Source organism: Haladaptatus halobius (assembly GCF_020618475.1).
Lineage (GTDB): Archaea > Halobacteriota > Halobacteria > Halobacteriales > Haladaptataceae > Haladaptatus > Haladaptatus halobius.
The window spans coordinates 57,672-115,342 of record NZ_CP085337.1; the positions used below are offsets into that span (position 1 = coordinate 57,672).

The following is a 57,671-nucleotide window of genomic DNA, read 5'->3' on the forward strand; positions in this document are numbered from 1 at the left end:
TCTCGAAGTGGTCGTTCGTTTGACATCAACCTCACAAACGCGCCGTGACAAGTAAAAACTAGGGTCACAGGAGCAGAAAGTCAGAAATCCAAGCGGGCGATCGAGCGCATCGAGGCATTCGTCGACACCAACGTCAACAACCCAATCCTCACCCTGATTGGCGACTTCACGGAAGGGATGACCTACGAGAAAGTGATCGTGCCCTCCATTGAGGAGAGACGAATTCGAACGGTCGAAGTCCGGCACCCGTTGGTCGAACGAGTTGCCCGCCGGCCGAGATCGGACGGTTACTGATTGAAGCCGACAACAATCTCCCCGTCCTCAGTTCGCCCGCGGAGCATCGCTGTGCCGTCGAGGGCACTCTCATCGGCGTCGAAGTGCAGGATGCGCGTTTCGTTTCTGCGTGCCTCCTGATCGCCGCTTCCGCGTTCTCGGACGGTGCTCCCCTCACCGCCGTTGACGGCTTCCGGCGCGCTGAACCGGACGGTGTCAAGGTCGAGGTTTTCAAGTAAGAACTCATCGCCTCCAGACACCGCCACCGGAACAGTACTGCTCGCGCGGTCGCTAATCGATTCACGGACATCAATGTCGACGATGAGTATGCTGATCACGTGTTCGGTCGGGTCGTCCACCGACACACTCATCTGGAAGTCGCCCCCATCGATCAATAACCTCACCTCATGTTTGCCGAGGAACGCGCGGGCTCCGTAGATCCCACTGTCGGTCGTGCCAGACTCGTCCGTCCACCATCCGTCGAATACCAAGCCGGTGTAGACTTCGTAGGTCGGCGTCTCCGATCAGTCTTCGTCGAACAGCGGTGCCTGTCCCTGCCAGTGGCGGCCGTCCCAGAAGCCCCACATCAGAAAATCCGTTGTCGTCGGGCGGCTGTAGACCATCTTCAGGAACTGATAGAGGAAGTCAGCCTTGTCCTTGTCGGTCCAGTTCTCGTTACTCATGTCGAACTCGGTAATCCGGAGGTCAGCGCTGTGACCAGCGTACAGGTTGAGCCCTTCGAGGATCTCGGTCGACGTGAGCGTCTCCTCTCGCTAAAGTGACATTGCATCCCAATCCCGCCGAGATCGATTCCCTCACCTCGCAGAAACTCGATCTGATCCTGATACAGATCGCGAGCGTACTCGTAGGCGCCGGCGAGGACGTTGAAGTCATCGCCGGACTTGGCGCGGAGCACTGTGACGCTATCCGCAGTCTCCGTCTCGGTCGTGCCGTCATCACTTTAGTCGGTTGTCGCATGTGCGTTGGTTTCACCAGTTCCCCAAATCGATCGTCCGGGCCACCGTCCGACAGTGAGACAATCGGCGCATCCGGCCCGCCCAGGGCGCTGAATGCTGCAGGTACTGCCAACTGCTTGATGGCTCCTACAGGCTGGTTCGTCAGCCTGGATCAACGTCTGAAAGTCCGAAATGGCGACCTTCCGACACAACGCTACGAACGATAGTCTACGAGACAGTATACTTAAGCCTCCACCACGATATCTCACGGTGAGTATCACACAGTCATGACCTTGACAAGCGACCAACGCGAGCGACTGAAGCGGTTACACAGCGCGCTAATCAACGATATCACCGACGAAATGGGAATCGACGACAACATTATCCCGTGTAGGCGGATTAGATCTCTCTGGAGTCGTGAACCGGCCGTAGGGATGGCACATACCTCCCAGCGCGTGGAGATCGGATACGAGGAGGAGAGCGACTCGGACGATCCTCGCGATTCCGATTTCTTCCAGTACCTTGAAGCCACCGACGAGGGTGACTTCGTCGTGATGGCGGCTCCGAGGGACACGACGGCTGGGCTCTGGGGCGAGTTGCTCAGCACCATCGTCCAGGAGAATGGGGCGACGGGCGCGCTGATCGACGGTTCGACCCGTGACGCCCGCCTAATTGAGGAACATGCCTTTCCCGTCTGGTCGGCGGGGTTCAGTTCGATCGAATCGTTCGGTCGCGTGAGCTTCCGTGAGTGGGACGTCCCTGTCAAAGTTCGCGGCGTTACAATTAATCCGGGTGACGTAGTCTTCGCCGACTATGAGTCGATCAGCATTATCGATCCTGATGACGTGGATGAAGTGATCGAACGTGGTGAGGAGGAACTCGAGGTCGAGAACAACGTCCGCGCAGATATCCGCAACGGAGACAGCGTCTTTGAGGTCTGGGATCGCTACAAGACTCTCTGAACAAATCGCATGCGGTTCGAATCTCCTGATCTGTCAGCGAATGAGTGCTAATGCCGGATGTTACGAGAACTAACGCCTCACCTTAGGGGTGGAGAGAATGTCACACCGACTCGTTATCACTATCGACGGACTTGGCGTGCCGTGCCCTAATCCGCGGATTGCTGACTTGGTCGAGCGACTGCGCGAGCAGTATCAGTCCGGTCGAGAAGAGGACAATAAAGAGAATCGGACCGAGGATAAAGTGGAATCCATCGATCGTGTACAGCGACCCGGCGTCCTCCGCGTTGTTGAGTACGACGCCCCAATTCTGTGAACTGTACGGGAGGAATCCGAGGAAGTACAGGCCGACAGACGCGAAGATCACACCACGGGCGCGGTTTGCGAGGTTGATCAAGATGTATGGCCAGATGTTCGGCAGGATATCTTTTATGATAATGGGAACGGATCCAACGCCCATCGCGCGCGACGCCTCGACGTACTCCTGACTTCGTACCTTGAGCACCTCTGAACGAACCGAGCGACCGAGGCCACCCCATGCGGCAACCGAGAGGACAAGGCCGACGAGCGCCGGATTACGAGGTTCGATGATGGCCGCGATAACTACGATGAGTGGGAGGCCTGGTAGTGAGAGGACGATATCGCAGAGAGTCATCAGAACCCGATCAGTAGCGCCGCCTCGAAACCCTGCAATCGTCCCGATACCAACGCCGACGAATACCGTCGCGAACGCACCGGTCGTGATCATAATCAACACCGGCGTAGTCCCATGAACCATCACCGAGAGGATGTCTGCCCCGGTGTTCGTCGTCCCGATTGGATGTGCGAGGTTTCCGTCGAGCGGCGAGATCCAGAAGTCGAACGTTTTGGTCGGACTGTAAACGTATGCGGGACCGAAGATACCAACCACGAAGAACGCGAGCGTTATCGTGAGACCCACGAGACCGCGCCAGTCACTCAGTACGATCTTCAAAGGGGCATACAGCGACCGGTCGACCTTCCGGTAGATGACGTCTTTCCGATTAACTTCGATCGATTGCTCCTTTCCTAGAAATCTCTGTTGGGCTTTAGCCCCTCCGTCAGTTCGCCTATACTGGCCTGCAGTGCTATTTCCTAGCAGACGCTGGACATACCGCTTGAGCTGTGTTCGAAGCGGAACCCCAGTCGAGCTCCCGTATACCTCCTGGTTGCTCCCTTCGGCTTTTGCACGCGGATCAATACGGCTGTAGGTGATGTCCGCTACTAGCATCGACACGACTACTGTCACAGTGATCACCAAAAACCCACCAACCATCAGCGGATAATCGCGGTTGTTGACTCCTTCGAGCATATAGTAGCCCATTCCTCGGTATTTGAATATCTCCTCGAGGATGAGTGATCCACCAATCATGAATCCTATTGTTAAGAGAAGGCCAGTGTAAAGTGGTAACAGGGCGTTGCGCATCACATACCGGAGCGCAATCCTAGTCGGTGGGAGACCACGTAATTGTGCAACTCGAATGAAGTCGGCACCGAGAGTACTTATGGAATTTCCGCGCATACTCAGTGAGGCAGCAGCTCCTGTTACAATCAACGAGAGTATAGGCAATGCCGCATGATAGAGCGCGCCAATAATGAAATCGGCATTAAGACCGATTTCCGCCCCACCGGGATACCGTGCACCTGTTGGGAAGATTTTCAGTTGGTAGGCGAGCACGAAGGATAATAGGAGCGCAGCGACATAATAAGGAGTGGAGCTCTCAATGACAGCCACCAGCGTCATTGCCGTATCGAACCGCGACCCTTCATAGTAAGCCATGACGGCTCCGAGACAAATGCTGAGAGTGAAGGTGATCACCATGGCGATGGACATGTAAAAGATGGTCCATGGCACTGCTTCCGCGAGGATTTGATTCACCGGTTCTGACTGTGAAATTGAGTATCCAAGATCCCCCTGCAGGAGTTCTCCCATGTAGTTGAAATATTGAACGTACAGGGGATCATTCGGAGCGATATTCATACGTAACTCCGCGATTTGTCTCGCTGTTTCGGTCTGCCCGGGATACTGCGACATCAATTGGGCTACCATCGCCTGATACGGGTTCCCTGGCATGAACCGAACCAAGAAGAACGTGAGATGGAAAACAGCGACAATCGTCAGTACTGCTTGTCCCAGCCGCTTGATGAGCCAATTTACCATTGTTTAGCTACTTATGGGATAGTTCCATCCAACATAATAAAAGCTTGTGTTGTATGGCTGATGTAGTGATCATGACGAATTCACGTCTTATATTTGACGCTCACTTTTGCTGCAGGCCATGCTGGAGGAAGTAGTGGGCGATCCGATTTGAGGTCAGCCATGCATTGCTGTCAAGATCGAAGTTCCAGTCTCCAGCGTTCACCCAGTAGAACTCACTCCACGGGAAAATCTGTGCTCCAGGAAGGAGCTGGTTGTGCGCCCACGCGAGTTGCGTCGAGAGTTTCTTGGCCTCTTTACTCGACCCTGCCACCGAGAGTTCGTCCAGCGTCTTACGGAGATTAATCGTTATCGTGCTTCCCTCAGGATTCCCTACTTCAGGAACCTCCACTTCCTTCGAGAGGCTTCCCACTTTGTTCACGGCACCACGGATTGAACCGAAGTACGCTGCTTCCAAGTCAGGATAGGAATGGTACTTGCGCGCCTCCCCGTAGTTGAGATGCAGACTGATGTCGTATTTGAGAGGTTGTTCAACCTCTGCGTTCCATGTAGCCATCTCGTCGACGTAGTGGTCAACGGAGATGCCGAACTGAGAGAGGTTGTCCGAAACGATTTGGCTTGGAGTTGCAAACCAATCTCCGACCGGGAAATTCAACTTCCACTGTTTCCCGTTCGGATTGTGCCACTTACCGCCTTTCTTGGAAAAGCCAGCTTCCTTGAGGAGGCTCGTCGCCCGGCCGGTATCCCTCGGTACGTAGTTCGTCATCGAGGAGAGAACGTCTTTCTTGACGAAGTGTTTGATATAGCCAGCATCTATTCCGCCGGAGTACTTGTCAACAGGTGTCCCTGGCTTCGTCACTTGGACGACAGAGTTGAAATCGATGGCATGTGCCAGCGCCTGCCGGACACGGGGATCGGACTTGATAAACTCGTCTGTGGGTCCGAAGAGAAGGGCGAACGATTGGCCCGAGAAAGCTACGGGTGGAGAATCGTACTTCTTGGGCAGGTCTTTGAGCGTGGATGACTGGTGGTGATACGTAACCTCTCCCGCTCGTAACCCCGCCTCTTCCTCGTAGACGCCATGCCGTTGATAGAACCCGAAGTCTTTGGCGATAGGGTGCTCTTGGTTCGGGATTTGGTCGGCGTACTGCTCGTTCGCTTCGACGTAAACAAACGGCCCGGAGAAGGCGATCTCGTTCCAATGGGGATCGAACTGAACAAGTTCTTTCTGTACCGCCTTGACCTCATCTTTACTCGAGGCCTTATCGAATTTCTTGACGTATTTTCTGAAATGGGAGGCGGGGGTATTTATCAGCGTTTCCAGCCACTGGTTGTACCACAAATCCTTCTCGATATTCTTGTATTCAGACCGCGGCTTGAGTTCGAACTCGTACTTGCTGACTTCTTTGACGCCGTCTGGATTGAGGAATTGGGAAATCCCTTGATCCATGTATATTGCTAGCTTGATCGTGGTCACAATATCCTTTGCGGTGATGGGATTGCCGTTCGACCATGCGTAGTTTTTCTTCAGCACACCACGTGATACCCCATCCTTGTGTGACCACTCTTTGCCGACCCGAGGGATGAACTCTCCCTTTTTCGTGTTGTACACGGCGAAGTACTCGTAGCTCATCTCCTGCGCGTCACCAGGATTCCAACTCGTGTGATATGGATTGTATATCCACTCCCCTTGATAGGGATTGACTGCCCCCGACGGAACAACTTGACTGAGTTGCTCTTCGTAATTCTTTGCTAGATTTTTGTTCGCATCGCTACCGCCCCCATTATTCTGGGAGCCATTCCCTTTGACTTCTCCCGGATTGTCAGGGCTATCACCGGAACAGCCGGCGAGCGTTCCGAGGCCCGCAACGCAAGTCATTTCGAGCATCGATCGGCGTGATATACAGTCTCGCCAGCTTCTATCTGTCGACATCGCTTAGGATTGTATAACTAAACATTATAAAACTTCCGGTAAATGTACAAAAATAATAGACGTTATGACAATTCACCAAAATTTTGACTACAATAGCGAGATGCTATCCACATTGATATCGGCCTTGAAGGAGAATTTGACTGCTAAATCACCAAATAATGTGATGACGGAATAGATTCGCCCCACCGGAACGAATGTTAGACGAGTAATTCTACCACCGAATTCTAGGATCACAACGAGATCGATGGCTTATGGGAAATAGAGACTCACTTACTATATGTTAATACTTCCTAAGATTTGTTTTGAGACGTAGATCACTGTAGAGGCAATTTCGAAAGTGCTCGCCGACGGTTGACAGGGAACTATTCACGCCGAGAAGTTCTTACTTGCGCGAACAACCGAGGCTGAAGTACTTACCGAGCAAGTGAATTACAGAGTGTCTTTTGGTCGATTGCTTTTTGAGAGAAGAGCGTCGAGGTGTGGGCGGGAGTTCATTTGTTGATCTGTTCGACCCTGAGGCACTATCCGAATGGGACAGACGGTATGAACCCTTAAGCTTATTCCGTGTCGATTTCAATGTGAATCATGGCACGTCGACCGCGAAGTCACAGCGAGCAACTCTGGCTGGTCATCCTCGCCGTCAACAGTGGATTGCTACTGTTGCTCGGGTGGGCGTTCCTCTACCTCGAACCAAACACTCCTTCCTACGTTATTGGCCAAGTCAGCGCCGTCGTCCTCGGTGTGACGATCGTGGGCGTCGCCGTAGCACTCTACTCTGAGTGGACTCCGTTTTAGCTTGAGAGACGCGTTATCTGTTCGTACGCTATCGAACACCAAGCTGCTCGCTCTCCGTGTCAGCTATTATATGTAGAGCTACGTACTAATTCACGTCTCGGTGACTGAGTCCTCAGTCGGAGGCCCGTCTTCGTAATTGGCTTTGTCTTTTAGCTGTTCGCTCTCCCAATACTCGTGATCCTGAACCTGGCGGAAGCACGCTGACTGGTGGAACCCACCCTTCCCGCTGTCGTACATATGTGGATGTTCACGGCGACAGACTTCTCTAGCCTCTGAACAGCGCGTATGGAATCGGCAGCCCGACGGTGGTTTCGTCGCGTCCGGAATGTCAATGTTCCTCACTGGCGGATCCTCGCGCATCGCCTCCTCAGCCTGGTCGGGATTGAGTACTGGCGTCGCCCACTGTAGTACTTGGGTATAGGGGTGTTGAGGGTTATTGATGATCTCGTCCGCCGTCCCAATCTCGACAATCTCCCCGAGGTACATGACTGCGATCTTCCCCCCGGACTTTCCAGCAAGGTAGCGCGCATTGGCTAGATCATGGCTGATGAACACGAACGAGGTATTGAAGATGTCCTGCATCTCGAGGAACAAATCCATCACTCCGATTCGAAGTGAGACGTCAAGGGCACTAACTGCTTCGTCGGCAAGAATCACGTCGGGCTCTACGAGTAGTGCCCTGATGAGCGCTACGCGTTGTTTCTCACCGCCTGAGAGCTGGTGAACATATCGTTCCGCATAGTCCTCGGGCGGACTGATCCCTGTCCGCTGGAGCATATCTAGAATGCGCGCTCGGCGCTCCTCGTAGTTGAGTTCAGGATGCCACCGTTTAAGCGGGACTGCGAGGTTGTCGAGGACGGGCCTATATGGGTTCAAGGCTGCCCCAGGATCTTGATGGATAATCTGGAGCGCACGACGAACCTCCTCGAAAGTCATATCCGTGTCCGCGTTTCCGTCTCGAACCTCCCAAATATCGTGGCCGTGGTACTTGATCGATCCGTCTGTTGGACGCTGGAGACCGACAGCTGCTTTCCCGAGTGTCGTTTTTCCGCACCCAGACTCGCCAACAAGTGCGATGACGTCATTCTCACCGATGTCGATGTTAACTCCGTCAACGGCTCTAACCGTCGGATCCCCCTCAATACCGAGCCGGCTTTTGACCCACTCAGGCACCATCGTGTCAAGCATTGAGGTGTTATCGAAGTGAATCTCGAGGTCACTAATCTCAATCAGTGATTTGTCATTGAAGCTCATCGCTGCTCCTCCTCCGCGAACGAGAGCGGAATCTCCTCCGCGGCGTCCTCCCAGTAGTGGCACGTCACCGTGTGGTCGGTGTTCACGTCATAGAAGGCGGGATCCTCCTCGATACAGAGATCGTCCGAAAGCGGACATCGCGGGTGATACGAACAGCCTGTAGGATGGTTCGTAGGGTTAGGGCTCTCGCCCTCGATCTGCTTCATCTCGCCGAGCGGTGTCGCGAGATTCGGGACGGATTTCAATAGTGCCCGCGTGTATGGGTGAGCGGCGTTGCCGAGTATCTCGTTCGCCTCCCCGACCTCGACGAACTCGAAGGCGTACATCACGCCTAACCGGTCTGCGAACCCAGAGACGATAGGGAGATCGTGGCTGATAAACACCAGTGTGAGGTCGTACTTGTCCTTCACGTCGTACAGCAAGTTAAGGATCGACCGCTGCATAAGGAGGTCAAGAGCCGCCGTCGGCTCATCCATTATCAGAACTTCTGGTTCGAGGATGAGCGAGAGCGCGATGAGCGCGCGTTGTTTCTGTCCACCGCTGACCTCGTGGGGGAACGACCCGAGCATTCGCTCTGGTTCGAGATGGAGGTCGGTGAGCAGTTGATGGGCGCGTTCGATCCCTTCCGTCTTGTCCCGTCCGTGTGCCTCTAACGTCTCCTCGAAGTGTTCCCCGATGGTCATGGTCGGGTTGAACGCGCTCATGGCGCCCTGGAACACCATTGAGATCTCCTCCCACCGGAGTTCGCGCAGTTCCCACGGCTTCAAACCGAGAACGTCGATCGGTTCGCCTTCCGGCGGGTAATAGACAATCTCGCCGCTTAGAATCCCGGGTTCAACGACTGCGTCAAGCAGTGAGTCCACAAACATGGACTTACCGCTGCCACTCTCCCCGACGACTCCCAGCGTTTCGCCGCGCTGGATGTCGATGTTGATATCCTTAAGAACATGTGAAACGCCCGATCCCATCTTAAATTGAACGTTCACGTTACGGACCGTGATGATTGGATCGTCTACGCCTCTTTCAACGGTGGTTGGTGCGCCCATCACTTCATTTGACATCGTATAGCCTCCGTAGTGGGTTGGCCGGTATCGTGATCGAATGGACTACCGTATACATGGAATGGCAAACCGCTGATGAGCCTCATTCGTACTACAATTTGAACTATCCGTAATAAACGTTTTTGTTTCTGTGATCTGCGAATGCCGCCTAAATCACTTAAATTCATCATATTTAGATCGAATGTAACAGAATAACCGTATGATTAATATCCCTGCGCTCGTATCAGTACGATCATGATCGACGTGTACATGGAGTACTTCGAACACCCATACCTGTTCTCGCTTTTCCCAATAACACTCTTCCTGTTCGCAATAGGATTCGCCGCTCAGACTGCCGGACTGGTCAAAGCCGCGGGATTCCTCGGTCTATACGCGATGGTGACGATCATCCTCTTTGTGCTTGGGTACACTGGGTTCTACTCGCTCAGGTACGGGGGGCGAGCGCTCCGGTGGTGGCGAAAGCAACAGTCAGCAGAGTACTGACTGGTCCAACTGTCGCCACAACGACCTGAATCGTCTCAAGAGGTTCAACCGAAAATGGCGGACCAGCATGAGATAATCGCTTCATCATAGTTATTCCGCTAAATTGCTTGAATTCTTGAGATGCCCGGCTATTCCCTCCCCAATAGCCTCCATTCCGGCATCGCCTGGATGGAGAAGATCCGCCGTTAATCCGGAGATATCCATCAAATTCGACCCCTCAACCAGAGTGAGATTAGAGTGCTGCGATTTGGAAACGATAGAACGCAACTCCGCTCGGAAGTCACTAGCTCGTTCGGCATCACTCCCGTTGATGATATCTGCGAAATAAGGAAACAGAGTTACACATGCAACTGGTTTGTCGGGATGCGCCTCAGCGATTGTTTCAATAAATGCTCTGGCTCGTTCACGGAACTGCGTCACCGTAAACCCCCGATTCGCCATATTAACGGAGAGGGCAAGTGTCGCCACGTCCCAATCGTCACGGCTTGCAATATAATCCGCCATTGATGGTTCACAGTAGGCGGATCCAGAGCAACCGAAATTCAAGGCGTCATAACCGAGCTTTCGAGCGACGTGTGTAACGTAATTTAGGTGTGGTGCCGATGCTACAGCGCCTTCAGTTATTGATGTTCCGTATGCTAAGTATCGATAAGGGGGTAATTCGCCCAGGGTAGGGGGGCGACAGTTGCCGCTGACATCGTGAAGAGCAACCGCTGGGATACGTTCAAGCAGAATTCGGCAGACGTGTGGATCAAATCTTCCAGCTCCTTCAGTAGTTCTGAGTTCTTTGAGCCGGTCTGGGATAGTGAACGAAATCGTCTTGGGCGTTGGGCCGATTTCGTCGGGTTCCCATGGCTGAAACGAGCCCCAGAAAGTACGAACCAGCGTTCGTTCAGCGGCAGAGAGGGTGATATTGATGGTATTTCCTTCATGGATGGGGACAAACCGGATCTCACTCCCTGTTGGATGTCTCATGCGTTCGCGAGCGTTAACATTCAGTCCTGCTCCCACCGAGCGTGGAACCCGACACAATCGATCACCACCTGTGGTCCAATCGGTTTGTGTTATTTCCGCGACGTTATGCAGTGAGACAGAGGAATATTTCTCAAATCTCATTTGGACGGTTATCCGTTAATTTGTAATTATATGAATCTGCTGCTCGTCTTTACATCCTACGAATGAATCCAAAGAGGAATTGTCTGATTCGGTAGTCCGTTTTCTAAACCAGACTGGCGGTGCACAGGCCTACTACAGAAAGCCAGCGTTGACGATTAAATGGAGTATTCGTCTGGTCTAATCGTAGGGGGGCGCGTTGAGCCAATTTCGTTACCCTTGATTCCACTCGAAATGCCGTCAGAGACGAGCGTCCATTTGCCTTTTATGAGTGGCAATATTGGCGACTTCGCCAAAATCAACGAGAAGTCAACAACGAACGGATAATTGACAGTGAACAATTACATTCCGCCGTTAAATACTTTTGTATAAACCAAATCATCGTATTGAGTGGTATGAAATTTAAAATTATCAGAAGCTGTGAAATTATGCGGTTTCTGAAGATAGATTTGATACGTGTTTTATTTCCACCGCAGTTTGGAGTAATCCAGCTAATCAGTTGAATGTTCGAGGCGGTTGGCGGCATAGGTCGAAACGGTCTAGTCTTCCTCGGTTACGTAACGTTCAAGTTCCAGTTTGAGATCGTCGCCGACGTAAATAGTCAGTTGGTCATCACGAATCATGCACCATAAACATATAGAAAGTGCTTTATATCTTTCTCGAAATTCATTCACACTTATATCAACTAATTCCATATATAGAATTAGCTCCGATTTGTCCAAAATTTCTATCTGCACGATAATCAGTTTGCAAGGGCAAGAATCTCTCGCCTGCGGTTACACTCACGCGGGAACAGAAAAAGTACGCACACTTTGTTGGTTCGTCGTGTGTTGTGCGAGATGAACAGGTACAACGTATCGAACAGATCCTAAAGCGTGATCATCAGGTCTATCATGTCGACGCGCATCGACACGTCCAGCGCGCTCTGCATCGAATTTGCGCGTCGACATGATGGTTTTCTCCACGTCGGTTCCCTCCTTTCGGACGCATTCGAACGGGAGCGTCGACTTCGAACGCAGTCGTCGCGGACGACCGAGAATCGGTATCGTTCACGTCGCCGATCGCATCAATGAGCGTTCTGTTCTCCAGAACATTTATCAATACCGCCTGCAAGGAATATACTAGCATGAACGCAAAACACCCGGTACAAACCACCGAGAAGACGCTCACACTGGTTGAGGAGTTGAAGACGCATGGCCCCTGCGGGGTGACGGAACTCGCTGACAGGCTCGGTATGGGCAAGAGCATGGTTCACAATCACTTGACGACGCTCCGGGAACACGGATATGTGCTGAAAGTCGGCGACGAGTACCAACTCGGCCTGAAGTTCCTCGACATCGGCGGACACATTCGGAAGTCCATGGAACTCTACGAGGTGGCGGAACCGGAGGTGAAGTCGCTCGCCGACGAAACCGGGGAGCTGGCGAACCTGCTCGTAGAAGAACAGGGCAGGGGGATCTACCTGATGCGAGCCAAGGGGGCAAAGGCCGTCGACCTCGACACGTACGCTGGCCTCCGAACGTACCTGCACACCACAGCGCTCGGGAAGGCCATCCTCGCGCATCTCCCCGAGGAGCGGGTCGACGATATCATCGACCGACACGGACTCAAACGCAAGACTTCCCAGAGCATCGGAACGCGGGAGGAATTATTCGACACGCTAGCGGATGTTCGTGAGCGCGGGTACGCCATCGACGACGGGGAGCGTCTCGAAGGGCTTCGCTGCATCGCGGCACCGGTGAAAGCGTCCTCGAACGACATTCTGGGTGCCATCAGCGTCTCGGCCCCAGCGAGCCGGGTCAGCGACGAAGACCTCCATGGGGGACTACCGAAACGGGTGCTCAACGCGGCGAACGTCATCGAACTCAATATCAACTACTGAGCCGCTAGGCGTTCTCTATCTAGGAACGAGACGCGGTACCGACACCGTCCGACCGAGATGCGCACCTTTTACCGGCGCCTTCTCTTGCCGCTTTACAGACATACGGCTGTAATGGTTTCGCTCGCTATCGCTACTCCCCCTTTCCTCGTTCTGAGATACGGAACCAGCGCGGTGGGCGGCTGTGCGACGATTCGTCGTTCGACGACTGTCTCCACACGTCCGCAGTTCGGATGGGTTGTCCGTAGCGGATCGCATTTCACTCGGTATCGACGGTGGGTGAGGTCACCCCCAGTGGCACTACGCGCCTCCGCTGCTCGGCCATGGTACCGTCTCCTGGTCTCGGTCGAGGATGACGGTCACCGCATCAGGTGCCGTGATCGGTCGCGGATCGATACTAGTACCAGTACCGATACCCGAGAAACCGCTATTGGTCGCCGCAACCCCACCCGTACGCCTGCCATCCGCCGTCCGCGTACAGAACTTCGCCGGTGACGAAGTTGTTCCGCCCAACAAGAAAGAGCGCGCACTCGGCCATCTCCTCGACCGTCCCGAACCGGTTCAAGGGGGTTCGGTCGCGGATATCGTCGTCGGTGTAACTTGCCGCGCTCTGCGTCTGATCCGTGATTTCGGTCCAGATGAACCCCGGCGCGAGCGCGTTGACGTAGATATCGTGTTCCGCCCACTCGACCGCGAGCGTCCGTGTGAGGTTGTTCACCCCGGCCTTCGACGCGCAGTACGGCGAGCGCATCTGGAGGCCGCGACCGCCCATCAGCGAGGACATGTTGAGAATAGCGCCGCCGTCTTCCTGTTCTATCATCCGCCGACCCGCCACCTGACACCCGATGAACGTGCCGTTCAGGTCGACGTCGACGATGTTCCGCCACTCCTCGATATCAAACTCCTCGGCCCGGTCGAGCGTCGTGACGCCGGCGTTGTTCACCATGACGTCGAGTCCGCCGAACGTCTCGACCGTCGTCTGGACGAGCGCCTCCATCGAGTTTGGATTCGTCACGTCGGCTTCGACGCCGATGGCGGTGCCCCCCGTGGACTCGATGGCCGTCGCGACATCCTCGGCGCGCTCCTGCGACCGCGAGTTGACAACGACGTTCGCCCCCTCCTCTGCGAACCGCTCGGCGATTCCGTTCCCGATTCCTTGGCTAGAGCCCGTGATGATCGCGGTCTGGCCACTGAGTTTCTCTGCCATGCGTGTAGAATACCACCGACGACCTCTACTTCATTCTGTCGGTGTCGGGGGTGGGGCTTCGGCTCGCTCAGAGACCGTATAGCTCCTTCGGCCGGTCGTAGGCGACGTGCTCGACGAGTCGTCGAGCGTTCTCGAACGGAATCTGCCCCCGTTCGACCATCTCGCCGACGACGGTGGCGAGCGTCCGCCGGAACATCTCGAAGCGCGACCCGTAGGAGACGATCTTCCGCGAGTCGCTGACCATCCCGGCGGAGTTCGCGAGCAGATCCACGGCCGCGACGCGTTCGAGCTGGTTCGCCATCCCGAAAGGGCTGTCGTTGAACCACCAGGCGGGACCGATGCTCACGTTGGGGTACGCGCGGGTCACGACCGTCGCGCTCGGATAGTGCGTCGGGTCGAGCACGTAGAGCACGATATCCATCTCGCCGTCGAAGGCGTCGAGGAAGTGGTCGAGTCCGCCGACGAGGTCGAGGTTCTGCGTCGAAACGTCGCCGCCGGCGTTGGGCCCGAGTTCCTCCGACACCGACTCCCGATAGTCGCGGACGGCTCCGATGTGCAGTTGGGTCACCCACCCTGCCTCGTTGTTCAGCTCGCCAATGAAATCGAGCAGGAACGCCTTGAAGTCCCGCACCTCCGCCGTAGACGGGTTCCTCCCCCGACGCGCCTTCTCGTACACAGCCTCCGCCCGCTCGCGGCTCACCGATTTCGAGGCGGGTTCGGTTCCCATGCCGATGTCGCAGGCGACGCAGCCGTGACCGACGAAGTAGTCGTGCGTCTCTTCGAGTGCGTCGAGGAATCCGGCGAAATCGTCGACGGGGTTCTCGGTCACGTCGTCCAGTTCCGAGACGAACGTCGACCATTCGTCGCGTTCGATCTTCATCGCGCGATCCGGTCGCCACGTGGGTCTGATTTCGACGCCCTCGACTTCGTCTTCTGCGCGTTCGTGGTACGTCAGTCGGGAGGTCGGGTCGTCGCTACTGCACAGCACCTCGACGTTCATATCTCGGAGCACCTGCTGCGGGCGCATCCGCGGCTCGGCGAGTTGCCTCGCCGTCTCCTCCCAGATTTCGTCGGCCGTGTCGGCGCTGATGGGCGTCTCGATGCCGAAGCGACGCTTCAGATCGAGGTGAACCCACTCGTAGGTGGGGTTGCCCGCGAAATCCGGGAACACCGCGGCGAGCGCGTCCCACTTCTCCCTGTTTTCGGCGTCGCCGGTTATCTTCTCTTCGGGAACACCCCGCTTGCGCATGAGTTGCCAGACGTAGTGATCCGTTGCGCCCTCGACCTCCCAGATGTCGTTCCACCGGTCGTTCCCAACGACCTCGGCGAGGTCGATGTGGTTGTGTGGGTCGACGACCGGGAGGTCGGCGATAGTCCGATAGAGTCGGTGCGCCGTCTCGGTGTCCAGCAGGTATCGCTCGTCGATGAATCCCATGGGCGTCTATGCTCGGACGCCGCCAATAAAACTTCGGTACGGGGCACATCGGCGGTCGAATCACAGCGTCGTCGGTGCGTTCCGTCGTTCTGCGCGGATCACCGCGCCGCGTCAATTTGCTCCAACAGCCCTCTCATGTAGCCGACTGCGTACAGCCGTCCCATGTCGGTGTAGCCGGCCATCGCCTCTTTTCGGTCTTCCTCGCCGACCATCTTCGGAACGTGGTCGGGGCGAATTGGCCCGTCGAATCCGACGTCCCGGTAGGCCTCCATCGCGGCGAGCATGTCCGTCTGCCCCTCCTCGTGCCACGTCTCGACGAAGGAGTCCGCCGTCCCTTCCACGTCGCGGAAGTGGACGAAGTGGATGCGATCACCGAACCGCCGAATCGTCTTTGGCACGTCGGCACCCATGGCGGAGAAGTTCCCCTGACAGAAGGTCAGCCCGTGGTTCGGGCTGTCGTGGAGATCGAGGATGCGCTCGACGTTCTCCACGGAGGTGACGAGTCGCGGAACGCCGCGAACCGGCGATATCGGCGGGTCGTCGGGATGGAGTGCCAACTTGACCCCCGCCTCCTCCGCGACCGGGACGACCTCGTCCAGGAAGTACGCCAGATTCTCCCAGAGTTCCTCCTCGGTGACGCCGGCCCTCGGATTCTCGGGTGCGCGCTCGGACTGTTCGTGGTTGTAGGCCGTCGTGAGCGACTCTCCTCGGAGCGGGACGGAGTCGGACGTTCGAAGGACACCCACCGGGTTCTCCGTCCAGACCCAGCAGTAGACGTCGACGCCGACTCGACCCATGTTTCGGAGCAATCGCTTGACGGTCGCTATCTCCTCGTCGCGGCCCTCCTCGCCGAGCACCGTTCGCTCCATCGGCGGGCGATCCTCTACCACGTCGAGCGAGAGTCCGTGGTCTTCGAAGCGGTTTCGAGTCCTGCGAAGCGAATCGTACGTCCACCACTCCTCCTCGCCCCAGAACCGAACGACCGCGCTTGAGAGACCGAGCTGTCGAGCTATCTGCCACCGCCGATCCGGGTGCGGCGGTAGCATCACCGTCAAATCCATGCTGCACAGTTCGCAAAGGCGCGTAATATAGGTTGTGTCGACGCACGGTGGTCGTGGAACGCGACCGCCGTCGGGAGCCGCTGTGGAATCGGTCGGACGAACTGGGGCCGACAGCGCCGATTATTTTATACCCCTCCGGTCACACAGCTCCGATACGATGAGTTCTAGGCCGCGTTATGAGGCGAGACTCGAAGACGATGTTCTTCACGTCGAACACGACGACGGATGGCTGAAGATCGCGCCGATAGACGACATCGTAGAGTTGATCGGCGGGGAAACCTACACGCTGGAGTACGGCGACCGAGCGGCGGCGGTGTCCTGGCTCGATACGGACGAGCACGACGCCATCTCCTTCGACGTTCGCGAAACCGTCTTGGAGTTCGCGTACTCGGCGGCGTTCGTCGAGAACCTGAAGAACTGTCCGGTCGACGAATCCGGCGAATCCGGATATCCTAAGCGAGCGGAGCTTTTCGCAGACCTCGTGACGACGATCTGGGACGCGAAGGGGAATCTCGATGCTTGAACGCGATCGACGGTAGCAAAGCGTCGGCTTCTCGTGCGCTCTCCCCTGTCCACCGCCTTCGGAAATTGATATCTATGATAAAATATAGACAATACGAAGGATGAAGTGATAGAATACACATAGTTGCGACGAAGAACCATCTATAAATGAATCAACGCCTGCGGAGACCGCGCTCCCCGTAGAGGCTTCGGTTCCTCCGGCGCGTCGCGGAACCTGGAAACTCCGCTCGAGGCGTGAGTACGAGGAATGGGTCGAAACGCGGAAGTCGCTGAGAGGAATCGATAGTTTCCGAACATTACCTCCGAACCTCACGATTATCGTCGTAACGAACACCGCTCCGGAAGCGAATCGGAAGATCCAAAACTATCCGAACGTGCACGTGGCGACGAACAATCCTCCCGAGCCCCGGCACGTTCACCATCGCTTCGTCGACGACGAACTCTTATAGAAGTAGTTGACGCTCCACGATAACATATATTCGGAGTGGTATTCCGAATGAATTTTCGCTTTCATATCAGCGCTACTGTCGGAAGTTGAGAGTGAACGGTTTCCGTTCGGGGAAACAGGCACTGAGCGTTCTCGAACGCTATCCCCTGCTCGTCGCGGTACGACCGAACGGTGACTCCACGGAAGAACTCCGTTCGCCTCGAATTCGTTGGCGTCGCCGTCTACCTGCTCTGTCCCCTCCCCCGTTCTTCCGCGTCGTCCTCGAGCGAGTCGACGCGGGAGTTAATCCGCTGGTCGGGGGCTCGCGCGCGGAGAAACGCCTGGAAGCGATGGTAGGTCGAGGTCAACTCGTCGGAGGAACTGCGCGTTAATCGCAACGATGACCGTACTTAGCGACATTAGGAGCGCGCCGACCGCGGGCGACAGAAGGATGCCGACCGGCGCGAGCACGCCCGCCGCCAGCGGGATGGCGACCACGTTGTAGCCCGCTGCCCAGACCAGATTCTGTTGCATCTTCCGATAGCTAGCACGACTCAGTTTGATGAGCCGAACCACGTCGAGCGGGTTGTTCTGTACGAGGATGATATCCGCCGACTGCACCGCGACGTCCGTCCCGCTCCCGATGGCAATACCGATGTCCGCCCGGGTGAGCGCGGGAGCGTCGTTGACCCCGTCGCCGACCATCGCCACGAGTTTCCCCTGTGCTTGCAGTTCGGCGACCTTTCCGTCCTTATCTCCGGGCAGCACTTCGGCGAAGACGGTGTCGATGCCGAGTTCGCCGGCGACGGCGGTCGCGACGTCTTCGCTATCACCGGTCAGCATCGCCACCTCGATGCCCAGTTCGTGGAGCGCGTCGACGACCCGATAGCTCGACTCCCGAACGACGTCGGCGAGAGCGAAGGCGGCGATCACCTCGTCATCTCGCACGAGGTACACGACGGTCTGTGCGTTCTCCCCGGCGCGTTCCGCGAAGTCCGCGAGTCGGGGCGGGACGTCGCGCTCGAACTGCGAGAGGAGGTTCGGCCCGCCGACGTACACCGTCTCGCCGTTCACGGTCGCTCGGACGCCGCGACCCTTGAGTGCCTCGAACGTCGCCGCGGTCGGGGTCGTGACGCCGCGTTCGTCGGCGGCGTCGCGGACGGCCTCCGCGATCATGTGTTCCGAGTCGCCCTCGACGGCGGCGGCGAGCGCGACCGCATCCTCCTCGGCGACGCCGTCGACAGTGCCGATGTCCACGACGCCCTGTTCCCCCTCCGTGAGCGTCCCTGTCTTGTCGAACATCACCGTATCGATGTTGAGAGCCTGCTCCATGGCGATTCGGTCTCGCACGAGCATCCCGTTGCGCGCGGCGAGCGACGTGTTGATGGCGACGACGAGGGGGATAGCGAGTCCGAGCGCGTGCGGACACGAAATGACGAGCACGGTTACGGCGCGTTCGATGACGGCCGCGTCGAACGACGTTGCGACCGTCCACGCGATGGCGGTGACCGCCGCCGCCGTCACCGCGACGTAGAACAGCCAGCCCGCCGCACGGTCGGCCAACATCTGGGTTCGGGAGCGACTCCCTTGGGCCTCTTCGACGAGGCGCATGATTCCGGCGAGCGCCGTCTCGTCGCCCGTGGCGGTGATGCGGACGCGGAGGCTCCCGTCGCCGTTGATGGTGCCCCCGATGACTTCGTCCCCCGGCTCCTTCGAGACGGCTCGGGACTCGCCCGTGATCATCGCCTCGTTCACGTCGGAGTCGCCCTCCTCGACCACGCCGTCGGCGGGCACGTTCGCTCCGGGGCGTACGAGGACGAGATCGCCCTCGTGGAGGTCGCTCACCGGAACTTCTTCGGTCTCGCCGTCGGGCGTGAGGCGCTCGGCGGTGTCGGGAATCAGCTGCGCGAGTTCGTCGAGCGCGCCGGACGCGCGCCGGACGCTCCGCATCTCGATCCAGTGACCGAGGAGCATGATGTCAATGAGCGTCACGAGTTCCCAGAAGAACGCCGCTGTCGTCGGGACGACGACGCTCGCCAAGCTGTAGACGAACGCGACGCTGATCGCCATCGAGATGAGCGTCAACATCCCCGGTGCGCGCTCCCGGAGTTCCGGAACCGCCATCCGGAGGAACGGCACGCCACCGTATCCGAAGACAACCACCGCGAACACCGGATTAATCCACTCGCTGCCGGGGAACGACGGCACCGAGAATCCGAGCCAGTCTTGGAGCGTCTCGCTGTAGAGAAGAACCGGAATCGAGAGGAGCGTCGAGACGAAAAACCGCCGTCGGAACAGCTGTTCATGGCCGGCGTGCATCCCGCCGTGGTTGTCATGGTCGCCGTGGCCGTGGTCGCCTCCCCCGTGGCCTGCGTCGTGTTCGTACTGGTCTTCGACCTCGTGCTCGGCTTCGTCAGCGTCTTCGGCCTCCTCTTCGAGCATCGACCGTTCTACCTGCGATTCTTCTCGTTCGCCGTCGGACATGTCCTCACTCACCTCGTTTACGTGGTGTCCGTCGCGGCTAGCGCGACGGTCGGAGGATTCCTCCTCACCGCTCGAATTTCCGTGCTCATCCATGTGTCATCCTTGTGTATGACTATACGGTCTCACGGACAAAGGATGTGTGGGTAGTTCACCGCTTTCCAGCCCGCTTACAGTAATAGATCGGGGAGCACGCTCCGCCCTAACCGTGACGCGGGTTCGACCATCCGTATCTACGAATCGTCACCACGACGGAGGTTCTCCATCGGCGGTGCGAGGGTGAGTTCCCACGCAGTGGACGTCCACGATACGTACCGCCACCACGCACGGACACTCGCTACCTCGCCACTGGAACGCGTCAACGTATCGGGAAAAATCACAAACAACACGATATCGTCGGTGAAATCACGATGGGTGAGCACACCGAAACGGTCGAGGGATACGTCATGAGCGGAGGCTGCATTCGGAAGAACGCACGCGACGAACTCCTCGAAAACGCCCGGAAACACACCCGAGACTGCGCACTGATGGGACACTGCCTCGAGAGCGGGTACGGTATCGTCACGGAGGACGACCGACTCGTGATGCTCGACCCGGAAGCGACGCGGCAAGTCGTCGACTCCGTCGAGGCAACCGATATTGAGGAGGGCATCCGATTGCACGTAACCCGCGAAGCGGAAGACGGCCGGATGGAGACGACCGACGTCGAAGACATCAGCTAACTCCCCGTTCCGGATCCACCTGCGGTAGTACGACCGCGTCGGCGAGACGACGGCCGAACGATTCCTCGATTACGTACACGAAAATTTAGCCAATACGTGAATTTTTATCACGCTCTGGGTTGACGGTACACCCGCTTATGGCAACGGAGAAGCGCAAACGAGCGTTCGTGCGATCCTTTTTCACGTCACCGACCGCCGTCGAAGAGGATGACACCGCGAAGATGCTACGCAAGGCCTCGCAGCTTCGAGGGATGCAGGCTCCCGACGTCTGGGTGCCTGATAACGAAGACGCGACGGCACCCAGTATGCGTGACGAGGGTGTCGAGAACATCCTGGACGTGATTTCGGAGCATGGTGAAGCGTTCCCCGGCGAAATCCACCCCCGCGTTGTCTGGCACAGGGACGACCCTGAGACCAGGCGACGCGGGTTCGAACACATGATGCGTCTCGCCGACCCCGACGAGGGGGCGATCCAACACATCGACGGATTCGTGGTCCCCGAAGTCGGCGCTATCGACGACTGGAAGAAGGCCGACGAGTTCATCACCATCGTCGAGTCCAAACACGGTCTCGAGGAGGGGTCGTTATCTATGTCGCCCATCATCGAGAGCGGAGAGGCCGAACTCGCGATGTCCCGCATCGACGAGGAGATCGGGAAACGGTCGAACAATCTGGAACGGCTCTTCCTCCTCGTCGACGGCGAAGTTGACTACACCAAGGACATGCGCGCCATGACCCCGACGGGTGATCTCCCCCCGTGGCCGGAGCTGCGACACAACACATCTCGCGCGGCGAGCGCGAACGGGTTGATCGCCGTCGACGGCCCTTACGACGACATCAGGGACGTGGAGGGCTATCACGAGCGGATGACCGACAACCGGGCGAAAGGGATGCTCGGCATTTGGTCGCTGACGCCCGGTCAGGTAGTGGAGGCGAACACAGCTCCCCTACCGCCCGAGGTGGGAACCTACTTATTGGATGTCGACGGGAAGACCGTCGAACTCGAGCGGACTGACGACGACGCTCACGCGTACGACGGGGACGACGTTGAACTCGAAGCGCTCGGGGACGGGCGATACCGACTGAAGACGGGCGGCGAGAAGCGCGAACTCGACGAAGACGAACTTCGCAAGGAGCTACGCGATCGGACGCAGTACGTCATGGCCATGGACGACTACGTCGACTCGATGGAGGAGTTCGAGGAGGCCAAGGCCGCGGGGAAGGGTGCCATCTCGATGACGCGGACGGCGAAGTTGGTTTTCGACGACACCGAGGTCGAAGTGACACGGGATCGAATGTGGGACGAGGCCACCTATCAGGCGGCACAGACCCCGATAACGCTGTTCCAAGAGGTGTACGAGGCTCGTCCCGACCAGCGAGACGACCTCAGGGACACGTACGGCGAGGAGGTCGTGGATCGCGCCATGGAGGTCGGATAACGGTCGCGGACGGCGGTACCGACGCCGTCTCATGCGGCACATTCTCGTCTTAGCTGCTCGCATAGCCGTCTCCGAGTGCTACCTGATTCACCGTCATTTAGAAAAAGGAGTTACTCGCCCGCCGATCAGTACGACCTGACGAGATCCATGTAGTAGCCCCAGTCCCAGTTGGAGCCGGGGTCGGTGTGAGTGCTCTCGGGAACTTGAGAGTGGGCGATGACGCCCCCGTTCGCCGGGTTCGCCGCGTCGTACGGAACGCTCGACGGGTGCTGCTTCGGCACGCCATACTGGTCGCAGAGCCAGCTAGTGAGCTTGGCCGACGCCCGATACTGTGCGTCTTCGTAGGTTCCGCTGACGTAGCCGCCGTGTTCGATGCCGACGGAGTAGGTGTTGTAATTCGACCCGCCCGCGTGCCACGCGATGTTGATGTCGCTGACGCTCTGGTACTTGTAGCCGTCTTGGGCGACGGTGTAGTGGGCGCTAACGTCGGCGTCGGGGTCTTGGAACCAGTTGACCGCGCTGCTGGCCGAGCCCTGCACGGTGTGGATGACGACCCAGTCGATGTAGCCCGCGCCGCGATCCGCGGCCGTGTAATTACTTGAGTGGGCAGGTTCCCAGTCAACCGACGGCTTCGCTGCCGCGGTGCCACTCGTCAGTGCAGCCCCGCCGAGACCGGTTACGCCGACCGCACCGATACGCTTCAGGACGTCGCGTCGCGTCGAATCGCCGCTATTGTTCTCTTGCATCGCAGCTACACTATTAACCGGAATACACTTTAATTCAATACCTAGTATGATTGGCGTATATATCTCGGCAGATTTTCCGAGAAGTCGCCGATCGAGTTGTTCGGAGGGCTTCGGCACAGTATGCCCCTGTCGTGTGGTCTCCTATCTAACGGAACAGTCGGCGACGACAGGATACTGATTTTTCGAAGGTAGACACCCTATACGGAGGAAATAGCAAGCTATGCCTTCAGAAGATGCATCGGCGAGCGCGACGTGTTGATACCGACGAGCCGCTTATATTTTTATCACAAAGAATTTATACATGGATTTTAACCGTTAAGGCAATGTCGCTTACGATCGCTATCGTCCACTACTGCGAGGGGGCTGGGCACGCGACACGGATGTTGGCGATTGCCGACGCTCTCGAAGCCGCTGGGGTTACGGTTCACATCGCCGGCGGTGGGGCTGGGGCTCATTTTGTCGATCTCAATGGGTACGACGCCTACGAACCGACAACCGTCGATTTTATCGGTGATTACCAAGACAGAACGACGAGCGCTCTCGTCTCGGGGAGCGTCGTCGACAGCACTCGACGGATTTCCGAGCTAGTTGACTGGCTTCGAGATATCGATCCGGATGCGGTGGTGACGGACGATATGTTTGCTGCGATGGCCGCTGTTCGTGTCCGTGTCCCGCAATACGTGATCAAACACGACCTGCCGGACGATTACGAAAACCGCATCGAGCGGTTCGGTGCGCGATTTCACTGTTCGTTTCAGTCCGCTGCCGCACGAACGTTCTTCTACCCCGCTGTTTGGGAGCCAAGCTCCGCAGATTCCAAGAAAGCGATACACGTTCCACCTCTAGCCCTCGAAGGCTCGGACAACAACGTTCCCGGCGATCTCGACGTTGTCGTCGTTCCGAGCCACTATTCCGATCTCGATGCGGTCGCAGAGCGGCTCGCCGCCCGCGGGAAAACGGTCGCTAATGTCGGTTCCGAGGAATGGGAACCAGTTCCAGCACTCCTCCCCTACCTCCGCGCGGCCGACGTGGTCGTTTGTTCGGGATACTCAACGGTGATGGAAGCAGCGGTAGCGGGAACTCCCTGCGTAGTTCTACCAGCTACCAGTGAACAGGAGGGTGTCGCTCGTCGACTTCACGATCTGCGTGGCTTTACAGTGGTCGACGATGTGGACGCTGCCGTCGCCGCTGCGAAGACACCGTTCCCGCCCCCTGAGTACGAAAACGGGGCATCGGTGATTGCGGAGGATGTGCTTGCGGATTTGAGATCCCGACGCCGTCCGACACGGAGTAGCGACCGGAAGCTGACACGACGAGGAGTGCTTCGCGGCGCGGTAGCGGTCGGTACGGCCGTGGCCGGAACGACTGCGGTGTCAGCAGCGGATGGACGAAAATCCTACCACTTTCGGAGCGTTCGGTCAGCCGACCGGTCGGTCGGACGCGCGGACGCTGCGGCGGCCCTACAGCAGTATCGCGAGCGATACGGCGGTGAGTGGCCTACGGAACTCCGCGACTTAAACAACGATCGTTTCGATGGCGCAACGTCGGACGTAACGCACCTCAATGAATTGTTCAAGCGTACTACCGGCCGGGCGACGGTTCGTGCGATGCAGGTGACGTTTGCGCTCGACAATGACACCGCCGACTACCGCCATTGGCTCTGGCTCGGGGTCGACACCACCGATGCTAACGTTCGAACGGGTGTTCTACGAAGGCGACCAACCGAACTTGGATCACGACACGTCCGAATATCGTTTGCACCCTCGGCTGGCAGAGTCGAAAGAGTGCACGTCGCCACTGCCACGGAAACAACTACGAATTCCTTTACAGCGTTTCTGCCGGGCGAAACACCACCGAACCATCCGGCTGGGAAGCCACCGGAGGGTGCGGCGTCGCTCGTCTGGCGTGGGGGCGATGCCCGTCTCGTTTCGCTCCTCGGCATGTGTGAAACGTCCATGCCGGAATCGACGGATTGGACAGGGTCGCAGTGGCAATTCGTGGGTGATTTCAGGCCGAAGCTCTCCTAATTCTTTGAGGGGCTTTTCGTGGATGTGCTTATTTCACGGAGACTTCACGTATCCGTATCCTTCATCCTGCAATCGCGCAAGTTCACCGGACCCCGACGGAACACCTTCGACACCGGGAAGCAAATCGTCGTCCGTCGCCCCCATTCCTCGGAGTGCATTGCGGCACGCACGAAGCGAGACGTCTTGCTTGCGGAGATCTTCAACCATCTTGGAATTCGCTGCAGTTGCCCTCACAAACATTCGTACTCCTGCCCCGTTTGCGACGATTGCCACATCGTCGTCTGGCGATGAGACGGAATCGTCAGCGATGAGATTCAGTGCGTTCACCATCGCCTCTTGATGGTCTGCAGGCTGAGCACTCGATACGTGGAACACTGTTTTCATCCTCTAGCGTCACATCCCGATTCTCCATAATCGTTGGCGCTTTTTCTTTCTCCGCTATCGATCGAACGCCTTGGAAGAACTAACACAGTCTGCAGCGTACGCCTACGAGGGAAAGAAATGATTGACTCGTCGTCCGGAGAGTATACTCCGTTTCTCCCACAGGAAGATGTCCCGCATAGTCGGGAAGTTGTTGGCGATGACCCTACCCGAGTTGTGTGCGTTACCGCCCTACCAGAACCAGAGAATTAGCCTGGCGAGACGTAGCCCTCATTCGCTTCGATGTAATCAGCGGTCATCCGGCCGAAGATGCATGTACCGACGTCTACAAGCCATATTCCACAGGGAACAGATTCTTGAGCTGTCAACGCCTACGTCTCGCCTGCCGAATTCCACGGTGTTCGTGGGGACTAAAGTCTCACGCGACACTCGCGCGGTCGTACACTGACGAGAACACATTGGGAGTGGGAGCGTTCCGAGGGTATCGTTCGTATTTTCATATCCGGAGAGGCTATCAGAGTGATTTTTTGCTCTCCGACTCGCACGGGAGTGGTCGCGCGTTCCAAAATAAATTACGAGTTTCATGTGAGGAAACGGAACGCGCTCGTGCGTGAGTATTCCACATCGAACTGTTCTTCCAAAAGGCGTTGGACGAGTGCCGTATTCCATTCTTCAGCGTCGTATCCGGCGCTTTCGGGCAATCCTTCCAGTACTTTATGGACTTCAGTTCGTTCTTCGTGATCGAGTTTTGGCGGTTGACCGGGACAAGACGCATTGCTGGCCGCTTTTTCGATTGAGTCTTCATCGAATCGTTGAAGCCAATTGTAGACCATTTTCCGGGAGAATCCGTACCACTAGACTAACTCCGTCTGTGTGACACCCTGTTTGTACGCGAAAGCGACCATGAGCCGCTTCGTTGCTTGGACTTCCTTCGCGTCACCAAGTGCCTCTCGGAGTTCGTTCACCGAGATGTTCTCCAAATGGGTCATTACGGCACACAATGAAATCTTCGTGTAAATAATTTTGGGACAAAGAGGGAGAGGGAACTTCTAATTTTTCTGTCAACTGCTGCGATGATAGACCGTGAAAACAGTTCGTTACGAATCCTTAGTAGTTTCAGAGTTCTCAAAATCTGTTACATTCATAGCTTTGTAATGGATAACCGTCGAACGAGAACAATTGCTTCTGAACGAACCGCGATGAACTCGTCAATTTGCGCTCGTGTTGACTAAATCGAAGCAAAACGGTCGAGCATTACGAAACACGCCTTCAACTTGTACGTCATCTCCAAAGACGAATCTCTGCTAATTTCCGAGAATACGATAGTTTTGGATCGAGTCAAGGCGGATTTTTTCCGAGAGCGAATTGCTCACGATACGTAAACACGATTCGGCCGATGCGTAGTGGAGTTTGGACAAGCATTCTTATACGAGGCCTTTGCCGAGCGGACGGTATCGATGCGGGTCAAACCGACTCCGTGACGGGGCTCCAGGAACTCTTCAACGAAGGCGGGACGATCAATGGACTAGCGGTACGCATCAACGACGTGACGCTTGAGGTTGGCGTTGCGACCAATCCAAATCCGAAAACGGTCTCCAGTTCGTTTAGCCGGACGGATTGGGCGCACGTCGCGGTCGTCTTCGACAACGGCGCTCTCAGGCTCTACGATGATGTTACCAACGTCGCGTAAGGGTCGGATGTTGGCTACGATACCATTGCAGAACACATTGCCAGCGGTAACATCGGTAGCGCCAGCATCACTGACGTCTGGGGCTCCGATACCGCCTTCTTCGGCGGACACATCGATGCCACGACCATCCAAAGTTGGGCACTCTCGGCCGACGAAATATCGATGGTATCACAAATGTTCTGAGCACAGAAGCGGTGTTGCCGAAAGCACGAGACGATACCAGAGGTTCATGATGTTCACTTACTGTGAACATTTCACATCGACGGAGCGCGGTTCGATCGCATATTACCGAGGTTTTCCGAGGGTAACGTAGTCCGCGACACCCACCGTCGAATCGGGGTGGAACCTGAAGAACACGCGTTACGCACGAACCAACATAAAAATCCCATCGAACTATCGCTGACGTACTGTTTGCAGCGATAGTTATGCCGTGAGATAATCGTTTTCGACCGACTTAGCCGTACCTACGACGAGACCCGTAACGTCTTCCTCAAGTCGTTTTCCGGTCATCTCTTGCATCAATCCCGTCACGCTAACTGCTCCGATAGCACGATTATTCGAATCTACGATAGGCGACCCGACGCACTGATACCCCTTCGAAAACTCCTCGCGGTCGAAGGCGACGCGCCGATCCCGTACGGACTGCAGTTCGCTCTCCAACGCTTCGCGGTCGGTTATCGTTTTTTCGGTTCTCGCGGGGAGTCCAATTTCCCGTAATATCATATCACGCTCCTCGTCCGTAAGGTACGCCAAAATCGCCTTCCCGCCTGCAGTGGCGTGGAGCGGTACTTTCGAGAACTTCGGCATCGGCGGTTCTTCCTTCTCTGTCGCGTTGATCTGGTCGGCGTACACACCGTACCCGTTCTCGTAGATCACGAAGTTCGCTATTTTCCCCGTCATCTGCGCCAGGTTCTTGATTGCCGGTTCGGCGATGTGAATCAGATTCCGTTCTCGTGCACACGCGCCGAACTGCTGAAATGTAAGACTGACGTGGTACGTCGTGTTCTCCTTCACGAGATAGCCAAGTCGCATGAGCGTCATCACGTGTTTATAGACGGCACCCTTCGAAAGATCGAGCTGTCGCGCAAGCTCAGTCACCCCAGCTCCGTCACGTTCGCGTATCGCTTCGAGAATAGCGAAGCTTGTTTTCGTGGCTTTTACTTCTTGGAAATCAGCTGGAGTCATTGGTACCAAAGGGGTATGGCCATCCCACATATTTAATCCTGTTCACTAATCGGAAACATCTACGTCTGTAGCGGTCGGATTATCGTCCTAACCAGTCGGGACTATTCCGATCAGAGTAACTGAGACGACGGGTGCTGGAAAATATTCACAATAAGTAAACGACTGGGAGGAAACATTCGGGCAATCGCGGCGACGAAATCAACGTTCGAAACGAGAGCTGTAGTTTAGGAACGAATCGTCCTCCATAACCGCCGTGCGACCACCATCAACGAGAAGGTTCTCACCCGTCATGAACGCCGCATCGTCGCTGGCGAGGAAGGCGACGACGCCTGCTACGTCCTTTGGCGTTCCGATTCGACCGAGTGGATGGATCGATTCGACGCGTTCGCGGTCGGTTTCCGTGAGTTCTTCGTGCGTTCGCGCTACTTCGACCCAGCCGGGATTCACGGTGTTAGCCCGGATTCCGAGCGGCCCGAGTTCGACTGCGAACGCTCGGGTCATACCGTTGATTCCCGCCTTCACCGCGTTATAGGGGAAGGTTCCGGGCATCGTTAGGAACGCGTGGTTCGAGGAGATATTGATGATACTTCCACCGCTAGGCATATGCTCGACGGCGTGCTTCACGGTGAGCCAGTACGCGCGAAAATCCGTTTCGAGAACGAATTGCCAATCTTCGAGAGTCGCCTCAGACAACGTCGTGTTCGTCTGTACGGCGGCGTTGTTGACGACGGTCGTGACCGAGCCGTACTCTTCGACGGTTGCTGTGACGAGTTGCTCGATGTCGTCCGGTTCGCGCATATCTGCGCGGACGAACGTCACTCGACTGTCGTTCTCCCGAATGGTCTCAACGACGGTTTCACCTTCGGCCCGAGTACGACCGGAAACGACGACGGACGCACCCTCCGCGGCGAGGCGTTTCGCAATACCAGCCCCGATACCGCGCGTTGAGCCGGTGACCAGCGCGACATCTCCTTCGAGTCGGTTCGGAGAGGCCGATCCGTCCATGGTCACCACTCCGCGACGCTTCCATCGTCGTGTCGCCAAACGGGGTTGTGCCAATTGACCGTCCGTTCTGCTTGCTCTTCGATGTACGATTCGTTGAGGTCGATACCGAGTCCAGGTGCGCTCGGGACGTCGACGTAGCCGTCGTGGTAATCGAAAACTTTCGTATCGACGAGATAATCGAGGACGTCACTGGTCTGATTGTAGTGGATATTCAAGCTCTGTTCTTGGATAAGCGCGTTCGGCGAGCAGGTGTCCACGTGGATGCACGAAGCGAGCGCGATGGGCCCGAGCGGGCAGTGCGGCGCGAGCGCGACGTCGTAGGCTTCGGCCATCGAAGCGATCTTTTTTACCTCGGTAATTCCGCCGGCGTGCGATAGGTCGGGTTGGATAACGTCTACGGTACCCTGCTCGAAAATAGCCTTGAAATCCCACCGCGAGAACATACGTTCCCCCGTTGCGATAGGAATCGTCGTTTGAGCCGCGATTTCCGGAAGTGCGTCATTATGCTCGGGGAGAACGGGTTCCTCGATAAACATTGGTTCATAGGGTTCGAGTGATTTCGCCAATCGCTTGGCCATCGGCTTGGCAACACGACCGTGGAAGTCGACGCCAATGTCCACGTTTGGCCCCACCTCCTCTCGGACGGTTCGCAATCGTTCTTCCGCCTCCTGTACAACGGCAGGCGAATCGACACGCCGAATTTCAGAGGTGGCGTTCATTTTTCAGGGCACTGAATCCTTCGTCGACCTTTTCGGCGGCGGCCTCCCCGACTTCCGAGGGACGATCACCGCCGATCCACTGATAGACTTGGATGCGGTCGCGGGCGCGACCGCCAAGCAGTTCGTAGATCGGTGCGCCGAGAAGCTTCCCCTTGATATCCCACAATGCTTGATCGATTCCCGCGATGGCGCTCATCAGGACGGGACCGCCTCGGTAGAACCCACCGCGGTACATTCGTTGCCAGTGATCCTCGATTCGGTGGGGATCCTTGCCAAGCAGATAGTTGTCGATCAGGTCTTCCACCGCCGCGCGGACGGTTTTTGCACGCCCCTCGACGATGGGTTCGCCCCAGCCGACAACACCGTCGCTCGTTTTAATACGCAGGAACAGCCAGCGTGGCGGTACTTCGTACAGATCGTAATCCACGATTTCGGTCATCTTTACCAGGGCTCTGAATTGTATTTTTACCGTCCATGCGATGAATCTTTCGATTGTTTCATAAATTTTGAACGATGGCTTGAAGTTAGGCGTTCATAGCACGATCGCCGTTCGTACAGTAGAGAGGCCGTACTTCCGAATATCAGATGGCGGGATAAATGAATGAGATGCGGTACTAAAGCTGACTAGCTAATCAGGCATTTTTTGACACACTAATACCATATACACGAATTTCCTCTATCCCTATTACTAAGTACGGAACAATAGAATAGAAGAGTAGAAGTGAGGCATACGATACCAAGCGGCATTGGCTACTAATCGATCCAAAAATTAACAGACATGAGTGAGAAGAGTCATTCAGGAAAAGGCGAATCGGTACCGTCGAACAAAACATCTCGGCGAGAGTTTCTTCAGGCGACGGGGATGACGGCACTCCTACCGGCCACATCCGTCGCGGCTGACGCTGCGACATCGACGACGGCCTCAGCTCCATCCGAACCGAAAACAACTGCTGGTCCAGGGCGTATCGAAAATCTCTCGAATTACATAGAGAATCCGGGGATGTTTGAACAAAACCGTGAACCAACCCACGTCACCGCCGCCGTCCCTTACCAGTCCGTTCAAGCTGCGCGCCACTCCGACGAGAGCTTCACCGCGCTCGAAGAGCGATGGCAGGGCTCGGACTACTTCAAACTCTTGGACGGTGACTGGGACTTCCAATTCTTCGACCGCCCCACCGACCGCCCCCGCCGCTACACGGACGGCGACTGGGACACGATCAGCGTTCCAGGAGTTTGGCAACTCCAAGGCTATGACGAGCTCGTCTACCTCAACACATCCATCACTTGGGATGCCGACGAGTTCGGCCTCGATGGAGATCTCGCACCGGGCGAAGACGAGATGGTCGATATCCCAGACGTGAACCCGACAGCGACGTACCGGAAAACAGTCTCGATTCCGTCGGACTGGAACGGCCGCGAGATATTCGTGCACTTCGAGGGCGTCAAGCAAGCCTACTTCGTCTGGGTCGATGACCAGTACGTTGGATTCCAACAGGGATCGATGACACCCGGCAAATTCGATATCACCGACTACGTTTCGGCCGGAAGCGAACACGAGGTGACTGTCCAAGTGTACCGCTTCTCTGACGGCGAGGCACTCGAGACGATCGACATGTTTCGGTACTCGGGTATCTTCCGGAGCGTCTACCTCTATTCGACGCCCTCGGTTCACCTCCGGGACTTCTATGTTCGATCCGATCTCGACGATGACTACGAAGACGGCCACCTCCGCATCGACGGTGAAATCGCCAACTATACCGCGCGGTCGCAAGGACACTACCAGGTTTCGGCCCATCTTTACGACCCTTCAGGGTCGAAGGTCACCACCCTCAACGATTCCACCGATGTCGGCGCCGATGGAGGAACCGTTACCCTAGAAACCACCGTTCCAAACCCCGAGAAGTGGTCGGCTGAACACCCTAACCTTTATACGGTAGTTCTCGAACTCATCTCGACGGGTTCCACGAGCGAAGCGATGCTCGACAAGGTGGGATTCCGATCGTACGAAACAACCAGAGGTCAGCGAGGTGCACAAGTTCTGGTCAATGGAGAACCGGTTACTATCCGCGGCACGAACCGTCATGAGACGGATCCCGATTCCGGTCGGACACTCCCCATCGAGACGATGCAGGTCGACCTCGAGCGGATGAAGCAGTTCAACGTCAACGCCGTCCGCACCTCCCACTACCCCAACGATCCGTCGTTCCTCCGACTGGCCGACGAATGCGGAATCTACATCATGGACGAGGTGAACGTCGAGACCCACTGGTGGGAGGGCCTTCTCGCTCACACGGAAGCGTACCACGACCAAGCAGTCGCACGATTCCGCCGAATGGTTCTCAGGGATCGGAACCACGCCTCGATTTTCGCGTGGTCGACTGGCAACGAGGCCGGCACCGGGGCAGAACACCTCAACATGGCCGCCCTCGCCATGGATACCAGCGAGTATCTACCCAGTGACACCAGTAACGTCACCGGGGTTAGCAATGTCGAATCGTTCGAGGGATCGGTGCAGGGTCTTGCCCCCAGCCAGATAATGTATCACCAACCCAATGGCGGTGGCTGGAACGTCGACTACAGCGATATGCTAGGTCCACGGTACCCTGACGTTGACACACTCCTGAGCGTTGGTGATGGCTCTTACATCGGCGACGGGAATCGTCCCGTGGTGATGGGTGAATACAACCACGCCATGGGCAATAGTCTCGGGCTGGTTCACGAGATGTGGTCTGAACACATTCAGCCGCCCACCCGGAAGGCTCGAGACGAGACGGGCAACGGAAACAATGGGGTCTTAGTCGGGACACCCGCCGTCGAAGTCGGCAATACCGGCGGAGCGGTCACACTCGACGATGGAGACTCCATCGATGTCGGCACGTCCTCGAGTCTCGACTTCACGTCTCCCGGGTTCACGATCGCCGTCTCGTTCAAGGAACTCGACCCGCATACGGCAATCGGATTGCTCGCGAAGGGTGACCAGTATTCGCTCGCAACGAACGAGAGTATGCGATTCGTATTCAGCGTCGGCGACTCCTCGTCGGTTACCGGGAAAGTTCCGGCAAATCTGAGCCAGAGCGAATGGCACACACTGGTCGGCGTCTGTTCCGGTGACCGGCTCGAGCTCTACCTCGACGGAGATCGCATAGGGGCGACCACCCACTCGATCACCGAGTTCAGTAGCAGTGACCAGTCAGTTCGTGTTGGCTACAGCGATCAGAAGGGGGTGGACGGAAGCACGACTATCGACTCGGCTCACGTCTTCGAACGCGCCCTCTCCGCGAGGGAAATCTCCGACGGCGTTGACTCAATTTCCGACGGTGCCGTTCTAGCGTACTCGTTCAGTGCATTGCTCCGGGACAAAAGCCTCGCTGGCGGATTCGTCTGGGACTGGGTCAATCAGGACGTCACCCGCACAACCACGGTTGATGGCGAGGAGATCCAGTACCAGTTCTACGACGATGACCCGTTCTGCCTGAACGGACTGGTCTGGTCGGATCGCGAAGCTCAGCCCGAACTCCTCCAACTCAAGCACAGCCATCAGCCGGTCAAGGTCGCGCCCGCCGAAAAAATCACTGAAGGAGAAATATACGTAACGAACCACTTCAACTTCACTGACCTGAGCACGGTAGATGGGTACTGGGAGCTCGTTGCCGACGACGAAATCGTCCAGTCCGGGAGTCTATCCCTCGACCTCAACCCTGGAGAGACCCGACGCGTAACAGTGCCGTTGGAAGTGCCGGAGCAGCCCGAAGCCGGGACGGAGTACTGGCTGAACTTCTCGTTCACAAATCCAGAGGCGACTCTTTACGCCGACGCTGGTCACGAAGTTGCCCGGGATCAACTCGAAGTGCCATTTGACGTTCCCGAGGCACCGGAGCGGCAACTCAACTACCTCCCCGCGCTGTCGATGTCGGAATCAAAAAATGAAGTCGTCGTCGCCGGCGACGGCTTCGAGTACACGTTCGATAAGGGCATCGGAACCCTCACCTCGATGCAGTACGCGGAAGCGGAGGTTCTCGAAACCGGACCTCGGTTCAACGCGTGGCGGGCGCCGATCATGAACGAGGTTCAATCTTGGGGAAGCGAACAGGCATCGAGTTGGCGCGAGGCGGGACTTCAGCAGCTAACCCCTATCGTCGATTCCGTGCGCGTCTCACAGCCCGACGATTCGCTCGTCCAGATCCATGTCGAGGGTTTCGCCCAGGGGACGGAACCAAAGACCGTGTTGAAAACACCGGATACGGCCGAAGGAAACGACGGCATCGTGTACGGTAACCCCGAAACTGTCGAGGGAAGATCCGGCAAGGCGATCGACTTTGACGGCGAGGACGACTACGTCGACGCCGGAAACTCGTCGATATTGAACTTCGACTCGCCCGGATTCTCCATTAGCGTGACCTTCAAAGGGATCGACACCGGCGGCCACCGCCCCTTCATTAGTAAAGGCGATCACCAGTACGCACTGAAGATCAACGATACCGACTTCGAGTTCTTCGTCTACAGTGGAACGTGGATTCCGGTTCGGGCCTCTGTTCCATCGGATTTGAGCGAGGACGAATGGCATACGCTCACCGGTGTCTGTAGTGGGAGCGAACTGCAGTTGTACCTGGACGGTCAGCAACTATCGACGATTGAACACAACGTCTCGTCGGTCAACACCACGGACTATCCCGTCCACGTCGCCCACAATGCCGAGAATTCCGACCGAATCACGAACACGTCGATCGATTCGGTTCGGATCTACGACCGTGCGCTCTCTGCAAGCGAGGTCGCCTCCCAACCCAATTCACCACCAGAGAGCGCCGTCTTGTGGTATGGTTTCGACGAGTTCAGCGAGTCAAAGTCCTCCCGAAGAGGCTCCGGATTCGAGACGACGTACCGTTATCGGGTATTTGGGAACGGTGATGTGGCTGTCGGCGTCAACGCAGCACCCAATTCCGTCTTGAAGGACATCGTTACCGATTATCTCCCGAAAATGGGCCTTCAACTCGAGGTTCCGGACGACTTCACGGACTTCGAGTGGTACGGACGAGGGCCCGAGGAGACCTATCCCGATCGAAAGTGGGGTGTCAACGTCGGTCGATACTCGGGAGCGGTCGACGAGCAGTACGTGCCCTACTTGCCTCCCACGGATAATGGAAACAAGGCCGACACTCGGTGGGCCGCCCTTTCGAACGGGAGAACGGGTCTCCTCGGCGTGGCGACTGATATCTCGATGAACGTCAGCCTCAATGCGTTCTCGAATCTGGCCGAAGCAGAACACCAGCACGATCTAAAGAAACGAGGTTCCGTTGCGTTCAATCTCGACCATGCGGTTTCAGGTGTCGGTGGGACTCCGGTTGAACCGATCTCTCGGTATCAAGTTCAGCCGGAACCAGCGAACTTTCAGTTCGTCCTCCGACCCTTCGTGGCGGACGGTGAGGATCCGATGAGACTCGCAAAAAGTCGGGGCATGAGCAGCGACGACAGCTGAGAAACCGCGGCAACGAAGGTGATCACCGACGCCGATCCCTTCGAGCCCGTTATCGACGATGATGACGATGGCAATCCCTGCAATAGAACTGATTCAGCACCGGCTGAAGCGGTTGATTCCGGGTCACACCCCACCTTTCGACACCACTGGAACACGACCGGGGTTGGTATGTAAACGTGTAAATATCACGTTTTTAGGAACTCGGATCGATCGTTAGACCAGTCAAAAATTGGAAGGTATTATAAAATTCTAATAGGTAATTTTTTTATCCCATGCTTGAGTTATCGAGACTGTGTTAGTGGCATGGAATTACTATACAAATATATAAATTATTGTATAAGATCGTTTCCACTGCATAAGGTAAGACTATGCCAGACGATTCAACTGACTTTACGAACCTGGAAAGATCGCCCGTTTCGTTATCAGAGACGCGGCGAACAGTCTTAAAGAGTATCGGCGTCATTGGCGCTGGCAGTGTCGTCGGCAGCAACGTCAGTGCAGAAGAGTCGATATCGTGGGTCGTTACCGAATTGGACGGAACTCTCGAAGCGGTTATAACTCAGAAGCGACCGGGTGCACCTCTCACGCTGACCGTCCTCCGTGACGGCGCTCCGAGTATCGAATCATCACCACTCGGTATCACGACGGGCAGCGAAGACTTCACGACGGGACTAGCGTTCCTGGGGCGAACGGATTTGAAAGATAATGGTGAGTATCAACTCTCCACAGAAAGCAGTCTCACCGGCGGTAAAGAGCAAACCTGACAACGCTCACGATTGCGTCGGAGTCTGATCGTGTCCTCAAACTCGACGTCCGTGTCGCTGACGAGGGCGTCTCCTTCGGTATCGGCTTCCCGGGAGTGGAGCCATCTACGTGACCGACGAGACCAGCGGATTCCGCGTTCCGGCGTCCGCCGATGCGTGGGTTCATCCTTGGCGAGATGACCGGAGCGATTACGAGACGGAGTTCCGGGAGACGACGCTGTCGGAGATGTCTGGCGAATACGGATTTCCGACGCTGTTCAACGTTAGGGATTCGAATTGGGTGCTGTTCACCGAGTCTGACGTTGACGGACGCTATTGCGGATCGAGAGTTAGCTTAGCCGAGAACGATTTCATGCTGAAGGTGACGTTTCCCCCGGACGAAACGGTCGAGACGGAACGACCGCTTGCGACCCCATGGCGATTCGCGATCGTCGGTGACCTCGACACGGGCGTGGAATCGAATCAAGTACTTGACGTCAGACCGTCTTTCCAGTTATCAGATACGTCGTGGATCGATTCTGGGAAAACAGCTTGGTCGTGGATCAACGGTCCCAGCCCCGGCAGCTTCGAAGGCCAGAAACGGTTCGTCGACTACGTTCAGGAGAACGATTGGGAGGCAGTTCTCGTCGATAACGGCTGGGAGGAGGACTGGATGCCGGATCTGGCCGATTATGCCGACGAACGCGACGTCGCCGTCTGCCTCTAGACGCCGTGGAGCGAGGTCGAGACCGCGAAACAGTCTCTTTCGTTCCACTATCACGTTTAACGTCATCGACGGTTTCGATTAATTCCCTTTACAAGGCCTGAATTTACAGTCATAAATTCAACGAAGAATAGAAAACACTTATACGATTTCGAGGTAGGTCATTAAATAATGGCTGCGCTTACTCTTAAGGATATTACGAAGGTCTTTCGCGAGGCAGCTGGCACGGAAGTCGTCGCGGTTGACGACGCATCAATCGAAATTAAGGATGGGGAATTTATCGTTCTCGTCGGGCCGTCCGGCTGCGGGAAGTCGACGACGCTCCGGATGATCGCCGGACTCGAAACGCTGACCGACGGAGAGATCATTCTTGATGACGAAGTGATCAACGGTAAACAATCGCGAGAACGGGATATTGCAATGGTCTTCCAGTCCTTTGCCTTATACCCGCACATGACGGTTCGAGGTAACATGAGTTTCGGACTCGAAGAGTCGACAGACATGTACAAAGGGGAGATTCAGGAGCAAGTCGAGAGCACAGCGGAGATGATGGGTATCGCCGACCTATTAGACCGCAAACCCAGCGAACTCTCCGGTGGACAACAGCAACGAGTTGCTCTCGGGCGAGCTATCGTCCGCGATCCGAAGGTGTTCTTGATGGACGAACCGCTGTCGAACCTCGATGCGAAATTGCGCTCCCAGATGCGAACCGAGCTCCAACGCCTCCAAGAAAATCTCGGCGTTACCACAGTATACGTCACTCACGACCAGACGGAGGCGATGACGATGGGTGATCGCGTCGTCGTTCTTAACGATGGACGCATCCAACAGGTCGGGACGCCCCTTGAGTGTTATCACGAACCTGCTAATGAATTCGTTGCAGGGTTCATCGGTGAACCACCGATGAATTTCTTTGAGATGGAAGTACAGGAGGGGTCATTGGTCAACGATGATTTCGAGTACCCACTTTCCACTGATACATGCGATGCGATAGGGGACGTATCCCGCGTGAGACTCGGTATTCGACCCGAGGATATCCAACTCGCCGATACAGTCGAATCCGATCACGACTTCCACACCACGGTCGATGTTGTCGAACCCGTGGGAAGCGAAAATAACGTTTATCTTGCGTTCGATCGCCCCACGTCGGAGATATCCGATGATAGCGCTGGTGAGGTTCAGAAATCTCTGAACGTCGATATAGACGAGGGACGAACATTCGTCGCAACCATTTCCGGTCTCCGTGATATCGACGCCGGTCAGTCGATCATAGCGCACATCCCGGAGAACGCAATCCATATCTTCGAGGCTAAATCGGGGAACGCACTACGTAACCGAGTTCTGGAGGATATTGAGACGGCCGATTCTATCGTCTGAAGTTCCGTCACCGCTAACGAGCCAACCCCTCTATATTTTCTTATCTATAAATAAAGTAACAAACCGCTGATTTTATCTACTACAGGTCGGTATACGATAGTGGATTGTTAAAATATGAGCTCCAGAAATGTCAAAAATGAGGTCAATAGACGGAGTATTCTCAAACTCACTGGCACCGCGGGTGTCGCTGGCCTAGCGGGGTGTTTAGGAGGCAACGGTTCCGGCCAGAGTACGAACAAGCCATTAGAAGTGCTGCACGGGTGGACTGGAGGTGACGGAAAAGAAGCTATCAATGCACTCACGAAGGGCTTCAAGAAAAAGCATTCAGAGATGAAAACCGATTTCCGTCCGATCGGAGGTGGGGGTAACGCCAACCTCGACGCCGTCGTGGCGAAACGGCTCGGCAACAACAACTCACCGAGTTCGTTTGCCGGCTGGCCGGGGGCTAACCTGCAGAAGTATAAGGGAGCACTCGGGGATGTCGGAGATCCGGTGTGGAAGAAAGCAAATCTCGAGAAAGGCCATGTGAAGGAAGCACAGCGATTGTGCAAGTTCGACGGGAAATACGTGGCGGTACCTATCGGATCCCACCGGATGAACAACCTGTTTTACAACAAAAAGGTCGTCAGCGATGCGGGCGTCGATCCGAACTCCATCACCAGCTTAGACGCATTGTTCAAGGCAATGGACAAGGTAAAACAGAAGACGAACGCGGTACCAATGGCCCACGCTATGAAATCCCCCTGGACGACGTTACAGCTCTGGGCAGCCGTAATGCTCGGACAAGAGGGATTCGACCAATACATGAGTTACACGAAGGGTAATGGAAACAAGGGTGCCGTTAGACGAACCTTCGAAACGACGAAGCGAATCCTCTCGAATTACATCAACAACGACGCATCCTCGATCGACTTCACGACCGCCAACCAGAAGATCATGAACGGGGAGGCTGCCTTTATCCATCAGGGTAACTGGGTCGCCGGTGCGTACAAAGGGAGCGGATTCAAGTACGATAAGGACTGGGGATGGACTGCCTTCCCAGGAACTGAGGGTATGTACGGGTTGCACATCGATTCGTTTATCTATCCCGGCAACAATCCCTCTCCGGATAAATCCCACAAGTGGCTCCGCTACGTCGGGTCGAAGGAAGCCCAGGTGAAATTCAACAGCCTCAAGGGATCGATACCGACGCGTAAAGACGTCAAGCCGAGTGAATTCGATCGGTATCTAGCCGCAACGATCGAGGACTTCAAGAGCGCAAAGAAAAAACCGCCGACGCTCGCTCACGGTCTCGCCGTGTCGCCGAATACGATGACCGGTCTCGAAGGGGTCATCAGTAACAATTTCTCGGGCCCCTACAATGTTAGCGCCGCGACGGACGGGATGCTCAAAAAGGTAAAATAACACGGTTCAATTGAAATGATGGATTTATCAGAGTTTCTAGAAACGTTCAAGAGAAAGTATCGTGATCAGAGAATCCGTACTGATGGTGGCGTGCAACAACGTACGACATCGCAACACAGCAGTTGGTGGCATAGCGACTTCGTTCGATCAATGCCGTATTGGCTCCCACCGTTCCTCTTAATGGGATTTTTCGTATACGGCGCAATCGGATGGAACTTCATAATATCATTGACTGATTATTCTGGGTTCGGAACCGCTGATTACACAAATTTAGATTTGGAAAATTATTTCCGGGCGTTTTCCGATCCCGAAGTAATCGATGCTGCTCGAAACACGCTCGTTTTACTAGTCGCTTTCACCCTCATTTGTCTCATCGTCGGCCTCCTGTTAGCAATCCTTCTCGATCGTCAAGTTCGATTCGAAAACACGTTTCGGACGATCTATCTGCTGCCGATGAGCCTTTCGTTTATCGTCACTGGTCAGTTTTGGCTATGGATGTACAACGTCAATCACGGAATCGTCAACAAAATTTTGGGCATATTTGGCTTAGGCCCATACAATTGGATCGGAAACCCTAAACTCGTCTTGGGTGCCGTGATATTCGCCCTCGTGTGGCAATTCAGTGGATACGCAATGGTCGTCTATCTAGCGGCTCTCCGAGCGATTTCCGACGATCAGTTCGAAGCTGCGAAGGTCGACGGTGCAACGACGATGCGGATGTATCGTCGCGTCATCGTCCCACAGCTACGGCCCGCGATAATCAGCGCCGCCGTCGTGTTAATGATCTTCGCTCTCAAGGCGTTCTCGTTCCTTTACTCGATCTTTGGAGGATTTCGGCCACAAAAAGGGTCGGATATTCTCGCAACAAAGATGGTTCGAGAGGCGTTCGTGACGCAGGAATGGGCATACGGGTCTTCTATCGCCATCATCCTGTTCCTGATGGCTCTGGCAGTGATCGGTCCGTATCTCTACTACCAACACCAGGAGGGTAATCTATGATAAGCGAAATACAACGCAAAGTCAAAGGGATCAGCGGAAAGAAGTCGCGGGAAGAGTTTTCCTTCCGCCGAGGAATCCTATACACCGTACTTGGATTGCTCATAGTGTTCTACTTACTTCCGATCGAAGCAGGATTGATGACCGCGTTCAAATCCGAGAAAGGCGTTATTAACACACTTCCTTATCTTCCACCGGGTCCCTCAGGATTTACCCTCGAGTCGTGGAAAACAGCCGGTGACGCACTCTTGCGCGGAGCGTGGAACAGTTTGCTGTTCACGATTCCGTCGACGATTCTCTGTGCGATCTTCGGCAGTATGGCGGCCTATGGGTTGACACTCGTCAACTGGCGCGGCCAATTAGCAGTATTAATCCTCTTTATCGCGGGAATCTTCATCCCCTATCAGGCGGTTCTCGTCCCGCTTTCACGATTCTGGTCGATCTACCTCCCACTTGAACAGGTGCTTGCACCAGTGTGGGCTTTGCCTTTCGTAGAAAGTCATCACTCAGATATAATCGAATTGATCGTTACCCACACTGCATACGGCATTCCGATCTGTACGGTTCTCTTCCGAGCACACTATCAGCAGATTTCAAACGAGATGATTGAAGCTGCACGCCTCGATGGAGCAACCCTCACAACAATCTATACGCGTATCATTTTACCGCTCTCCCGTCCGATGTTTGCTGTTGTTCTCATCTTCCAGTTCACACAGATCTGGAACGAGTTCTTGTTCTCACTGATACTCATTTCCAGTTCTAGTAGTCCGTCTGCTTCAGTGACGTTGATACTGGCAGGATTGGGCGAAGCGCTAGAGGGAATCAACTTCCCCCTCCGCATGGCGGGTGCGTTTGTTGCCGCGTTGCCCACGCTACTCATCTATATCCTATTCGCAGATGAATTCGCTGAAGGTGTAAGGGCTTGAACTAGCGCCGTCTCTTTTTTCACATTCGAGAAATTGAATACTGATCATGTAATGGTTGAAGTGATGGAGAAATGATTCCGTCGAATTGTAGCCGACGCGGAAACCGGCATCGGACGGAAGGTGATATGCTCGCAATTAGTCGGATGAGAGACGAACGACGAAGCCGCCGACTTCAGGGACCCGAACTGAAATGGTTGCGTCAGCCGTGACGGCCCGTTCCTGTGCTTCAAGAGATGACCCACTTTTAGTGTCACTGATGATACGGGCGTCGTACCGTCGACCGTCTGGAAGGAACGATAGCGGAACCTTAATGGTTCGGCTATCACCGGCGGTGATACTCCCGACGAACCACTGCTCCCCGTCGCGGCGGGCCAGCGTTATCTCCTCTGCAGGATAACCGTCGACGAACACAGTCTCGTCCCACGTAGCGGCCACTTCGCTGAGGAACTGATCGGCCAGCGGATAATTTCGGTAACTTTCCACACTGTCGGCGAAGTGCTGGAGGTTCGACTGATAGACGACCGAGAGGGCAAGTTCGTGACCAAGCGTCGTCTCGGCGGCGCGGGGTTTGTCCTCATAGCGCGAGGAGAGCGTCACGGGGGTGTAATCCATCGGGCCGACGACGTTCCGCGTGAACGGGAGAGTGAGATTATGACTCGGCGGCATTTCTTCCCATCCATAGGCTTCAGCGCCGCGCACGGCTTCCGACGTCATCAGGTGTGGCCACGTGCGCCGTCTGCCTTTTGGCACGGTCGAGCCGTGGAAGTTCACCAGCAGTTCGTGCTTTGCCGTGGATTCGAGAATCTCGTCGTACCACTGCATCCGGTCCTGGCGGTCGGCGTTCATGTAGTCGATCTTTATGCCGCTTACTCCCCACGACTTCAGCCGCGAGAGGATGACCTCTCGCTTCGTCTCTGTATCAAGATCGTACCACACCATCCACGCAATGATACCGACACCGCGCTCGTTCGCGTACTCAACCAGTTCGGGCATCCACTCGCGGCGCCAACCACGATCGACGAGTGTATACTCCCAGCCTTGCTCCGCGGCGTAGTCGACGTACTTTTTCTGGGTTTCGAAATCGCGCGGACTACTGCCGTCGGACCACCACGACCAATTGACGATGCCCGGTTCGATCCACGATGTATCCTCGACCTCCGAGGGATCGTTGAGCGCGGCTACGAGATTAGATTCTACGACGGTCGGGAGATCGCCGACAATCGCAACCCGCCACGGCGTCGCCAGTGGAAGCGTTGCGTCGATGACCTGGGGAAGGCCGTACGTGCCAGCGAACCTGAGTTCGAACAGTGTGGAGTTTTCGTCGTGGTCGATCTCCTCGTTGCCAGGTATGATTTCGTCACGGTCATCCTGATCGTCGGGGCGTGACTTGGAAGCCTCCGTCTCGGTCGCAACGTCAACCGAGAGATGGGATGCACAGTAGTTCCCATCAACGTTCGCCTCGGTGATGAGCGTGTATGTGTCGTCGGCCACTTCGAACAGGCAGGGGAAGCCGAAGTTGCCACCGGCAGATTCCACGTCCATCTCCTTCCAGAGTGACTCATAGTGGTCGCCATATTCGTGAAGCCACGCCGTCGATTCCTTCGGGATCTGGAACCCGCTTACTTCTTTGTCGACGAGCACGTGACCCTCGCCTGGCAGACGATAGCGGTATGCGATCCCCTCGTTCGACACAACCAATTCGAGATTCATAACGCCGTTCGGTGAGCCGAACGTGAGTGTGCTAATGCGGGCGTGCAGTGTTTGTGTTCCTGACTCATCACCGCCGACTGTCTCAAAATCTCGGGATATCGTCTTGACGCTCTGGTTTTCTAAAGAGAGACTGGTGACAAATTGCCCCATATAGGTGGTAATACCCAGAGGAGAGGGATCAAGCACCGTCGTCCCTTCAAAACTCACCGTGAGCGTCGCGATTTGACCAGGTGGCAGGTCGTCATTGAGTTCACCCGACGGATCCAATGAGACAGTTGCCTCGACATTTCCATTCGGACTCGATACAGTTACTGACCCATCATCTCCGCTTGTAGCCGCCGCGGACTCAACGACTCCGTCTGTATTAGCTAGACTCGCGACAGGCCCAAACGCAGCCGTACTTTGTAGTACTGATCGGCGAGTAATTGGAAGCCGGCCCTTTTTGCCCCCAGTGGTATTCTCTCCTTCTCTTTTATCGACACTATCGGTTCTTTCCTCTTTCTCAAGTGGATTGTTACCAGCCATCATAACATCGGTTCATCTCGAACTACTTTATACTAATTACTGTCTGACTATATATGAAGATATCCGTTATAATAGAGTCATTATCTACTTAAACAACACCAGTGATAAGGGTTTCAAATTCGTCTAAAACATTATCGAACCGATAAGCGGAAATGACGCGAATGCTGATTTAACTTCCGCTGTTTCAGGACGTGATGGCTGTACTGTCGACTAGTAGAAACTAATTGGTGCATTTGTAAAAATTCTTTACTTCCCGACAGATATTAATTTCCTCTATACAACACTAGGATCGATGTTAGAGGATAAAAACGATAGTAAAAATATCAAGAAAAATTAGAGGAAGAAGGAGTAGGTCTTACGAGACGGTCACTGCTTCAAGGAGCAGCCGCAACAGTTCCAGCAACGGGATTGCTCGCCACCGAAGCGCGAACAGCAGCAGCCGATCCTTCGGCAAGATCCGGTGCATGGACGATAAAGAGCCCCGATGGGTCAGTAACGGCAACAGTCACACACTCGTCTTCGAACGGCGCGTTATCACTCACTGTTGGGCGCGATGATGAAACGTTCTTGGAGCCCTCACCGCTTGGCATCGCCACCTTCGAGGAAGATCTGACGACGGGACTCAGCTTTAAAGGTCGCAAAAACAAAAAAATAACCGAACGATATGATACCCACGGTGGCGACCGAACGAAGCACACGTACCAGGCACGCGAGGCGACGTTCTCATTCGTCACTGCAAATGGAACACCACTTGACCTGCAGGTACAAGCTTCGAACGACGGTGTCGCCTATCGCTACCGCCTCCCGGGTGACGGCGACGTGGTCGTCACCGACGAGGCGAGTACTTTCCGCGTCCCCGAGGACTCTATGGGATGGCTCCTCTCATACGACAAGCGGTACGAGGACTCCTATGAGGAGATTTGGACGGAAACGTCTGCCGAAGCAGCGACGGGTGCTTACGGTTTCCCCTCCCTGTTCGAAGTCGATGACGGTTCGTGGTTGTTCGTCACGGAAGCCAGTGTGGACGGCCGCTACTCGGTGTCCCACGTGGAAGTCGACGACGCGAACAACGAGGGAAGCGACGAGGCGACCGACGACAACGAAGACACTGACTACGACGACGATCCATACCTGTTCGAATTAGAGTCGCGACCACGTACGGCCTTCCGGAGTATGTCAGCACCGAGCGACCACTCGCCACGCCGTGGCGGGTAGCACTCGTCGGCGACCTCAAGACGATCGTGGAGTCAGATGCCGTGGCGGCGCTCAACGATTCCTCTAAGATCGAGGATAAGTCTTGGATTAGACCTGGGCGATCGGCATGGTCATGGTGGTCCGATAGCGGTAGTCCGCAGAGCTACGAAATTCAGAAAAAGTACGTCGACTACGCGGCTAAACTTGGTTGGGAATATTCGCTGGTAGATCGCGGTTGGGACGAGGAATGGTTACCAGACATCGTTGAGTACGCCGCTGACCGGGATGTGGGGATCATCGTCTGGCTCCCATGGTACTACATGAACGCCGAGGCCGAGCGCGAGGCGGTACTAGATCGGATGGCCGAATGGGGCGTCGCCGGTGTCAAAGTAGATTACATGAACTCCGATCTCCAGACGGTAATGGAGTGGTACGATGATGCATTAGCAGCAACGGCCGAGCGCGAACTCATGATTAACTTCCACGGCTCGACCGTGCCAAAAGGCAGACGGCGCACGTGGCCACACCTGATGACGTCGGAAGCCGTTCACGGTGCCGAACAGTACAAATTCGGCGAAGTGACGCCGACGCACAACGTCATCCTGCCGTTCACTCGAAACGTCGTCGGCCCGATGGATTACACCCCCGTGACGTTCTCCGCGACCGACAAGCCCCCTGAGACGACGCTCGGTCACGAGCTTGCCCTCTCGGTCGTCTATCAGTCGGACTGGCAACACTTCGCGGACAGCGTCGAGACGTATCGGTCGTACCCGCTGGCCGAGCGAGTTCTCTCGTCGGTGTCGGCGGCGTGGGATGAATCGCATTTACTCGGCGGCCGACCGGGCGAGGAGGCGACGTTCGCCCGTCGTACGGGTCGCGAGTGGTTCGTGGGTAGCATCATTGCCGGTGAAGGTCGAACGGTTGAAGTACCGCTCTCATTCTTGAACGATCGTCGGCGTTACGACGCCGAAATAACTAGCGATGGCTCCGACAGCAAATCCAGCTTGGAACTCAATCGGACAACAGTTTCGGCCAATGGTACGCTCTCTGTTTCGGTGCCTGAAAATGGCGGATTCGTCGTTCGCTTCGTTCCTCACAGTACCTGAACAAATTGCCCATCTCGGAATAATCATATTTTTGTAATTCATTTGCCGCATTTGGTGGTGATTCGTTATCAAGTGCTTGCACTCCAGTCGACGAACACCGCGGCGTGCTCCCGTATTCGTCCATGTCAGCGATATCACTGTCCTAAATTCAATATTCAATACATTTTCGGCTGAATCCGCCTCAGTCGGAAATCCCCACGAGGTTAGTCGGCTAGCCTGTCCCCGCATCCCTCTTGGGCCGAGACAGTCGACCGCGAAAATCACGAGGACGACGAGAATGCGGTTTGGGTCGATAGATATGCGCACTATACTTAGCACACCGTTCAGGGAACCATACGATTCGTGGTACGGATGACTCCCTCGCAGGATTCAGCTTCAGTTCGGAGTTCGCCAGTTTCCCCGATAACACGAGCCACGGATGATTTCCCGGCCTTCGAGTTTTTGTCCTGGATCACAATACGTGTCCCGTTACGCTCCTATCTTCAGCCATCTCCGTATCGGTGGTGCCACGGGCGTCGACCTGTTAGTCGACTACGACGGCATACACGTCCGCTAGAAATCCAGTCGATATGAAACTTAGGATTAATAAACTTTCGTGAGAGAAATACTTTATAGTGCTACTAGTATACAGATAGCATGGCATCAGACTTCGGAATACTATCGCTCGTTCCGCCGCTTTTGGCTATCGTACTAGCAATCGTGACGCGCCGGGCGCTGTTGTCGCTATTTCTCGGTGTCTGGGTCGGCGGCATCATTTATTCCGAGAGCGTCGGCGTCGCGCAGACATTCGATTGGATCATCGCCTCCATCGGCAAGAGTACATTCAACGCTAAAATCCTCGTCTTCACGCTTCTGCTAGGGGCCGGGATTGCGCTCATCTGGCGGTTAGGCGGTGCGCTCGCGATTACACGGTTCGCTACCGGACGGATTGACTCTCACCGGAAAATCGGGGCTGCAGCGTGGCTGCTCGGTATCATTTGGAACTTCGACGATTACGCCAATAACGCGATCGTCGGGAGTTCGATGAAAGACCTCGCTGACAATATGAATATGTCGCGCGAGAAGTTAGCGTACATTCTCGACTCGACTGCCGCGCCCGTGGCAACTATGGGTATTTCGAGTTGGGTTGCGTTCGAGATCGGGTTGATTGCAAATCAGTATAAGAAACTCGGCATCGTCGGAGAAACCCCATCTGCGGCCGCGACATTCCTCCGGAGCATCCCGTTCAACATGTACTCATTACTCGCGGTGGCCATGGTTGGTGTCATCGTTCTCACTCAGCGGGACTTCGGCGAAATGCTCGAAGCTGAAAATCGCGCCCAACGGACGGGAAACGTCATTCGTGAGAATGCGCGTCCGCTGCAGAACATCAAAGAGGACTTAGGAGAACCCGTACTCGATGATGCACCCCTCCGGATGTTTATCGCGCCCGTGTTTGCGCTCGTCGTCGTTGTTATCGGCGGGGCGGTGATGATGGGGTACGCCCCAGGTCGAACGACGGTGGAAATGATAAACAATACTAACATCGCAACCGCACTCGTCTGGGGGTCGTTTGCCATGGTCGCGACGGCCATTGTATTGGCACTCATCGAGGATGCCATGACGCTTGACGAGACGATGGATACCGTTATCGACGGATTCGGAACCATGCTCACGGCTGTCAGTATCCTCGTGCTAGCGTGGTCGATCGGCTCCGTTGCGACTGCCCTCGGCACCGGCACGTACGTCACTTCGTATGCGACGGGCGTCGTCTCGCCGATGGTACTACCCATCATCATCTTCCTCACATCCGCGTTCATTTCCTTTGCCATCGGTACGTCTTGGGGGACGATGTCGATCATGACCCCGATCGTGATACCGCTAGCGTGGAACATCGGTAGCAGTTCGCCGCAGTTCGTCTCGGTCGCCATCGGAGCGATGTTCAGTGGCGCGATTTTCGGCGATAACTGTTCTCCCATCTCCGATACGACCGTCCTCGCCTCGACGTTCGCGGGCTCGGATCACATCGACCACGTCCGTACCCAGATGTACTACGCCTTCACTGTCCTGCTGGCGACAGCGGTCATGTTTCTGCTCTACGGCGTCACGAACCTCAGCCCGCTCCTGTTACTTCCAGCTGGCGTTGTGACGCTCGTCGTTCTGGTGTATGCGTTTTCGGAGTGGGATGCCCATCGCAAGGATCTCTCGGCAAAACCAGCCTCGAACCAGATGTCGACGTCAAATCTAACCAGCGACGACTAACGTTCCAACAGGTTGGGTTGTTCACCTCTATTTCGAACGCATCCCCACGTCCAGTTGGCAGGGTCAGCTCTCACACGCGGTGAATCGAGCGGTGAGACACTCGATCTTCAGTCGGGTGGCGCTGATGGGTTACGCATCGATGATCTCGACGAGGTTGCCCTCTGGGTCACGGAGGAATACGATTCGTGACCCGCTCTCGGTCGTCTGCGGCTCACTCAGCGTCTCGACGTCTGTAGGTAGCGTCTCGTAAAAGGTATCGATGTCATCGGTTTCCAAGCCGAGGTGCGTCGCCCCGGGTTGGTTAATAGCACTCGCTGTCCGATCCGTTCCTTCGGGATCGTACTCGACGAGTTCGACCCGCGCACCATCGGCGTCTAAGTGTGCGAATCTCCCAGTTGCCCCTTCGACACCGACGGCTTTCGAGAACGACGATCCGCCGACAGTAAACCGATCGAGGACAGTAAGACCGAGAACGTCTCGATAGAACTCGACAGCGCGGTCGAGTTCCGTCACAGTCACGCCGAAGTGGTGTGCACGTTGGCATCCCATGTGGTGACGTCATGGGGGCAGGCAGAAAATCGCTTCGAGTCGATGGTGGACAGACAAGCGACGCAGTACAACGATTTGGAAACTGCTTTGATGATCGATCAGTACGTCAGCGGTGGAGTATTCGACGAAGGCGTTCGAGCAGGCCGCTGGTCGTCGGAAGCACGCGGGCGATTTCATCGATCTCTGCGTCGGTGAACTGCGGATTATGGCGTGCTTCCCGCAACCACTGTTTCCACTCGGTGCTCGTCAGGGTGCCTCGCGAGTCGGCTTCCCACTGGTCGACGAGTGCTTCTCGGTCGGAAAAGGGAATGTCCATCCCGCTGTTTCCCCAGTACAGCGGCGAAAGTTCGAACTCGTACCTGTCGTCGTCTACGAACCGAATACGATACGGATACCCGTTGTATAGGATGATGTCGTCCTCGGTTACGGTTTCTCCATTAGGGAGCGTGAGCGTCCGTGTCATCTCGTTCGATGCAACTCCGTGCGGAGCGCTTGTCAGCGTTTTCATGATGCTGTGTTTTCACGCTCAGATGATGTCAAGCAGTGAAATTGATCGGCGAGCACGCTCACGGTCGCCGCCTCCCAGCGCCTCACTACAGTGACCCATCGACTAACCGCAGTTGCGTTCTAGTGAGCATCAAGTGGTTCGTAGATAAGGATGTGATCAGTACTGCGGACGACGACGAGATACGTCTCGATCGCAAATCGAACTTCGACGTTACTCCTCTTGTTCGAACTTTCCGAGATGATATCATTGAGCGCGTCCGGATCGACGTGCTCGTACAACTCGAGCGAGGCCTGGCCATCGGCTGGCTCGGTGACGTCAACTACAGCCTCAACTACAGCCAGTGCTGGCGGATAATCTGGCTCGATCGAATACGAGGCCGTCAATGTGTACTGTGTCGGTAGACTCGGCCCAGTGCACTCCGTGTCGGTACTGAACCAGTTGGTCGTTTCGGTGGCCATCGGTTCACTCTGCATGGTTTCAGTTCTATCTCCATATAGTTGAGTAACAGGGGCTTACGACAGAATTCGTCGCCTGTACTTACTGCTGGATTTTCGATAGTCACCTACTCGTAGTACGGTCGTCGCTTGACGACCTCAGCGAAGGCGACGGTCTCCGCAACACTGGTGATTTCGATGGTTACGCGGTCGTATTTCTCCGTGTCGGGAACGATGATTACGTAGCCGCGTTCGACACGGGCGATGCCGTCGCCCTGCTCGCCGATACCTTCGATTTCGACGCTCCGACGGTCTCCCTTTGCGACAGGTGGATCGGATCGGTCTTTGGTTTGTTCTGTTTCCGGCTCTGAATCGTCTCTCGCCGTAAATTCGGAACCAAGCAATGCCACGCGATACGCTCCATCACGCTCCACAGCACCGTCCGATATCTCCCGTTTAGGGACTGTGATACGGTAGGATCCGTCCTGTTCTTCGACCCCGGCGCTAAATAGACAGAGTAACTCGTCAGCGATTTCCATTTGTCTAGCTCCAGTCTCATCAGATGGGCCGTATGCTTGTGTCTACCGATTTTCCGGCGGATTATCGGCGGTCTTTCTCGTCACTCACTCCACTGCTCGGGCGCTTCCGCGATACCCCAGCGTTACGAATGTCGATACGATCACTTTTCTCACGTTCGTCGTCTTTTACGACGCAGTATCCGAAATGCGTGATTTCGGGAGATTCGGCGATTCGCGTTTTTTCCGGTTCGATGTCCCCTATGCCGATGTGATCGAATAATTGGATTCCATCGCCGAACAGGACGGGAGAAGGATGGATTTAGAGTTCGTCAACGAGCCTGGCTTCGATGAATTGCTGGATGACGTTCGCGCCGCCCGCGACTCTGACGTCCCCGGTCAACACACCCTCGAATCGGCCACTCCAAGAGCGAGATAATAGCTTCGAAAAAGTGGAAACCTCGTCGGAGAACCCAATAGTCAAAGTCGGAGTTCCGACTCTCGATAGAGTCGACCGTGAGCGCTGCATCAAAACCTCTCTGGAACCGTGAGTGGTTCCCCGTGATCGTCCTGATGTGAATACAGTCGATGGTCGGAAGACCCCATCCATCGGTATTTTCTCGTCGATTCATACGTGTCTTGTGGCCTCTCCATTCGATATTCACGTTTACTATCTGCATATTGATAAAGTCGACATCTGTCTCTCCGCTCGACTGGTGTGATCGTAAATTCCAAAATAAATTACTCGTATTCTGATCGGAGTCGTTTCGCGCTCGTGCGCGAACAGGTGACATCGAACTATCGTCTGCAAGCCGTTGAACGAGCGACGCACTCCATTCCCCAGCGTCGTAGCCGGCGTTTGCACGTGATTCGTCTCGTAGTCGGCGGACTTCGGTTTGTTTTTCTCGATCGAGTTTCGGCAGAGATCGGAACGAGCCTCGTCGTTGGTCGCATCGTGAATCGACTCCTCCTCGAATCGTGACGCCGGTTGTACCCGGTCTTCCACGAGAGCTCATTTCACGTGGCTAAGTCCGTCTGCGGGGCGTCCTGTTTGCAGGTAATCGCGATCGCGAGTCGCTTCGTCGCTTTAACTTCCTCCGCGTTATCGAGAGCGTTCCAAGACCCATCTGCGGAAACTTCTGCAAGTAGACTATTAGGGTAGACAGGGATTGTATGCTGTAAATATTTTCGGAAAATATGCTTGATACGGTGCGTGATTCTTGGAGCGAAAATAAAACTGTAACTATCTTCTGTATCCCGCGCTGCCGACGTGGCGGATTATCGGATCGGAAGGAAATCTTCACGTCGTACTGGCAGCTTGCATCCGGAAATACGGGTCAGGAGATATGGAAACTTCGAATGCGGTTTTCCCGCTTGGTGTACGGGGTACGATGCCGATATCGGAATCAAAGAACGTCGCCGTACTGGCGTTCGAGACGCTCGGCGTGTCCCTCACGACCGGTCTCACGGAGACGCTGGAGATAGCGACGAACCTTCTTGGGACGTCGAGTCGCGTGATACGGACCGCCCTCCTCGATAACGTTCCAAAGCGGATCGCGTAACCCATTCGGCGCATGAGGATTTCCGCCATTCTCGTCGCGGGCGGACTCGGCCATCCTATCGGAATGCCACTCTTCGAGTCGAGTAATTCCCTCGGCGACGACGTCGGGATTGATCGCGGAGAGATCCGTCGTCTCGTGCGGATCGTCCTCGATATTGTACAGTTCAACGGCGGCGAAGTCGTGGAGCCCATCGTGATAGGTTTGCAGCAATAGCCAATTCTCCCAGCGAACGCCCCGTTGACAGGTGAGTGCTCCCTGACTGAGAATCAACTCCGCTCGCCCCGTGTCGACACCGTCAGTGAGCGTAGCCGCAAACGACCGTCCGTCCCAGCCGGCGGCCGGTTCAACTTCGAGAAACTCCGTTAGCGTCGGTGCGAGGTCGAGGTGGTAGTGAAAACCGTCGTCGACCCCGTTTGTGATTCCGGGCCCGCTCACGACCAGCGGAACGCGTCCGGTCGGGTGGTCGGTGGTGTGGTGATCGCCGTAGATATTGCACTCGCCCTGGTTCTCCCCGTGGTCGGCGCTGACGATGACGAGCGTCTCCTCGCGAACGCCCCTCCGTTCGAGGAGTTCCAGAAGAGTTCCGATGTGATCGTCCATATACCGAATGCCGACGTCGTACCCGTCGATCCACGATTCGAAATCATCGCGGGAAGCGATCTGCCTGGGCGTCCGCGCCAGCTCCGGATCCTCTCCCCAGTCGATATTGTGATCCGGATTTTTGCCAACCCCGTGGAGATCTTGTGCGCTGTGCGGTCCGTACCCCTCGTGGTGTGCGTCGATGGTTTCTTCATCGGGCCAGTCCGGAGCGGATTCCTGCAACGGGTTGCCGTAATCGAGGGGTGTGTGGTAAGGAGTGTGGGGATCCCAGAAGTTAACGTGGAGATACCAATCCTCCTCGGCGGCGTGATCTTCGAGCCACGCCTCGGCGTACGCGGAGACGTCGTCCGCCCGCTCGAAACCGCGGCGGCCGGTATCCTGCCAGTCCTGAAATCCGTCGAGGGTGTGCCACGCGCCGTGTCTAGTCGGGAACGAACTGATCAAGGCCGTGTAGTGCCCCGCGTCTCGGAGGGTAGCCGGGAGGGTTTGAAATGCCTCCGTACCCGAAAACCCTCGCGTCCGACCGGCCGGTCGAATATCGGCGTTCAGGCCGCCATGGTTGACGACGCCGGTATGGATGCCGAACCGCGCGGTGAACAACGCCGTCCGCGAAGGAAGACACGGCAAATCTGAGGCGTAGTAATTAGTGAGCCGCATTCCTTCATCGGCGAGGGAATCAATGTGCGGCGACGTGTCTCGATCGTAATCGTAACACCCTAGGTGGTCTGCTCGAAGTGAATCACAGTCGATGTAGAGTATTCGCATGATATGAAGTACTCCGGCGGAGCGCCATATGCATTCGGGACTACCAAACCGATTCGCTGGACGCCGATTAGAAAACGAGAACAGTTTGGTTACCGCAGATTCAGCCCTGAGTCGGTCGTTTTTGTTTTTATTTGATTTGATAGGAATTTAAATATCCCTGTTCGCTCTAGCTGAACTTAGGGTTCGAAGGTGTTTGACGGTATGTCGCCACGTTTACTCCGTCTGGTTAACGAGCACGATCCATCAGTTCGTCGATTGCTTCCGCCGGAAGCGACGGGTGGTCGATAACTCCGATATCACGAACAGGTACGATTCTGTCGGTCGAATCGTCGTCTGCGTGTCGGTCACGTACCGAGGAAAACACTCCGCTAGTCCGTCGGATTTCGTCGATGACGATCGATAATCGGCGCCGAGTCTGATGTTCGCCACGTATGAACAGATATTTGCTCCTCCCTTGAGTACAATCGCGCCAGTCATGGGGGAACAGAAAAACATCGTCCAGGCCTCGATCACCACCCTTCAAATCGTGGTGGCGCTCAAACATCTCGAAGGAGCGGGTGTGACGAAACTGGCGGCACATCTCGGGCTCCCGAAAAGCACGGTACACAACCACCTCCAAACCTTGCTACAGTCGGAGTTCATTGTTTTCGACGGCGAGGAGTATCGCGTCGGCCTGCGGTTTCTCGACTTCGGCGAGTTCGTCCGCGAGCGGATTCCACTGCTCGAAGCCGCGGAGGACGAACTCGACAACCTCGCCGACGAAACCGAAGAGCTCGCTCATCTGATGATCGAAGAGCACGGCCGTGGCGTTTACGTCTCGCAGGCCAAGAGCACCGACGCGGTGAACACGAGCATCCACGTCGGAAAGCGCGTTCACTTACACCAAACGTCGGCCGGAAAAGCGATTCTCGCATACACTCCCGATGACGAACTCGACGAGATACTCGACAGACACGGGTTGGAGAGCAAAACCCAAGAGACGATTACTGATAGGGGCGAACTTGAGGAGGAGCTGGAGGCCATCCGAAAACGCGGATACGCATACGACGATGAGGAGTGGCACCGCGGCCTCCGCTGCGTCGCCGCACCGATCCGAGATATGGACAACAACGCGATCGGTGCCGTCAGCGTCGCGGCGCCGCTCGGTCGGACACGTGAAGAACGCTACCGAACAGAGCTTCCCGAAGCCGTGCTCAGCACCGCTAACGTCATTGAATTGAACATGGAGTACAAAGTTCGATCGCCGCCGTTCCTAGGTAAAAACTATTAGCCCCGGCTGCTATCGTTCCCCCATGCGAACTGCTATAAATCTCTTTACACTCAGAGATATCGACGAACCGCTCCCTCGCGTACTTGAGCGCGTCGCCGACGCGGGCTACGACGGCGTCGAGTTCCTCCATCGCCTCCCCGAGGCGGATACCGAAACCGTCGTCCAAACGCTCGCCGAGAGGGAACTCGCCGTCCCCGGTGCCCACCTCGGTCCGTTCACTCCGCTATCGGGACTTCCCGACGAACTCGAAGCGACGATAGATACGTACGACGCCGTGGATTGCGCAACGCTTTCCGTTTCCGTCGGCGAGGAGCAACTCGACTCACGGGCGGGAATCCAGGAGACTGCCTCACAGCTCGAATCGCTCGCAGATCGGGCCGGGGAGCACGATATTGACGTTCTCTACCACAACCATCACTGGGAGTTCCGTTCGCTCGACGGGTCGACGCCGTTCGACCTCCTGTTCGACGCGCTCGACGACCGAATCGGCCTCGAACTCGACGTCGGGTGGGTTGCCGCCGGCGGTGACGACCCCGTCGAGCGCATCCACCGCCACGCCGACAAGCTATCGATACTTCACGTCAAAGACGTCGACACGGCCGAAAAGAAGTCGGTCGAGGTCGGCGAGGGCGACGTAGATCTCGCCGCGTGCATCGATGCCGCCCGCGCCGAAGGAGTGGAGTGGTTTATCTACGAGCACGACGAGCCCGCCAAGCCGGTCGACTCGCTCCGCACCGGTGCCGAGTTGCTCGAAAGGTTCCGCTGAGCACGCTCGGAACGATGAGTAGGGGTCGGCAGGGACGAGCGCCGACGAAATCACCGACGCTACACGAGACGGCGGTACCGGGGTCCCGTCTCCTTTCCATCGGTTACGAGAGCGTCGACCGTCCGAATAACTCCTCGTAGCGGTCGACGAACCCGAGGAGTTCGTCGTACGTCGGCGGGTGGCCGTTTCGCACGAACCACCCGGCGACGGCGCTGCCGACGACGAGTCGAGCGCCGCCGTCGATGTCGGCGAGTTCGGCGATGGCCAACCCAGCGTTGAAATGGTCACCGGCGCTGGTCGTAATCTCGGGTTCCGAGATCCGCGGAATCACGACCCGGTGTCGGTCGTCAACAGTCGCCAGAACCGACTCCGACACCGTGTGGACAACGATTTCCGAGACGCCGAGCCGGTCGCGGAGTACGGCGGCGACGTCGACCAGCGAGTCAGCGTCGGCATCGAGTTCGTTCGCGAGCAGAAGCGCCTCGGCGCGGTTCGCGCTTACCGTCACCGGTACGACATCGTCGAGGGCGGATAGCGGCTCCACGCCTTGAATCAACGTCTCCGACGAAAGGCGCCGCAAGTCCGCCGGGTCGATCAAGACGCGATTCGGTGGATCACGGAGACGGGGCCAGAGATCGCGACGGAGACCCTCCCAGATGGAGGGCATCTTCGGAATCGTCGCCCAGTAGCCGAGGCCGAGCAGTTCCGTTCTGTCGATCGACGCGGCCAGCGAGTTCAGTTCGACTGCCGAGCAGATGTGCTCCCAGTCGAGTTTCGCCAATCGTCGGGTGTCGCTTAGGAGCACTTTCCCGTCGTCAAACTCTACGGCATCGGTGACCGGAACTGAACCGAGCGAGATCAGTTTCGTCTTTTCGTACTCACGAGTAAATGTCTCTCGTGGCGGTGTGCCGTACGTACCGATGATCGTCGGTCGGTGGCCGAGACGTTCCATCGCCCGACCGAGATGTGCCGTGTGGCCGCCCGCGCGCTTGCGCTCGCAGAACCATTCGATACTGCAAGAGGTATCTAGAGACGCAGCGTCGACGATCCGTGTCCCAAATTCCTCGAGTGTATTCATTCGTTCGTACTCATCGGGATCGAATCGCGTTGCCACCGCTGTTCGGATGCGGTCGATGACGCCGTCGAAGCCAAACACGACCTTACGGTTCGCTAACGACGGCGGGAGTGCCTGACGACAGGCGTCGATATACTCTCGGGTTTCTGTATCGATACCCATAGTGACTAGTCGATACAGTGAAATCGGGCCATGGTAACAAAACTATTGCTCTCTCGCGGCAATATTGCCGTCTCGTCTTAAAGTTCAGCTGCTCGAGAGGAGGGGTGATGTCGACTGAAAGCTAGAATTCCCCACCGAAATCGGCTATCGAAAGGGAACCTCGCCTCCGTTCCGGTCGAGGTTCCAACCCGTGAGGTAGGAACTAACCCAAACGGCTTTAGTGCTGCCTTCGGAACGCCCATCCGTCAGATGCGTTCAGTAGTCGATACTCCGATTAGCCGAGACGGGCGGTCGATCATTATCGCGATGGATCACGGGCTCGAACGGGGACCGACCGTGTTCGAAGACGATCCGAAGCGCGCCGACCCGTCGGCCGTGTTCGACATCGCGACCCACGACGCCGTCACGGGACTCGCCGTCCATCAGGGGGTCGCCGAGACGTACCATCCTTCCTACGAGGACGACGTGAACCTCGTCGCAAAATTGAACGGAAAGACGAGTATGGTGATGGGCGATCGCTACTCGCCGCCGATCTGGTCGGTCGAGAGTGCCGCGGAACTTGGCGCCGACGCCATTGGCTACACCGTCTACACCGGGTCGAACCGCGAGGCGGACATGTTCTCGGAGTTCGCCGCCGCCCGCGAAGACGCTCGTGACGCTGACCTACCGATCGTGCTCTGGTCGTACCCCCGCGGGCAGGGCGTCAACGACCACAACGACTCGGATACCGTCGCTTACGCGGCGCGAATTGGACTCGAGCTCGGTGCGGACATGGCGAAGATAAAATATCCCGGCACTCAGGAGGGAGTCGAGTGGGCTGTCCACGTCGCAGGCGAACTTCCGGTACTGATGAGCGGCGGTGCGTCGGTCAGCGAGGAGGCGTTTCTCCGCGACGTGGCGACGTTCATGACCGGCGGCGGGAAGGGACTGACGGTCGGCCGAAATATCTGGCAGAGAGAGAACCCGACTGCCACCCTGGACAAACTCGAACGACTGGTGTACGAGGATGCCGCCATCGAGGACGTGCTGTAGCACCGGAACGCTTCTCTCGAATCAGCAGCTATTTGTGGCGAGCAATTGTCAGCCTAGACATGGGTGAGCAAACCACGACCGTACA

At 56.2% G+C, this 57,671-nt stretch carries 48 protein-coding genes and 1 pseudogene (2 of these 49 cut by a window edge); 23 read left to right on the forward strand and 26 right to left on the reverse strand.

Annotated elements, in window-relative coordinates:
- From LIW51_RS24235 to LIW51_RS24245, 3 genes are all read right to left on the reverse strand, one after another.
- A protein-coding gene (locus LIW51_RS24235; protein ID WP_227378707.1) for an endo-1,4-beta-xylanase crosses the window boundary here: on the reverse strand, positions 1 to 26 show its 5' portion. It extends 955 nt beyond the left edge of the window; the window shows 26 of its 981 coding nt (coding positions 1-26); its start codon is at positions 24 to 26; its stop codon lies off the left edge, out of view.
- A 261-nt stretch (positions 27 to 287) separates the two neighbouring features.
- Complete coding sequence (locus LIW51_RS24240; RefSeq protein WP_227378708.1) at positions 288 to 764, reverse strand: hypothetical protein; 477 nt, start codon at positions 762 to 764, stop codon at positions 288 to 290.
- A 33-nt stretch (positions 765 to 797) separates the two neighbouring features.
- Positions 798 to 1,019, reverse strand: a complete 222-nt coding sequence (locus LIW51_RS24245) for an endo-1,4-beta-xylanase (RefSeq protein WP_227378990.1) — start codon at positions 1,017 to 1,019, stop codon at positions 798 to 800.
- A 497-nt stretch (positions 1,020 to 1,516) separates the two neighbouring features.
- On the opposite strand from LIW51_RS24245, the gene LIW51_RS24250 reads away from it, so the two are divergent.
- Positions 1,517 to 2,191 carry an RraA family protein gene (locus LIW51_RS24250; protein WP_227378709.1) on the forward strand — a complete coding sequence of 225 codons (675 nt, stop codon included), beginning with the start codon at positions 1,517 to 1,519 and terminating at the stop codon, positions 2,189 to 2,191.
- 100 nt (positions 2,192 to 2,291) lie between these two features.
- On the opposite strand, the gene LIW51_RS24255 is transcribed toward LIW51_RS24250, so the two are convergent.
- Both LIW51_RS24255 and LIW51_RS24260 read right to left on the reverse strand, forming a co-directional pair.
- Entirely contained in the window at positions 2,292 to 4,367 is a 2,076-nt protein-coding gene (locus tag LIW51_RS24255; RefSeq protein WP_227378710.1) for an ABC transporter permease subunit, read from the reverse strand.
- Positions 4,368 to 4,467: 100 nt separating this feature from the next.
- Positions 4,468 to 6,252, reverse strand: a complete 1,785-nt coding sequence (locus LIW51_RS24260; protein ID WP_227378711.1) for an ABC transporter substrate-binding protein — start codon at positions 6,250 to 6,252, stop codon at positions 4,468 to 4,470.
- A 630-nt stretch (positions 6,253 to 6,882) separates the two neighbouring features.
- On the opposite strand from LIW51_RS24260, the gene LIW51_RS24265 reads away from it, so the two are divergent.
- A complete protein-coding gene (locus LIW51_RS24265) occupies positions 6,883 to 7,092 on the forward strand; it encodes a hypothetical protein (RefSeq protein WP_227378712.1) in 210 nt (69 codons plus the stop codon).
- 90 nt (positions 7,093 to 7,182) lie between these two features.
- On the opposite strand, the gene LIW51_RS24270 is transcribed toward LIW51_RS24265, so the two are convergent.
- Both LIW51_RS24270 and LIW51_RS24275 read right to left on the reverse strand, forming a co-directional pair.
- On the reverse strand, positions 7,183 to 8,346 hold the full coding sequence (locus LIW51_RS24270) for an ABC transporter ATP-binding protein (RefSeq protein ID WP_227378713.1): 1,164 nt from the start codon (positions 8,344 to 8,346) through the stop codon (positions 7,183 to 7,185).
- Positions 8,343 to 9,407 carry an ABC transporter ATP-binding protein gene (locus LIW51_RS24275; RefSeq protein ID WP_227378714.1) on the reverse strand — a complete coding sequence of 355 codons (1,065 nt, stop codon included), beginning with the start codon at positions 9,405 to 9,407 and terminating at the stop codon, positions 8,343 to 8,345. Before LIW51_RS24275 ends, LIW51_RS24270 begins: the two co-directional genes overlap by 4 nt.
- 234 nt (positions 9,408 to 9,641) lie before the next feature.
- On the opposite strand from LIW51_RS24275, the gene LIW51_RS24280 reads away from it, so the two are divergent.
- Positions 9,642 to 9,890 (forward strand): hypothetical protein, encoded by a 249-nt coding sequence (locus LIW51_RS24280; protein ID WP_227378715.1) that lies wholly within the window; start codon positions 9,642 to 9,644, stop codon positions 9,888 to 9,890.
- 90 nt (positions 9,891 to 9,980) lie between these two features.
- Here LIW51_RS24280 and LIW51_RS24285 read toward each other — a convergent pair whose 3' ends face one another.
- Complete coding sequence (locus tag LIW51_RS24285) at positions 9,981 to 11,006, reverse strand: SGNH/GDSL hydrolase family protein (RefSeq protein ID WP_227378716.1); 1,026 nt, start codon at positions 11,004 to 11,006, stop codon at positions 9,981 to 9,983.
- Between the two features lie 1,123 nt (positions 11,007 to 12,129).
- On the opposite strand from LIW51_RS24285, the gene LIW51_RS24290 reads away from it, so the two are divergent.
- Positions 12,130 to 12,885 (forward strand): IclR family transcriptional regulator, encoded by a 756-nt coding sequence (locus LIW51_RS24290; protein ID WP_227378717.1) that lies wholly within the window; start codon positions 12,130 to 12,132, stop codon positions 12,883 to 12,885.
- Between the two features lie 424 nt (positions 12,886 to 13,309).
- Here LIW51_RS24290 and LIW51_RS24295 read toward each other — a convergent pair whose 3' ends face one another.
- The 3 genes from LIW51_RS24295 to LIW51_RS24305 all read right to left on the reverse strand — a co-directional run bounded on the left by LIW51_RS24295 (position 13,310) and on the right by LIW51_RS24305 (position 16,585).
- Positions 13,310 to 14,089, reverse strand: coding sequence for an SDR family NAD(P)-dependent oxidoreductase (locus tag LIW51_RS24295; RefSeq protein ID WP_227378718.1), 780 nt, complete (start codon positions 14,087 to 14,089; stop codon positions 13,310 to 13,312).
- Between the two features lie 67 nt (positions 14,090 to 14,156).
- The gene (gene uxaC, locus LIW51_RS24300) at positions 14,157 to 15,524 is read right to left on the reverse strand and encodes a glucuronate isomerase (protein ID WP_227378719.1); all 1,368 of its coding nucleotides are present in this window, start codon (positions 15,522 to 15,524) and stop codon (positions 14,157 to 14,159) included.
- Positions 15,525 to 15,622: 98 nt separating this feature from the next.
- Positions 15,623 to 16,585 (reverse strand): mannonate dehydratase, encoded by a 963-nt coding sequence (locus LIW51_RS24305; RefSeq protein WP_227378720.1) that lies wholly within the window; start codon positions 16,583 to 16,585, stop codon positions 15,623 to 15,625.
- A gap of 157 nt (positions 16,586 to 16,742) precedes the next feature.
- Here LIW51_RS24305 and LIW51_RS24310 point away from each other — a divergent pair, with 157 nt between their 5' ends.
- The gene (locus LIW51_RS24310; protein WP_227378721.1) at positions 16,743 to 17,108 is read left to right on the forward strand and encodes a hypothetical protein; all 366 of its coding nucleotides are present in this window, start codon (positions 16,743 to 16,745) and stop codon (positions 17,106 to 17,108) included.
- A gap of 729 nt (positions 17,109 to 17,837) precedes the next feature.
- Here LIW51_RS24310 and LIW51_RS24315 read toward each other — a convergent pair.
- Entirely contained in the window at positions 17,838 to 19,976 is a 2,139-nt protein-coding gene (locus LIW51_RS24315; protein WP_438267434.1) for a copper-translocating P-type ATPase, read from the reverse strand.
- A gap of 449 nt (positions 19,977 to 20,425) precedes the next feature.
- Here LIW51_RS24315 and LIW51_RS24320 point away from each other — a divergent pair, with 449 nt between their 5' ends.
- Both LIW51_RS24320 and aceB read left to right on the forward strand, forming a co-directional pair.
- Positions 20,426 to 20,737: a hypothetical protein gene (locus LIW51_RS24320; protein WP_227378723.1), complete on the forward strand. Its 312-nt coding sequence runs from the start codon at positions 20,426 to 20,428 to the stop codon at positions 20,735 to 20,737.
- Positions 20,738 to 20,874: 137 nt separating this feature from the next.
- Positions 20,875 to 22,176, forward strand: a complete 1,302-nt coding sequence (gene aceB / locus LIW51_RS24325; protein WP_227378724.1) for a malate synthase AceB — start codon at positions 20,875 to 20,877, stop codon at positions 22,174 to 22,176.
- 125 nt (positions 22,177 to 22,301) lie between these two features.
- Here aceB and LIW51_RS24330 read toward each other — a convergent pair whose 3' ends face one another.
- Positions 22,302 to 22,922, reverse strand: coding sequence for an N-acetylmuramoyl-L-alanine amidase (locus LIW51_RS24330; protein ID WP_227378725.1), 621 nt, complete (start codon positions 22,920 to 22,922; stop codon positions 22,302 to 22,304).
- A gap of 323 nt (positions 22,923 to 23,245) precedes the next feature.
- Here LIW51_RS24330 and LIW51_RS24335 point away from each other — a divergent pair, with 323 nt between their 5' ends.
- Positions 23,246 to 24,949 (forward strand): glycosyltransferase, encoded by a 1,704-nt coding sequence (locus LIW51_RS24335; RefSeq protein ID WP_227378726.1) that lies wholly within the window; start codon positions 23,246 to 23,248, stop codon positions 24,947 to 24,949.
- Between the two features lie 33 nt (positions 24,950 to 24,982).
- Here LIW51_RS24335 and LIW51_RS24340 read toward each other — a convergent pair whose 3' ends face one another.
- The 3 genes from LIW51_RS24340 to LIW51_RS38730 all read right to left on the reverse strand — a co-directional run bounded on the left by LIW51_RS24340 (position 24,983) and on the right by LIW51_RS38730 (position 26,319).
- Positions 24,983 to 25,333: a DsrE family protein gene (locus LIW51_RS24340; RefSeq protein WP_227378727.1), complete on the reverse strand. Its 351-nt coding sequence runs from the start codon at positions 25,331 to 25,333 to the stop codon at positions 24,983 to 24,985.
- A 578-nt stretch (positions 25,334 to 25,911) separates the two neighbouring features.
- The gene (locus tag LIW51_RS24345; RefSeq protein ID WP_227378728.1) at positions 25,912 to 26,163 is read right to left on the reverse strand and encodes a helix-turn-helix domain-containing protein; all 252 of its coding nucleotides are present in this window, start codon (positions 26,161 to 26,163) and stop codon (positions 25,912 to 25,914) included.
- A gap of 21 nt (positions 26,164 to 26,184) precedes the next feature.
- Positions 26,185 to 26,319, reverse strand: a complete 135-nt coding sequence (locus LIW51_RS38730) for a hypothetical protein (RefSeq protein ID WP_255767572.1) — start codon at positions 26,317 to 26,319, stop codon at positions 26,185 to 26,187.
- Positions 26,320 to 26,807: 488 nt separating this feature from the next.
- On the opposite strand from LIW51_RS38730, the gene LIW51_RS24350 reads away from it, so the two are divergent.
- A complete protein-coding gene (locus tag LIW51_RS24350) occupies positions 26,808 to 27,020 on the forward strand; it encodes a hypothetical protein (protein ID WP_227378729.1) in 213 nt (70 codons plus the stop codon).
- Between the two features lie 423 nt (positions 27,021 to 27,443).
- Here the strand turns inward: LIW51_RS24350 and LIW51_RS24355 are convergent, their stop codons facing one another.
- The 3 genes and pseudogenes from LIW51_RS24355 to dgoD form a co-directional block, all read right to left on the reverse strand.
- A complete protein-coding gene (locus LIW51_RS24355; protein WP_227378730.1) occupies positions 27,444 to 28,205 on the reverse strand; it encodes an IclR family transcriptional regulator in 762 nt (253 codons plus the stop codon).
- A 198-nt stretch (positions 28,206 to 28,403) separates the two neighbouring features.
- Positions 28,404 to 29,210, reverse strand: coding sequence for an SDR family NAD(P)-dependent oxidoreductase (locus LIW51_RS24360; protein WP_227378731.1), 807 nt, complete (start codon positions 29,208 to 29,210; stop codon positions 28,404 to 28,406).
- Between the two features lie 2 nt (positions 29,211 to 29,212).
- Positions 29,213 to 30,368 (reverse strand): annotated as a pseudogene (dgoD, locus tag LIW51_RS24365) (galactonate dehydratase).
- Positions 30,369 to 30,707: 339 nt separating this feature from the next.
- On the opposite strand from dgoD, the gene LIW51_RS24370 reads away from it, so the two are divergent.
- From LIW51_RS24370 to LIW51_RS24400, 7 genes are all read left to right on the forward strand, one after another.
- The gene (locus LIW51_RS24370) at positions 30,708 to 35,402 is read left to right on the forward strand and encodes a beta-galactosidase small subunit-related protein (RefSeq protein WP_227378732.1); all 4,695 of its coding nucleotides are present in this window, start codon (positions 30,708 to 30,710) and stop codon (positions 35,400 to 35,402) included.
- Between the two features lie 368 nt (positions 35,403 to 35,770).
- Positions 35,771 to 36,166: a hypothetical protein gene (locus tag LIW51_RS24375; RefSeq protein WP_227378733.1), complete on the forward strand. Its 396-nt coding sequence runs from the start codon at positions 35,771 to 35,773 to the stop codon at positions 36,164 to 36,166.
- A gap of 109 nt (positions 36,167 to 36,275) precedes the next feature.
- The gene (locus LIW51_RS24380) at positions 36,276 to 36,872 is read left to right on the forward strand and encodes a glycoside hydrolase family 97 N-terminal domain-containing protein (RefSeq protein WP_255767573.1); all 597 of its coding nucleotides are present in this window, start codon (positions 36,276 to 36,278) and stop codon (positions 36,870 to 36,872) included.
- 168 nt (positions 36,873 to 37,040) lie between these two features.
- Positions 37,041 to 38,246: an ABC transporter ATP-binding protein gene (locus LIW51_RS24385; protein WP_227378734.1), complete on the forward strand. Its 1,206-nt coding sequence runs from the start codon at positions 37,041 to 37,043 to the stop codon at positions 38,244 to 38,246.
- Between the two features lie 114 nt (positions 38,247 to 38,360).
- On the forward strand, positions 38,361 to 39,650 hold the full coding sequence (locus tag LIW51_RS24390; protein WP_227378735.1) for an ABC transporter substrate-binding protein: 1,290 nt from the start codon (positions 38,361 to 38,363) through the stop codon (positions 39,648 to 39,650).
- Positions 39,651 to 39,668: 18 nt separating this feature from the next.
- Positions 39,669 to 40,649, forward strand: coding sequence for a carbohydrate ABC transporter permease (locus tag LIW51_RS24395; RefSeq protein ID WP_227378992.1), 981 nt, complete (start codon positions 39,669 to 39,671; stop codon positions 40,647 to 40,649).
- Positions 40,646 to 41,572 carry a carbohydrate ABC transporter permease gene (locus tag LIW51_RS24400; protein WP_227378736.1) on the forward strand — a complete coding sequence of 309 codons (927 nt, stop codon included), beginning with the start codon at positions 40,646 to 40,648 and terminating at the stop codon, positions 41,570 to 41,572. The genes LIW51_RS24395 and LIW51_RS24400 overlap by 4 nt, the downstream gene beginning before the upstream one ends.
- 135 nt (positions 41,573 to 41,707) lie before the next feature.
- On the opposite strand, the gene LIW51_RS24405 is transcribed toward LIW51_RS24400, so the two are convergent.
- Complete coding sequence (locus LIW51_RS24405; RefSeq protein WP_368411863.1) at positions 41,708 to 43,810, reverse strand: glycoside hydrolase family 97 protein; 2,103 nt, start codon at positions 43,808 to 43,810, stop codon at positions 41,708 to 41,710.
- Positions 43,811 to 44,278: 468 nt separating this feature from the next.
- On the opposite strand from LIW51_RS24405, the gene LIW51_RS24410 reads away from it, so the two are divergent.
- The 3 genes from LIW51_RS24410 (at position 44,279) to LIW51_RS24420 (ending at position 48,348) form a co-directional block, all read left to right on the forward strand.
- Positions 44,279 to 45,022, forward strand: a complete 744-nt coding sequence (locus LIW51_RS24410; RefSeq protein ID WP_227378993.1) for a glycoside hydrolase family 97 N-terminal domain-containing protein — start codon at positions 44,279 to 44,281, stop codon at positions 45,020 to 45,022.
- Positions 45,023 to 45,063: 41 nt separating this feature from the next.
- Positions 45,064 to 46,107, forward strand: a complete 1,044-nt coding sequence (locus tag LIW51_RS24415) for a glycoside hydrolase family 97 catalytic domain-containing protein (RefSeq protein ID WP_227378738.1) — start codon at positions 45,064 to 45,066, stop codon at positions 46,105 to 46,107.
- A gap of 636 nt (positions 46,108 to 46,743) precedes the next feature.
- Entirely contained in the window at positions 46,744 to 48,348 is a 1,605-nt protein-coding gene (locus LIW51_RS24420; protein ID WP_227378739.1) for a Na+/H+ antiporter NhaC family protein, read from the forward strand.
- 129 nt (positions 48,349 to 48,477) lie between these two features.
- On the opposite strand, the gene LIW51_RS24425 is transcribed toward LIW51_RS24420, so the two are convergent.
- From LIW51_RS24425 to LIW51_RS24445, 5 genes are all read right to left on the reverse strand, one after another.
- Positions 48,478 to 48,897 (reverse strand): VOC family protein, encoded by a 420-nt coding sequence (locus LIW51_RS24425; RefSeq protein ID WP_227378740.1) that lies wholly within the window; start codon positions 48,895 to 48,897, stop codon positions 48,478 to 48,480.
- A 106-nt stretch (positions 48,898 to 49,003) separates the two neighbouring features.
- Positions 49,004 to 49,360 (reverse strand): hypothetical protein, encoded by a 357-nt coding sequence (locus tag LIW51_RS24430; RefSeq protein WP_227378741.1) that lies wholly within the window; start codon positions 49,358 to 49,360, stop codon positions 49,004 to 49,006.
- 164 nt (positions 49,361 to 49,524) lie between these two features.
- Entirely contained in the window at positions 49,525 to 49,878 is a 354-nt protein-coding gene (locus LIW51_RS24435; protein WP_227378742.1) for a HalOD1 output domain-containing protein, read from the reverse strand.
- 89 nt (positions 49,879 to 49,967) lie between these two features.
- The gene (locus LIW51_RS24440; protein WP_227378743.1) at positions 49,968 to 50,378 is read right to left on the reverse strand and encodes a TRAM domain-containing protein; all 411 of its coding nucleotides are present in this window, start codon (positions 50,376 to 50,378) and stop codon (positions 49,968 to 49,970) included.
- 1,382 nt (positions 50,379 to 51,760) lie between these two features.
- A complete protein-coding gene (locus LIW51_RS24445; protein ID WP_227378744.1) occupies positions 51,761 to 53,281 on the reverse strand; it encodes a sulfatase family protein in 1,521 nt (506 codons plus the stop codon).
- Between the two features lie 475 nt (positions 53,282 to 53,756).
- On the opposite strand from LIW51_RS24445, the gene LIW51_RS24450 reads away from it, so the two are divergent.
- Both LIW51_RS24450 and LIW51_RS24455 read left to right on the forward strand, forming a co-directional pair.
- On the forward strand, positions 53,757 to 54,551 hold the full coding sequence (locus LIW51_RS24450; RefSeq protein ID WP_227378745.1) for an IclR family transcriptional regulator: 795 nt from the start codon (positions 53,757 to 53,759) through the stop codon (positions 54,549 to 54,551).
- A 22-nt stretch (positions 54,552 to 54,573) separates the two neighbouring features.
- The gene (locus tag LIW51_RS24455; RefSeq protein WP_227378746.1) at positions 54,574 to 55,317 is read left to right on the forward strand and encodes a sugar phosphate isomerase/epimerase family protein; all 744 of its coding nucleotides are present in this window, start codon (positions 54,574 to 54,576) and stop codon (positions 55,315 to 55,317) included.
- 103 nt (positions 55,318 to 55,420) lie between these two features.
- Here the strand turns inward: LIW51_RS24455 and LIW51_RS24460 are convergent, their stop codons facing one another.
- Complete coding sequence (locus tag LIW51_RS24460) at positions 55,421 to 56,554, reverse strand: carbohydrate kinase family protein (RefSeq protein WP_227378747.1); 1,134 nt, start codon at positions 56,552 to 56,554, stop codon at positions 55,421 to 55,423.
- Positions 56,555 to 56,803: 249 nt separating this feature from the next.
- On the opposite strand from LIW51_RS24460, the gene LIW51_RS24465 reads away from it, so the two are divergent.
- Together LIW51_RS24465 and LIW51_RS24470 are read left to right on the forward strand one after the other, a co-directional pair.
- On the forward strand, positions 56,804 to 57,586 hold the full coding sequence (locus LIW51_RS24465) for a class I fructose-bisphosphate aldolase (protein WP_227378748.1): 783 nt from the start codon (positions 56,804 to 56,806) through the stop codon (positions 57,584 to 57,586).
- 59 nt (positions 57,587 to 57,645) lie between these two features.
- A protein-coding gene (locus LIW51_RS24470) for a zinc-binding dehydrogenase (protein ID WP_227378749.1) crosses the window boundary here: on the forward strand, positions 57,646 to 57,671 show its start. Its footprint extends 1,045 nt past the window's final position; only the first 26 of its 1,071 coding nucleotides appear in the window; its start codon is at positions 57,646 to 57,648; its stop codon lies off the right edge, out of view.

Bases quoted from the DNA above. Each gene is read 5' to 3' on its own strand.
- LIW51_RS24250 (WP_227378709.1), top strand. From the start codon at position 1,517: ATGACCTTGACAAGCGACCAACGCGAGCGACTGAAGCGGTTACACAGC.
- LIW51_RS24255 (WP_227378710.1), bottom strand. From the start codon at position 4,367: ATGGTAAATTGGCTCATCAAGCGGCTGGGACAAGCAGTACTGACGATT.
- LIW51_RS24260 (WP_227378711.1), bottom strand. From the start codon at position 6,252: ATGCTCGAAATGACTTGCGTTGCGGGCCTCGGAACGCTCGCCGGCTGT.
- LIW51_RS24265 (WP_227378712.1), top strand. From the start codon at position 6,883: ATGGCACGTCGACCGCGAAGTCACAGCGAGCAACTCTGGCTGGTCATC.
- LIW51_RS24270 (WP_227378713.1), bottom strand. From the start codon at position 8,346: ATGAGCTTCAATGACAAATCACTGATTGAGATTAGTGACCTCGAGATT.
- LIW51_RS24275 (WP_227378714.1), bottom strand. From the start codon at position 9,407: ATGTCAAATGAAGTGATGGGCGCACCAACCACCGTTGAAAGAGGCGTA.
- LIW51_RS24280 (WP_227378715.1), top strand. From the start codon at position 9,642: ATGATCGACGTGTACATGGAGTACTTCGAACACCCATACCTGTTCTCG.
- LIW51_RS24285 (WP_227378716.1), bottom strand. From the start codon at position 11,006: ATGAGATTTGAGAAATATTCCTCTGTCTCACTGCATAACGTCGCGGAA.
- LIW51_RS24290 (WP_227378717.1), top strand. From the start codon at position 12,130: ATGAACGCAAAACACCCGGTACAAACCACCGAGAAGACGCTCACACTG.
- LIW51_RS24295 (WP_227378718.1), bottom strand. From the start codon at position 14,089: ATGGCAGAGAAACTCAGTGGCCAGACCGCGATCATCACGGGCTCTAGC.
- uxaC (WP_227378719.1), bottom strand. From the start codon at position 15,524: ATGGGATTCATCGACGAGCGATACCTGCTGGACACCGAGACGGCGCAC.
- LIW51_RS24305 (WP_227378720.1), bottom strand. From the start codon at position 16,585: ATGGATTTGACGGTGATGCTACCGCCGCACCCGGATCGGCGGTGGCAG.
- LIW51_RS24310 (WP_227378721.1), top strand. From the start codon at position 16,743: ATGAGTTCTAGGCCGCGTTATGAGGCGAGACTCGAAGACGATGTTCTT.
- LIW51_RS24315 (WP_438267434.1), bottom strand. From the start codon at position 19,976: ATGCTCGAAGAGGAGGCCGAAGACGCTGACGAAGCCGAGCACGAGGTC.
- LIW51_RS24320 (WP_227378723.1), top strand. From the start codon at position 20,426: ATGGGTGAGCACACCGAAACGGTCGAGGGATACGTCATGAGCGGAGGC.
- aceB (WP_227378724.1), top strand. From the start codon at position 20,875: ATGGCAACGGAGAAGCGCAAACGAGCGTTCGTGCGATCCTTTTTCACG.
- LIW51_RS24330 (WP_227378725.1), bottom strand. From the start codon at position 22,922: ATGCAAGAGAACAATAGCGGCGATTCGACGCGACGCGACGTCCTGAAG.
- LIW51_RS24335 (WP_227378726.1), top strand. From the start codon at position 23,246: ATGTCGCTTACGATCGCTATCGTCCACTACTGCGAGGGGGCTGGGCAC.
- LIW51_RS24340 (WP_227378727.1), bottom strand. From the start codon at position 25,333: ATGAAAACAGTGTTCCACGTATCGAGTGCTCAGCCTGCAGACCATCAA.
- LIW51_RS24345 (WP_227378728.1), bottom strand. From the start codon at position 26,163: ATGGTCTACAATTGGCTTCAACGATTCGATGAAGACTCAATCGAAAAA.
- LIW51_RS38730 (WP_255767572.1), bottom strand. From the start codon at position 26,319: ATGACCCATTTGGAGAACATCTCGGTGAACGAACTCCGAGAGGCACTT.
- LIW51_RS24355 (WP_227378730.1), bottom strand. From the start codon at position 28,205: ATGACTCCAGCTGATTTCCAAGAAGTAAAAGCCACGAAAACAAGCTTC.
- LIW51_RS24360 (WP_227378731.1), bottom strand. From the start codon at position 29,210: ATGGACGGATCGGCCTCTCCGAACCGACTCGAAGGAGATGTCGCGCTG.
- LIW51_RS24370 (WP_227378732.1), top strand. From the start codon at position 30,708: ATGAGTGAGAAGAGTCATTCAGGAAAAGGCGAATCGGTACCGTCGAAC.
- LIW51_RS24375 (WP_227378733.1), top strand. From the start codon at position 35,771: ATGCCAGACGATTCAACTGACTTTACGAACCTGGAAAGATCGCCCGTT.
- LIW51_RS24385 (WP_227378734.1), top strand. From the start codon at position 37,041: ATGGCTGCGCTTACTCTTAAGGATATTACGAAGGTCTTTCGCGAGGCA.
- LIW51_RS24390 (WP_227378735.1), top strand. From the start codon at position 38,361: ATGAGCTCCAGAAATGTCAAAAATGAGGTCAATAGACGGAGTATTCTC.
- LIW51_RS24395 (WP_227378992.1), top strand. From the start codon at position 39,669: ATGGATTTATCAGAGTTTCTAGAAACGTTCAAGAGAAAGTATCGTGAT.
- LIW51_RS24400 (WP_227378736.1), top strand. From the start codon at position 40,646: ATGATAAGCGAAATACAACGCAAAGTCAAAGGGATCAGCGGAAAGAAG.
- LIW51_RS24405 (WP_368411863.1), bottom strand. From the start codon at position 43,810: ATGATGGCTGGTAACAATCCACTTGAGAAAGAGGAAAGAACCGATAGT.
- LIW51_RS24420 (WP_227378739.1), top strand. From the start codon at position 46,744: ATGGCATCAGACTTCGGAATACTATCGCTCGTTCCGCCGCTTTTGGCT.
- LIW51_RS24425 (WP_227378740.1), bottom strand. From the start codon at position 48,897: ATGGGATGCCAACGTGCACACCACTTCGGCGTGACTGTGACGGAACTC.
- LIW51_RS24430 (WP_227378741.1), bottom strand. From the start codon at position 49,360: ATGACACGGACGCTCACGCTCCCTAATGGAGAAACCGTAACCGAGGAC.
- LIW51_RS24435 (WP_227378742.1), bottom strand. From the start codon at position 49,878: ATGCAGAGTGAACCGATGGCCACCGAAACGACCAACTGGTTCAGTACC.
- LIW51_RS24440 (WP_227378743.1), bottom strand. From the start codon at position 50,378: ATGGAAATCGCTGACGAGTTACTCTGTCTATTTAGCGCCGGGGTCGAA.
- LIW51_RS24445 (WP_227378744.1), bottom strand. From the start codon at position 53,281: ATGCGAATACTCTACATCGACTGTGATTCACTTCGAGCAGACCACCTA.
- LIW51_RS24450 (WP_227378745.1), top strand. From the start codon at position 53,757: ATGGGGGAACAGAAAAACATCGTCCAGGCCTCGATCACCACCCTTCAA.
- LIW51_RS24455 (WP_227378746.1), top strand. From the start codon at position 54,574: ATGCGAACTGCTATAAATCTCTTTACACTCAGAGATATCGACGAACCG.
- LIW51_RS24460 (WP_227378747.1), bottom strand. From the start codon at position 56,554: ATGGGTATCGATACAGAAACCCGAGAGTATATCGACGCCTGTCGTCAG.
- LIW51_RS24465 (WP_227378748.1), top strand. From the start codon at position 56,804: ATGCGTTCAGTAGTCGATACTCCGATTAGCCGAGACGGGCGGTCGATC.